Genomic DNA, 57,671 nt, shown 5'->3' with positions numbered 1-57,671 from the left:
TATGGCATCACGATCGATTTTATTTCATTACCGATAGGCCCAACAATTCATTTTGGATATTTTAGTATTCCGTTTACAATTTTTTGGATTGTCGCAATTTCAAATGCAATCAATCTCATAGATGGTTTAGATGGTTTAGCAGCAGGCGTATCAGCGATTGCACTTATCACGATAGGTTTTATCGCGATTCTACAAGTCAACATATTTATCATGATGATATGCAGTGTTTTATTAGGTTCATTACTAGGATTTTTATGCTTTAATTTCCACCCAGCTAAAATATTTTTAGGTGATAGTGGTGCATTGTTGATTGGTTATATTATCGGATTTGTGTCATTGTTAGGTTTTAAAAACATAACGTTAATTTCATTATTCTTCCCAGTAGTTATTCTTGCTGTGCCTTTTATCGACACATTGTTTGCTATGGTACGTCGTGTTAAGAAAGGTCAAAGTATTATGCAAGCGGATAAATCGCATTTACATCATAGGTTACTTGATTTGGGTTACTCACATCGCCAAACGGTTATCTTAATCTATTCAATCGCGATTTTATTTAGTATTGCAAGTATTATCTTGTATTTATCTCAACCTTGGGGTGTCTTAATGATGTTCATCCTCATCATTATTACAATAGAGCTCATTGTTGAATTTACTGGGTTAATTGACGATAATTATAAGCCTTTATTAAAATTAATTTCAAAGAAAACTCAAAAATAAACACTTCCTAAAAGTTAGTAAATCATGGCTTTTAAGAAGTGTTTTAATTTATGCCTAAGAAATTCGGTTGGTAAGAACTTAAATTTTACATAGCTTTCTTGGTTATTGGACAGTTTAATTAAAAAGACGTCACTAATATACTATCACGCTTGAAATTCCTTTGGTCTCTGCGTACTGCTAATTCTTCAAATCAACCATTTTTTTAGATATGTAATAATTCCTAACAGCTGACTCCTAGGGGAGTAGCGTGAGTCTGGAGACTACAGGCTCCAGCCACGTCCCAGGAAAGCATGCTGTTAAAGGAAATTAAATTACAAGCTACATAAAAATCAACCGAATTTAATTTATGTCTATTTTTCTAAATCGAACGGTAAGCGCGTAACGTCACCTTCATGTAGTTCATAGTTGCTTTGAGTGTGTCGATTTAAGAAGTCAATAAAGTCATCGCGTTCAGTCTCAATGACATCAATATCGTAACTTACCTTATCCGTGTAAGTCGTGTCTTTTAACATGAAAGTCGTAGATTGAATTTCATGTTCTAACTTACCAGTTAAATCATAGCTAACAGTTACAGTCATAGGTATCGCGTTTTTAAGCACAACGAGGCCAATATCATTCACTGCATTACGTACTGCGCCACTATAAGCACGAATTAAGCCGCCACCGCCGAGTTTAATACCGCCAAAGTATCTTGTCACGACCGCTACAGTATTATGAATATCATTCTTCTTTAAAACTTCAAGCATTGGAACGCCTGCAGTCCCGCTTGGTTCGCCGTCGTCATTAGCCTTTTGAATATTCATCGTATCACCAATTGTGTAGCACGAGCAGTTGTGCGTGGCCTCATGGTGCTTTTTCTTAATGGATTGAATAAAAGCCTTGGCGTCATCCTCAGTTTGAACGGGTTTGATATAACAGATAAAACGCGATTTATTGATGACTGTCTCAAACTGATGTTCAGATTTGATTGTGATCACATCATCTTTCATAATGTTCATCCTTTGTCTTCGTATTAACTATATTATACACATCAAAATAACAGATTTAAATATTCAAAACGATTATCATTATATATAATATAAGGTATGATATATTTATATGAGCTAGGAGGATGAGATATGAAAGTCGCTGTACTGACAGATTCTACAAGTTATATCCCACAAGATTTAATTGAAAAGTATCATATACCGATTGCACATTTATATGTGACGTTAAACGATAATGAAAGCTATAAAGAATTCGTCGAAATTTCTAAAGTACAGTGTTACGACAAGCTTAAAGATATTAAAACTGCACCTAGAACGAGTCAGCCTGCTATTGGAACACTTGTCGATATGTATGAAAAACTTAAAGACGAAGGTTATACAGACGTTATTTCGATTCATCTATCAAGTGGCATTAGCGGTACCGTTCAAACAGCTATGCAAGTAAACGACATGATCGAAGGTATCAACATTCATGTATTTGATACTAAGATTGCTGCGTTTGCTGAAGGCGTGTTTGTTTTAAAAGCCATCGAGCTCATCGAACAAGGCTTAGAACTGGATGCTATTTTAAAAGAACTTGAAAGCATGCGTGAAGAAACTGGCGCTTACATTGTGGTAGATGACCTTAAATACCTTCAAAAGAGTGGCCGAATTTCAAATGCTCAAGCTTGGATTGGAACACTTTTAAAAATGAAGCCACTACTTTGCTTTGAGGATGGTAAAATCGTACCTAATGAAAAGGTACGTACGAAAAAGCGTGCACTTAAAATGATGGTGCGTAAAGCGGCTGAAGAGATTAAAGATGCCGAAGATAAAACGCTATTGGTAATCGGTGGCGATAAGGTCGATGAAAGTAACGAAGTTTATGAATCTATGAAAAAAGAGTTTCCAGATTATGATGTACTCTTCTCAGAATTCGGGCCAGTAGTTGCTTCTCACTTAGGGCCAGGCGGCATCGGTGTTGGATACATAGGTCGTAAAATTAAGATGTAAATAATGATGAAGATTTGGAGATGACGTGCTCATTTTCAAATCTTTTTTGTTTGTAAGAGTAATTGATTAAGCCAATCCGTATATATGTATGAAGGGATATAGAGGTGAGGCGTATTAAATATTACGGCAGACTAGTGAAGGATCACCATATTTTAACAAATGAAGTAATTGAACAAACGGTCAGAGGCGTTCGTTTAAGCGACGGTCATTATAGATGTGCACAATGTCATTCAACACAGTCACATCATTTTTATACATATCAACCTTATCTTAACGAAGAAAGCGTTACTTATTGCCGAAATTGTATTCAACTTGGCAAGATGGAATCTGATCAAGACGTGTTTTATATAAAGTCGGAGCAGGCCGCGACAGATGGCGCATACCATCTACCATTTAATTTATCAGAACAACAAAGTTATGCGAGTGCTCAAATCGTAAAGGCCATCGCATCTATGGAGAGTCTCTTATTATATGCCGTTACGGGTGCAGGCAAGACTGAGATGATATTTGAAGGTATTAAGTATGCACGACAACTAGGGTTGAATGTAGCAGTCGTCTCACCTCGTGTAGACGTTGTGATTGAGGTAGCGTTACGAATTAAAGAAGCTTTTAAAAATGAGCAAATTGACGTGCTTTATCAAGGTCACAAACAAGTGTTTAATGGGCACTTTGTCATATCAACCATCCATCAGTTATTTCGTTTCAAGTCACACTTTGACGTCATTTTTGTCGATGAAGTGGATGCGTTCCCTTTATCTATGGATAAGTCGCTTCAACAAAGTCTCATTTACGCTTCAAAGGCCACACATTCGCACCTCTTAATGACAGCGACACCACCTAAAAAATTATTGCGTTCATTTAAAAATAATCAAATTATCACCTTGCCAGCAAGGTTCCATCGTAAACGATTACCGGTACCTCAATATCAATATTTCAAGCTCAATACGTCTAAGTGTCAATCTAAACTATTACACATTTTAAAGGAACAAGTACGTAAGAATCGCTATACGCTCGTATTCTTTAATCATATTCGTCGTATGGAAGATACTTATGTACATTATAAACCGCACATCAAAGGGTTAATTACTGTCTTTAGTGAAGATGCACTCAGACATGACAAAGTAGAAGCCTTAAGACGGGGTGAACACTCAGTGGTATTTACAACAACAATATTAGAACGCGGGTTTACGATGGCTAGCTTAGACGTCATCGTAGTTGATAGCCATTTGTTTCAAGCTAATGCGCTCGTTCAAATTGCGGGACGCGTAGGGCGTAAGAAAGAAATGCCTACTGGCTTAGTGCTTTTCCTACATGAGGGGATCAGTTTAAGTATGTTGAAAGCTTCACGCATGATTAAGTCGATGAATCGCTTAGGTATCGAAAGAGGTTGGATAGATGCGTAGATGTTTAATTTGCTTTGAAGTGATACACGCACCTTTAACAATTAATAATTTCTATAAAAAACCTGACGTCATATGTGAAAAGTGTTTAACTCAAATTAAACAGTTTGAGTCGGTGAAGCGGTGCGCGCGATGTTTGAAGAAACTTGGTCCTAATGAAGCTGTGTGCTTAGATTGTAAGTGGCTAGAACAACGGTTTCGATTGGTCGATCAAGTCGTGACAGTTGCTGATTATCAAGGGCTTATGAAAAGTACTATCGTTCAGTATAAATTTCACCTTGATATTGCTTTAAGTCACGTGTTTGCGGAGATTATGCCTCAATTAGGGCGCTATGATTATCTTGTACCGATTCCGTCACCGCATGAAAAGAAATTAATGAGACGTTTTGATCATATTGGTGAAATACTTAAAGCGAAGCAGATACCATTTCATCCCATTTTAGAGGCTAAAGTCAGAGCGAAACAATCCAATTTAACTAAAAGAGAGCGTGCGAAAAGTGACAACCCATTCCTTTTGGTTGATAGGGGTTATGACCTTGAAAATAAAGAGATTTTACTCATAGATGATATTTATACAACAGGGCTAACCGTGCACCATGCAGCGGAATTATTATTTTTTAGAAAAGTTAGAAAAATCAGAGTGTTAACGTTTGCACGGTCTTAGAAAAGTGGTAAAATATAAGTAAGGAATAGAATAAAAAAATAAAAAATAGAGGTTGAAAGGAGTAGATCACTATGATTAAATTTGAAATTCATGGCGACAACCTCACTATTACAGATGCCATCAGAAATTATATCGAGGAGAAAGTTGGCAAGTTAGAACGTTACTTTACAAACGTGCCAAACGTGACAGCGCACGTGAAAGTTAAAACGTATCAAAACTCTAGTACTAAAATTGAAGTAACAATTCCGTTAAAAAATGTAACGCTTCGTGCAGAAGAACGACACGATGATTTATATGCGGGTATTGATTTAATTAATAATAAGCTTGAAAGACAAGTTCGTAAATATAAAACTAAAGTAAACCGCAAGCATCGTGCTAAAGGTAACAAAGAAGATTTATTCACACCTGTTGTTGAGAATACAACTGAAGAAGAACAACAAAATGAACCAGATATCGAGATAATTAAATCTAAAGAATTTGCATTAAAACCGATGGATTCTGAAGAAGCAGTTCTTCAAATGAATTTGTTAGGTCATGATTTCTTTGTATTTAATGACAGAGATACTGAAGGAACAAGTATTGTTTATAAACGTAAAGATGGAAAGTATGGTTTAATTCAAACTAAATCATAACACTTAAATTATAATTTATGAGACTGAAGCAATCGACTTTGTTTCAGTCTCATTTTGTATCTAAAGGGCTTTTCAAGGTGGGGAAAATTAACACTAAATTCACGTTAAGGTGATATATTAGAATTAATGAACAATATGACTTACACTAATATAGTGTGAAGAAATCATCTCATTTATATCAATTAAATCGAACGAAACGCATCGTAAATAAAATATATGATATGATGATTTGTTGTAAGCCAAACAGTTTTTATGCTAAAAAGGAGCGAACAGAATGGGTTTTTTATCGAAAATTGTTGACGGCAATAATAGAGAAATAAAACGCCTCGGTAAACTAGCTGATAAAGTACTCGACTTAGAACCAGAAATCGAGCGCTTGTCAGATGACGATATTAGAAATAAAACAAGAGAATTCCAAGACAAAATTCAAGCGATTGAAAGTGTTTCAAAACAAGATAAAGAATTAGATCGAATCTTACCGGAAGCATTTGCGTTAGTACGTGAAGGTGCTAAACGTGTATTTAATATGTCACCATATCGCGTACAAGTTATGGGTGGTATTGCCATTCATAAAGGTGATATTGCTGAGATGAGAACGGGTGAAGGTAAAACGTTAACAGCTACTATGCCTGTATACTTAAACGCATTAGCTGGACGTGGTGTTCACGTTATCACGGTCAATGAATACTTATCTAGTGTTCAAAGTGAAGAGATGGCTGAACTTTATAACTTCTTAGGCTTAACAGTTGGGCTTAACCTTAATAGTTTAAACACAACTGAAAAAAGAGAAGCTTATAATCAAGACATCACGTATAGTACGAACAACGAGTTAGGTTTCGATTACTTACGTGACAACATGGTGAATTATAAAGAAGACCGTGTTATGAGACCGCTTCACTTTGCCATCATTGATGAGGTTGACTCTATCTTAATCGACGAAGCGCGTACACCATTAATTATTTCAGGTGAAGCTGAAAAATCGACAACACTTTATACGCAAGCGAACGTATTCGTTAAAATGCTTAAAAAAGACGATGACTATCACTATGATGAAAAGACGAAATCTGTTCAGTTAACTGAACAAGGTATCGATAAAGCAGAAAACATGTTTAAAATCGATAACTTATACGACGTGAAACATGTTGATATCATTCACCATATCAGTCTTGCTTTACGTGCACATTACACAATGCAACGTGACGTTGACTATATGATTCATCAAGGTGAAGTTTTAATCGTAGACCAATTCACTGGTCGTACAATGCCAGGTCGACGCTTTTCAGAAGGGTTACACCAAGCAATTGAAGCTAAAGAAGGCGTTCAAATTCAAAATGAATCTAAAACGATGGCTTCGATTACATTCCAAAACTACTTCAGAATGTACAATAAACTAGCTGGTATGACAGGTACTGCGAAGACGGAAGAAGAAGAGTTCCGTAATATTTATAATATGACGGTTACACAAATTCCAACGAACCGTCCTGTTCAACGTATCGATAACTCAGATAAAATTTATGTGAGTCAAAAAGGTAAGTTTGATGCAGTTGTTGAAGAAGTTATTGAAAAGTATCGTAAAGGTCAGCCCGTACTTCTAGGTACTGTAGCGGTTGAAACAAGTGAATACATTTCAAACCTTTTAAAACGACGTGGCGTTAGACATAATGTCTTAAACGCTAAGAACCACGAACATGAAGCGGAAATTATCATGAATGCGGGTCAAAAAGGTGCCGTTACAATCGCGACAAACATGGCCGGTCGTGGAACCGACATTAAACTTGGTGAAGGCGTAGAAGATTTAGGCGGTCTTGCTGTAATCGGTACTGAGCGTCACGAATCACGTCGTATCGATGATCAGCTACGTGGTCGTTCTGGTCGTCAAGGTGATAAAGGTGACAGTCGTTTCTACTTATCTTTACAAGATGAGTTAATGGTTCGCTTCGGATCAGATCGTATGCAAACGATGATGAACCGTCTTGGTATGGACGATTCAACACCAATCGAATCTAAAATGGTATCTCGTGCAGTAGAATCTGCTCAAAAACGTGTTGAAGGTAACAACTTTGACGCACGTAAACGTATTCTTGAATACGACGAAGTTTTACGTAAGCAACGTGAAATTATTTATGCAGAACGTAACCGTATTATAGATGAGCCTTCAAGCTCTGATTTAGTTGACACTATGATGCGTTCAACGCTTGATAGAGCCATCCGTTATTACATTAACGATGACGACGATAGCCAAGATTACGAACCATTTATCAACTACGTGAATGACATCTTCCTAAGTGAAGGTGATTTAACAGTTGATGAGATCAAAGGTCGTGACAGCGAAGATATCTTTGATATTGTGTGGGCTAAAGTTGAAAAGGCCTATCAGCACCAAAAAGAAAATGTTGACGAACGTATGGAAGAATTCGAACGTATGATTTTACTACGTTCTATTGATGCAAGATGGACAGATCACATTGATACAATGGATCAATTACGTCAAGGTATCCATTTACGTTCTTATGGTCAACAAAATCCGCTTCGTGACTATCAAAACGAAGGTCACAACTTATTTGATAGCATGATGCAAGGTATTGAAGAAGACGTAACGAAATATATCTTAAAATCAGTAGTCACTGTAGAAGATGATGTAAAACGTGAGAAAAATGAAGACCTAGGCGAAGGTAAACATTTATCAAGCGAAGATGGTAAAGAGAAAGTAAAATCTAAGCCATTTGTTAAAGATGAAGATGTTGGCCGTAATGAACCATGTCCTTGTGGTAGTGGTAAGAAATATAAGAACTGTCATGGTCAATAATGCGTTAAAAGGGCAGTATGCAAATGTTAACTTGACATTTGCGCTGCCCTTTTTTTACTATTAAAAAGTATGTTAGTTATAAAGGAGCGATTTTATGGAATTATCCGAAATTAAACGTAATATCGATAAACATAGCAATCAACTTGAAAAATTAAGGGGGTCTCTTTGACTTAGAAAACAAAGAGACAAATATAGAAGAATATGAAGAAATGATGGCTGAGCCTGACTTTTGGGATAACCAACAAAAAGCTCAAGAAATCATTGATAAAAATAATGCGTTAAAGTCTGTTGTAAATGCGTATCATGATTTAAATAATGAAATTGAAGATTTAGATGCGACTTATGAATTGCTTCAAGAAGAATATGATGAAGATATGAAAGATGATTTAGAAGAATCAGTAGTCGCTTTAGATGACAAAATAGATGATTTTGAACTTCAATTGTTATTAAATGGTGAACATGATGCGAATAACGCGATTTTAGAATTGCATCCTGGTGCAGGCGGTACTGAATCACAGGACTGGACAAGTATGTTACTTCGTATGTACCAAAGATATGCTGAGGATGCTGGATTTAAGGTAGAAGTCACAGATTACTTACCAGGTGATGAAGCGGGCGTTAAAAGTGTCACAATGATTATCAAAGGACATAATGCATACGGTTACCTTAAAGCCGAAAAAGGTGTCCATCGCCTTGTGCGTATTTCGCCATTCGATTCCTCAGGTCGTCGTCATACGTCATTTGCTTCATGTGATGTGATACCTGAATTTAATAATGATGAAATTGAAATCGATATCAATCCAGATGACATTACGGTAGATACGTTCAGAGCTTCTGGTGCAGGCGGACAGCACATTAATAAAACAGAGTCAGCAATCCGTATTACACACCATCCATCAGGTATTGTTGTAAATAACCAAAATGAGCGTTCCCAAATTAAAAACCGTGAAGCTGCTATGAAAATGTTGAAATCTAAGTTATATCAACAAGAAATCGAACGTCAAGAAAGTGAATTAGCAGCTATTAGAGGTGAACAAAAAGAAATAGGATGGGGTAGCCAAATCCGTTCTTATGTGTTCCATCCTTATTCAATGGTTAAGGATCACCGTACGAATGAAGAAACGGGTAATACGTCTAAAGTGATGGACGGTGATATTGGTCCGTTTATTAATGCTTATTTAAGAAGCCAAATGGACCTTGGCCAAGAGGACGAGGAAACAACGTTATAAGATATGAGAATTAACTTAAGCAACTGAAATAGCGAAAGTAAACACTTTCGTTAGGTCAGTTGCTTTTTTAATGAGAAAATATATTTAGGTATATTACATATATTATTTCATATAACCACTATTTTATAAATATTGTACCATCTAATGACGTTTATATTACATGTGTATTACATTAATAAATTGTACAATTCATTATGCTATACTTTGTCTTGTCGAAAAAAAGTAAATGTTATCAGGAGGATTTCAATATGAAAAAGGTTATTTACTCAGCAATCGCAACTACAGCACTATCAACATTTATTGCAAACGAAGCGGACGCAGCTCAACAATTTACTACTAATCAAGATATGCAATTAGACGAAATTGCTAACTTATTTGCCACTACATCAGATGAAATTCAAGCATTAAATCAATTAAATGGTACATACATAGAGAAAAACGCTACAATCGCGGTACCTGATCAAGATATCGTAATCGTTAAAGAAGGCGATTCATTACAAAAGATCAGCCAAACATATAACGTTTCTGTTCAAACGCTACTTGAATGGAACCAATTAAACGATACAACAATTTATCCTGGAGAATTATTAGCAGTATCTGAAAAAGGTGCACAACATATTAATCAACTTGCTACACCTGTAACGCCAAATTATGAAACAACTTATAATGAAGTTTCTACTTCAAACGTTGAGAACGTACAAGTTCAAGCTAATACGTATGCTCAAAATCAAGAAGTTAAAAACGAAGCTTACGTACCTGTAGCTACTAATGAAGTTAACTACAATGGTGACTATCAAGTTGCTGCGCCAACTAATGCGCCATCAGTATCACATGTAAGTTACAATCAAACACAATCTTATAGCCAACCTGCAAGTCAAACATACACTGCTCCACAATCATTTTCAGGAAGTAATTTATATAACTGGGGTCAATGTACGTACTATGCATTTGAACGTCGTCAACAATTAGGTAAAGGCGTTGGTTCTTTATGGGGCAATGCTAATAACTGGGCGAGTGCAGCACGTTCTAATGGTTACACTGTTAACAATACACCAAGTGTAGGCGCTATCTTCCAAAGTGGTAATGGTGCTTATGGTCACGTTGGTGTTGTAGAAGCAATTAATGCGGATGGATCTATCCAAGTTTCAGAAATGAACTGGAATGGTGTAGGTGTTAAGAGCTACCGTAACGTATCAAATACTGGTGCTTATAACTATATTCACTAATTCAAATAATTACTAATTTTTAAAAGCCTAAAGTCGAAGAGAATCTTCGCTTTAGGCTTTTTTGCGTTCTTATTTATCTTGAAATTTTATAATGATTATATGTTTTAGTTATTAGTGTTAGTTGATAATCGGTTTATATGAATACGAAAACTTAACGTTGCAAAATTAAGAAAAAACTTTATTAAATTGATTTGTTGTTATATAATCGAGTGGAAGTGTTCTAGATAAGTTATTCGGCATGAGTCATCTCTGGATATGTAAAGATAGAACGCACCAATAATTACGAAAGTAATTAAGATTAAACAACAATGAGGTGTAACAATGAAGTTAAAAAAAGAAATATTCTCAATACGTAAGTATAAGATTGGTACCACTTCTGTAGTGTTAGGGGCTCTGTTATTTCTAGCCGGTGTCAATGAAGCTGAAGCAAGTACGTCTACGGCGTCGAACCCTTCATCTACATCACCTAATCCAGCTGCGTCTCAACCAGCAAGTAATAATCAAGGTTCACCTACTGCTACGGCATCAAGTCCAAGTAGTCCTACGACAACAAATGCATCTACGCCAGCCGCAACGACAAATACATCAAGTACAAGTAATACAGCTGCGACTGCAAGTGCGCCTAACTCGAATACAGCAGCTACCAATTATGAAGGTCCAAGAAATCCATCTGAAGCAGGTTATTTAACTAACCCGCAAAACGGTATTATTACTCCAGGCGCTGATAACTCTTTTGAAAATGGGGATTTTACGAACGCTGTAGCGCATACTAAAACGGTACCTCAGACTCAAACAGGTACTAGTACTTCCACAAACAAAGGTAATGTAACTCATAATTGGAAAGAGCTTGAGACTAATGAATTTGAAGGATGGCGTACTGAAGATTCAAACCGAACATTTAGGGTTGTTGAAGTTGGGACTGCAACTTCTGATTTGGTAGGTCATGATCAACTTACTGATTCAAAGCTTTATGAGGATCCTAATCACAATCCAATTCGTCCTGTTGGTAATGCAAGAAACGTACTCATAGGTTTAGCTAAAGTTAATCACGAAAATCGTCGTTATGTTGAATTGAAAACCAAAGGCAATGCGATTTATAAAGAATTCGAAGTTGTTCCTAGTTCGCTTATTTATTTTAAATATCATTTTGCAGGGGTAAATAGTGGTGGTAACGGATACGTTGGGTCGGAGTCCCTCAAAGCTGAAATCCTTGATGCTAACAATCTTAGTAATGTCATTCATAGCTTTGAACGTTCAGGTGGTTATACAGGTTGGACGTGGGATGGCACTTTTATAAGAATACCTGATAATGTAAACCGTATTAGAGTTCGTTTTGAAGCTGGAGCAAAAAGTACACATTTTGCTACTGCTGAGGCTGAAGGTTATTTGTTAGATGATGTAGAGATCAGATTAGCACCTGCTCTTAAAACTGATACGAACATATTGCATAATGGTAATTCGGCTTATGGAGAGAACCATATCTACAATAGAGGCGATCGACTTGATTATCAAATCACGCATACTAATGTAGGTGCTGTGACGCTTACTAAAAACAAAACTGTTATTAAAGTACCTGAAGAATTGTCTTTCTTGACTGTTAATAACTCTAAGCTTAATCCCGTCTTTGATAGAGCAAACCATACGTTAACGTTCGTAAATAATGAGCGTTTAGAACCTGGTAATAGTTATACTACTAATGTGACGTTTGTTGTAAATGAAAACGTTCAAGGTGAGGTTGCGATAAAAAGTAATTCTAAGTTATTGCCATTACACAGTGGTGTAATTCGACCAGAGAACCATCCAGAATTAACTACTCGAATTTACGATGACAATGAATTAGGTTATGAATACGGTAGCGACAAGATGCTCTATATTGATTCAAAAGCACCTGTTATCAATAACGTATCTGATCAGTCATTTGAAGCAGGTACTCAAATTACGCCTGTTTCTATCGATATAAATGATACAGATGCGCACCGTACAGTTACAGGATCGTTAAGTTCAAGCACGCACTTACCTAATGGTCTCATATTTGATGCTAGTACAAATACGATTAGTGGTACACCGAACCAAGTAGGTCGTTTCCCTGTAACAGTTGTAGCTACAGATGTTGCAAACAACACAACTACATCTACATTTCATATCACTGTTGGAGATACTATAGCACCTGAAATCACACCAGTTCAAGATCAAGCACTTATTGTAGGTAATGCGATATCTCCTATTACAGTAGGTTATACAGATAATGATCCTCAAATACCAGTTATTAACGTATCAAGTTTGCCAGATGGTGTTACATATAATGCAGCTACTAAAGAAATTAGTGGTACACCGACTGCACCTGGTGTTTATGAAGGACTCATCACTGTAACAGATGCGAGTGGTAATGCAGCTGAAGAACGCTTTACAATAACGGTACATCCACCACGTGGCCCTTTATTCACGGCAATTGACGATAAACAAACGAACGAAGATGTTGCTATGACTCCGATTCAAGTTGAGTCAGATGATGCACAAGCTACTTACGTCGTAGAAGGTTTGCCTAATGGCGTTAATTTCAATGCCACTTCTAAAGAAATATCGGGAACGCCTGATACACCTGGGACATATGCCGTTACAATTCGAGCAACAGGTGTTAATGGACTTGAATCTGAAGAAACATTTAATTTAACTGTTAATGATGTTACTAATCCTATAATAACTCCAATTAGAAACGTTAAAAGAGAATTAGGTAACGCGATTAACCCAATTAATGTCGTTGTAACAGATAATGGTCCAGGACCTAATCGAATAGAAGTCAATGGACTTCCAGATGGTGTTAATTTTGATGCGAATACGAATCAAATCACAGGTACTCCGACTCAGGCAGGCGATTTTAACGTTACAGTGGTCGCGACGGACGCAGGTGGTAATCGGGTTGAAGCGCCATTTAAAATTACTATGACGGATAGAACAGCACCTTCCATTAGAGACATTGATAATCAAGTTTTTGAGCTAGGTAATGCGATGACACCTGTAACACCAATCATAAGTGATAATAGTTCAGGGCCTTTTAATATCGTAGTGACAGGTTTACCAGACGGCGTCACTTATGATTCAAATACCTTAACGATTAGTGGGGCAACTACAACACCTAATAATTATAGTATTTCAATCACTGTAACTGACCCTAGTCAAAATGTAGCTAATGAGACATTTTCATTACTTGTTGAAGATACGACGCCACCAGTTATTGCACCAATTAACAATCAAGATATTGAGTTTGGAAGTGCGATAACACCAGTAAATATCCAAGTTACTGATAATAGCACAGGACCTTTTACTAACACTGTTGATGGCTTACCACAAGGCGTGGCCTTTGATAACCAAACAGGTGTGATTTCAGGTACACCAACAGAAGTTGGAACTTTTAACGTTAGCGTTAACTCAACTGACCCAGAAGGTAATGGAGCTACGCCAGTTAGCTTTACGCTCAATGTCGCTGATACAATTGCACCAACGATTAATGAAATAAATGATGTGACCGTACCAGAAGATGTGGCGATTCAATCAATTCCAATTCAAGTGGATGATCTATCAGCGAATGTCGTAGTTGAAAGTTTACCTCAAGGGTTAAGTTATAATTCTAGTGCAAAAGTCATTGAAGGCACACCTGAAAATCCAGGAACATATCCGATTGTTGTAAAAGCAACTGACCCTAATGGCAATGAAACAGAAGAACGATTCACATTAAATGTAACGGATACAACGCCTCCGACAATCTCACCGATTCCAGACGTCCCTAACGAACTAGGTACAGCGATTAACCCAATTGTACCTGTCGTTCAAGACAATGGAGCTGGTCCTAACGTTGTTTCAGTTGAAGGCTTACCACAAGGTGTTACGTATGATGCGACTACAAATGCGATTAATGGTACGCCTCGTGATGTGGGCGAATATGACATTACTTTAAAAGCAACAGATCCAAGCGGTAACGAATCTGCACCTGTAACGTTTAAAATTACGGTCACAGATACAATTGCACCTATGATAACAGCAATTGACGATCAAAATGTTAATGAAGATCAAGATATTTCACCGATTTCAGTGCAGGTTGATGATTCAACTGCAAATATCGTTGTTGAAGGCTTACCACAGGGTATTTCATACAATCCGAATACGAAAGTGATAGAAGGTTCGACGCCAAACCCTGGTACTTACCCTGTAGTTGTCAAAGCGACAGACCCTAGTGGTAATGAAACTGAAGAACCATTTAACTTAATTGTAGCGGACACAACACCAGCAACGATTGATGACATACCTGACCAAAACGTAGAGCTTGGTTCTCCTATGACATCTGTTGTTCCAGTTGTTACAGATAATGGCCCAGGTCCAAACGTCATCACTGTTAACGATCTACCAAATGGTGTTACGTATGATGCTACATCCCATACAATTAGTGGTACACCAACAGAAACTGGTGCATATCAAGTTACCGTTCACGCTACTGATGCATCAGGTAACGCTGCTGAAAAGACATTCACGATTAATGTGGCAGATACGACTGCACCATCTATTAGCGAAATTCCTGATCAAGTGAACGAGCTCGGTACACCAATCAATGTTATTACACCTGCTTTCACAGATAATGGTCCAGGTCCTAACGATGTGACGGTGGAAGGTCTGCCATCAGGCGTAGAGTACGATCAAAGCTCTAATACGATAAGCGGATCAGCTGATGATAAAGATGAATATAATATCACAGTAAAAGTTACAGACCCAAGTGGTAACGAAAGTCAAGAAAGCTTTGTCTTAAGCGTTCGAGATACTTCGGCACCGAATGTGACGCCAATCGGAAACCAACATAAAGAATTCGGTACACCGATAGATAGCGTTACACCATTTGTAATAGATAATGATAAAGGTCCGAATACGATTACTGTCGAAGGTTTGCCTCCTGGTGTAACTTATGATCGTCAGACAAATACAATTAGCGGTACCGCTACAAGCGTTGGTGAATACGACGTTACAGTTCGCGTTACGGACCCTAGTCAAAATGAAGCAAATCTCGTAACATTCAAAATTACGATCGAAGATACAATTGCGCCTGTAATAGATGAAATTGGAGATCAAAGGGTTACTGAAGATCAACCAATAACAGCTATACCGGTTGTTGTAGACGATCCTACAGCTCAAATTGTCGCGGAAAGCTTGCCACAAGGCGTAACATACAATCATACTACAAAAGTGATTGAGGGTACTCCTGAAACACCGGGTGATTATCCAGTTATCGTTCGTGCTACAGATTCACAAGGTAACGAAAGTACGAAACCATTTGTCTTAACAGTTGTTGATACAACTCCGCCATCTATTACGGAAATACCAGATCAACAAAAAGAGTTTGGTAGTCCAATTGAGACGATTACGCCAGTATTTACGGATAACGGTAAAGGTCCTAATGCAGTTACTGTAGAGGATTTACCGCCAGGTGTAACGTACAACAATCAAACAAATGAAATTAGTGGTACTCCAACGAGCGTAGGGGAGTTTAATGTAAAAGTTAAAGTCACAGATGCAAGTGGAAACATCTCAGAAGAACCTTTCAAAATCACGATTGCAGATACGACAGCACCTACAATCACACCAATTAAACATACGACTGTTAATGAAGATGTAGCGATGCAACCAATTCCAGTCGTAACCAACGACCCAACAGCGACTGTTGAAATCGAAGGCGCGCCAACTGGTGTTTCATATAATCCTTTAGCAAAAGTCATAGATGGTATCCCAGAAAACCCTGGTGTGTATCCTATTAAAGTTAAAGCGACAGATCCAAGCAACAATTTAACGATTACTCAATTTTTGTTAAAGGTTAATGATACTACGCCACCAGTTATAGATGCTATTCCTGATCAAGAAAAAGAACTTGGAACAGCTATTGACTCAGTGGTTCCAGTATTCCAAGACAATGCCAAGGGACCTAATGTTGTAACAGTCGAAGGCTTACCACCAGGTGTTAACTATGATTCGGCTACTAATACGATAAGTGGTACTCCGAGAGGCGTTGGCGTATTTGAAGTAAACGTAACAGTAACTGACCGAAGTGGTAATGCATCTACGCCTGAAACATTTAGAATTACAATTGTTGATACAACAGCACCTGTAATCACAGCCATAGATGATTTAAGTGTGCCTGAAAAGGCTGCAATAACGCCGATTTCAGTTCATGTAGACGATGATACAGCTAATGTTGAAGTATTACATTTACCTAGAGGCTTAAGTTATAACGCACAAACTAAAGTCATTGAAGGAACACCACTAACATTCGGTACTCATAATATCGTTGTCAGAGCAACAGATCCAAACGGCAATATTTCTGAAGAGCCTTTCACGTTGACAATTACGGATGCTACACCACCTACAATTAATACATTTGATGATCAAGAAATCGAGTTAGGTAACCCAATATTTGCATTCACACCAGTTATCCAAGATAATGATCCAAATGATAAATTAACGGTTAATATTTCTGGTTTACCGCCTGGTGTAGAAAGAGAGAATCAAGTCTTTCTTAAAGTAAGCGGTACACCTACAGAAGTGGGAGAATTCACAGTTCAGATTGACGCAGCTGACTCTAAAGGTAACCAAGCAGTGCCATCTACATTTAAAATTGTAGTCAAAGATACAACGCCACCTACAATTGATAAGATTTCGAACCAAGAAAAAGAATTTGGCACGCCTATAGATTCAATTACGCCTGTTTATCATGATAACGCTTCGGGTTCACATACCGTATCGGTTGAAGGATTACCTGATGGTGTAACGTATGACGCTAACACAAATACGATTAGTGGTACATCTACAGAAGTTGGTACTTTTAATGTTTCAGTTAAAGTAACGGATCCAAGTGGTAACGAATCGACACCAGAAGTATTTACGATAACTGTTGAAGATTCAATTACGCCTACGGTAACACCAATTGATGATATTACTGCTCCTGAAGACCAAGCACTTACGCCGATATCTGTAGTAGTTGATGACCCAACAGCGAGCGTTGTTGTAGAAGGTCTACCAGAGGGTGTGAGTTATAACCCAGGTAATCATGTCATCGAAGGTACACCAGTTACGCCGGGTACTTACCCAGTAGTTGTAAAAGTTTCAGACCCACATAACAATCGTGTTGAAGAACCATTTGTATTGACAGTTACTGATACTACACCGCCTTTAGTCACAGATATTGCGAATCAAAATATTGAATTAGGTGCACCAATTGCTCAGATCACACCTAATTATTCAGAAAATAGCAATGGTTCAAATAAAGTTACTGTTGAAGGTTTACCTTCTGGCGTAACTTATGACGACAAGGCGAATACAATTAGTGGTACACCAACATCAGTAGGTGAATTTGATGTAACGGTTAAAGTTACGGATGCGAGTGGAAATGTTTCAATACCAGAGACGTTCAAGATTATTGTTGTAGATACAGTTGCACCAAACATCACACTAATTTCTAATCAACGCGTTCCTGAAGATAAAGCAATCTCGCCAATATCTGTTACCATTGATGACCCTTCAAGTAAGGTAGAAGTTGAAGGTTTACCAACAGGTGTAAGTTATAATGTCCAAACTAAAGTTATCGAAGGTACGCCTGATACACCTGGTACTTATCCAGTGACAATTAAAGCTACGGATCTAAACAATAATGCATCAGAATCTAAATTTGATTTAGTAGTTACTGATACAACACCACCGATTATTGCAGAAATAAACGATCAGGTTGTCGAACTTGGCGCTGCTTTAAAAGATGTCATTTCAACATATACGGATAACGTACAAGGTACGCATAAAGTTTCTGTAGAAGGTTTACCGGAAGGCGTAACGTATAATAGCGAAACAAATACAATCAGTGGCACTCCTAAAACGGTAGGTAGCTTTACGATTACTGTAAAAGTAACGGATACAAGTGGTAATGTTTCAATTCCGGAAGTATTCACTGTAACAATTAAAGATACGACACCACCTCAAGTTAACGACATTGAAAACCAAAGTGTTGAATTAGGTCATCCAATCAAAGCGATTACGGTAAACACTGTTGATAATAGTACTGGACCTCACACAATCACAGTTGAAGGTCTACCTAAAGGGGTAACATTCGATTCTAAATCTAATCAAATTACGGGTACTTCTACAGAAGTGGGTACGTTTAATGTAACTGCAAAAGCAACTGATCCAAGTGGCAATCAATCAGCATCTAAAGTATTTAAACTTGTGGTTACAGATACGACTAAACCGACAATTGAAGCGATTCTTAATCAATCAAAAGAACTCGGTACAGCAATTGATACGATTTCACCTCAAGTTACCGATAATGGAAGCGGTCCAAATAAGATTGAAGTAGAAGGCTTACCGGACGGCGTTACGTACGACGCTAAATCAAATACGATTAGCGGAACGCCTAAATCAGTGGGTAATTATGCAATTAAAGTCAAAGTAACTGATCCAAGCGGAAATAGCTCTATAGCGGAATTCAAGGTTAATGTTGAAAATGTTAAACCGCCTGTAGTTAAAGATTTAACGCCACCAACGATCGAAGATATTAAAGGTCAAAAGGTTCAACTAGGTGAAGCAATAAATAAAGTAACACCATCTGTCAAAGACGATAGTCAGGTTACAATATCAGTTGAAGGCTTACCTTCGGGTGTGACTTTTGAAAAGGACCAAAATGCAATCACAGGTAAACCTACTCAAGCCGGTAAATATGAAGTTAAGGTTTCAGCTACAGATGAAGCTGGCAATAAAGCTTCTAAATCATTTACGATAGAGGTCTCTGACTTAGATAAACCGAATAAAGATAAACAAGGCCACAAAGAACAAGACAAAGATCCGAACATCAAAGTGCCTCAGAAAGATATTAAAGCATCTCAACAAGGTAAAGGTTCTAAACAAGGCAATGGTCATGTTTCAACTAACACGACTACGAATGTAGGAAGTCAATCGACGGCTAATGCACATGGATCATCACAAGCTAATAAGCAACGTGAAATGTCTTCTGGAAAAGCCTCTCAAGCTCAACGTGTCTTACCTAAGACAGGACAAAATGAACAAAATATTTCATTATTTGCTTCAGCTTCACTGTTATGTTTAGGAACGTTGCTTCTAAGAAGAAAGCGTAAACCTCATAACAAATAATCGTTTAAAGATGTATACCTAAGTCTTTAAAAATAGAGCTTCAAATGATTTATAACTTAAGTCATTTGGGGCTCTTCTTAATTCATTAAAGTGTCTGGGACATATTACTACAATTCTCTTAAACAGCATGCTTTCCTGGGGCATGGCCGGAGCCTGTAGTCTCCGGTCTCATGCTATTCCCCTAGGAGTCAGCTGTTTTGAGAATTTTATGAAATAAGGTTTAAATGCTCTATTTCACTATTATGTCCCAGGCTCGCTTCAATCAAAATCACATAGTTTGAGCACTTACTCCAACATGCGTGCTATCAGAACGAAAGCGGATAGTTTAAAATTTCCTTAAGGGATTTGCTATTTAATAATTTAATTGAAATAACGACATCTCAATACTTTCATTTAAAAGAAGTCTTGTTATAATTAAAAGAAATAATATTCCTTTATAAAGGAGGCGTTCAAATTGGGCGTGCATCAATATTTTAAACGTCTAACCGATCTTGAAAATTTAATTCGATTACCTGGGAAATTTAAGTATCAAGAACATAATGTAGCCGCGCATTCTTTTAAAGTGACTAAGATAGCACAATACCTCGCAACAGTTGAGGAGCATTACGGTCGAGAAATTAATTGGAAGAGTCTTTATGAGAAGGCGCTTAATCACGATTTTGCTGAAATATTTACAGGTGATATTAAGACACCAGTTAAATACGCGAGTAGTGAATTGAAGAAATTATTCTCTCAAGTTGAAGAAGAGATGGTCGAAACGTTTATCAAAGAAGAAATCCCAGAACAATATCAAGAAATTTATAGAGAACGTCTTCAAGAAGGCAAAGATGATTCAATTGAAGGTCAAATTCTATCAGTTGCTGATAAAATTGATTTATTATACGAAACGTTTGAAGAAATTCAGAAACGTAATCCAGAACCATTATTCTTTGAAATCTATGAAATGTCCCTCGAAACGATCATGCAATTTGACCACTTATATTCAGTTCAAGATTTCATTGAAAATATTATCCCAGAAATGTTAACCGAGAAATTTATTCCAAAAGCAGAATTAAAAGAGAAAACAATGTCTATTCTTAATAAAAGGAATGGGTGAGTCTTATGTTAATTTGGATGGTATTAGCCGCCTTCTTTCCGTGTATATTAGTCGTAATGTTTAGTTTTCTAACACGTAATAAATGGGTCGGTACGATTGTCGCATTAGCGTTAATAGGCGGATCAATTTATAAAGGGTTCTTTCATAGCCAATGGATTATCTTTATAGATGTTATTTCCTTACTTGCAGGTTATGTCATTGTAGATACGTTAAAATATCATCGCAAAAAGGAAGACGAATAAAACTTTTTTAAATACAGTTTATTTAAAAGTCTAAAAAGACGGGAAGTTAGTGTATATAAAGCACTAACCCGTCTTTTTTATTTTGCGAACAGATGTTTGTATTAGATTTAGTTAATCTGTTAAAATATATAATAATGAAAGATATCGATAGGAGGATGGCGCATGGAACATTATCCATTTAAAATTGCCTCAGATTTTGAGCCGCGTGGTGACCAACCTGAAGCAATAGCTAAAATTGCACAGGGTGTTAAGGACGGTAAACGTCACCAAACATTACTTGGTGCAACAGGTACTGGTAAAACCTTTACAATGAGTAATGTTATTAAAGAAGTCGGTAAGCCCACTTTAATTATCGCTCACAATAAGACGCTTGCTGGACAATTATATAGTGAGTTTAAAGAATTCTTCCCTGAAAATAGAGTCGAATATTTCGTAAGTTACTATGATTATTATCAACCTGAAGCTTATGTTCCATCTACAGATACGTTTATCGAAAAAGATGCCTCAATCAACGATGAAATCGACCAACTCCGACACTCAGCAACAAGTGCATTGTTCGAACGTGATGATGTTATCATCATCGCCAGCGTAAGTTGTATTTACGGTTTAGGTAATCCGGAAGAATATAAAGACTTAGTTGTAAGTATCCGTGTAGGGATGGAAATGGACCGTAGTGAACTTTTACGTAAGCTAGTAGATGTGCAATATACACGTAACGATATCGACTTTAGACGTGGTACGTTCCGTGTTCGCGGTGATGTGGTAGAAATTTTCCCAGCTTCACGTGAAGAGATGTGTATCCGTGTTGAATTCTTTGGTGACGAAATAGACCGCATTCGCGAAGTGAATTACTTAACGGGCGAAGTGATTAAGGACCGTAAGCACTTTCCTATCTTCCCAGCATCACACTTCGTTACCCGTGATGAAAAGCTAAAAGTAGCGATTGAACGTATTGAGGCTGAGTTAGAAGAACGTTTAGAACTTTTAAGAAGCGAGAATAAATTATTAGAAGCACAACGACTTGAACAGCGTACGAACTATGATCTAGAAATGATGCGTGAAATGGGCTTTTGCTCAGGAATCGAGAACTATTCTGTGCATTTAACATTACGCCCATTAGGATCAACACCGTATACGTTGCTTGATTACTTTGGCGATGATTGGCTCATTATGATTGATGAGTCTCACGTAACGATACCGCAAATCAGAGGGATGTATAACGGTGACCGTGCGCGTAAAAATGTTTTAGTGGAACACGGCTTTCGTCTGCCAAGTGCGCTCGACAATAGACCACTAAAATTTGAAGAGTTCGAAGATAAGACACATCAACTCGTATACGTTTCTGCAACACCAGGTCCGTACGAACTTGAACATACAGATGAAATGGTTGAACAAATTATCCGTCCTACAGGGTTACTTGATCCTAAAATTGAAGTTCGACCAACTGAAAATCAAATTGATGATTTATTAAGTGAAATTCAGGACCGTGTCGAACGTAATGAACGTGTCTTAGTTACGACATTAACGAAGAAAATGAGTGAAGACTTAACCACATACCTTAAAGAAGCGGGCGTAAAAGTCAATTACTTACACTCAGAAATCAAAACACTCGAACGTATTGAAATTATTCGTGATTTACGTATGGGTACCTTTGATGTCTTAATCGGTATTAACTTATTAAGGGAAGGTATCGATATTCCAGAAGTATCACTTGTAGTTATCCTTGATGCGGATAAAGAAGGTTTCTTACGTTCAGAACGTTCTCTTGTTCAGACAATTGGTCGTGCTGCGCGTAATGACAAAGGTGAAGTTATCATGTATGCGGATAAAATTACGGATTCAATGCAGTATGCGATTGATGAAACAGAACGTCGTCGAGAAATCCAAATGGCACATAATGAAAAGCACGGCATCACACCGAAAACGATTAACAAGAAGATTCGTGATGTCATTAGTGCTACAGTCGAAGCGGACGAAACAAATGAACAACAACAAGTCGAAGTACCTAAGAAGTTAACGAAGAAAGAGCGCGAGAAAACAATTGAAAATGTAGAAAAAGAAATGAAAGCTGCCGCAAAAGAACTCGACTTCGAACGCGCTCAAGAATTAAGAGATTTACTTTTTGAATTAAAATCAGAAGGGTGAAGCATAAATGAAAGATTCATCAATAGTAATCAAAGGGGCGCGTGCCCATAACTTAAAAGGCGTAGATATTGAATTACCTAAACATAAATTAATCGTTATGACAGGTTTGTCTGGTTCAGGTAAGTCGTCACTAGCATTCGATACTATTTACGCAGAAGGCCAAAGACGTTATGTGGAATCGTTAAGTGCCTATGCACGTCAATTTTTAGGTCAAATGGATAAACCGGATGTAGATACGATTGAAGGTTTATCACCGGCTATTTCAATTGACCAAAAGACTACAAGTAAAAACCCGCGTTCAACAGTGGCAACTGTAACAGAAATTTATGACTATATCCGTCTTTTATATGCGCGTATTGGACGCCCTTATTGCCCAGAACATAACATTGAAATTGAATCTCAAACGGTTCAACAAATGGTAGACCGTATTCTCGAATTAGAAGAACGTACTAAAATTCAACTTTTAGCACCTGTTGTCAATCATCGTAAGGGTGCGCATGAAAAGCTACTTGAAGATATTAATAAAAAAGGGTATGTACGTGTCCGTGTAGATGGTGAAATCATGGATGTTATGGAAGTACCTGAGCTTGATAAGAATAAGCATCATTCTATTGATATCGTCGTAGACCGTTTAGTTGTAAAACCTGGTATTGAAACACGCTTAGCGGATTCTATTGAGACAGTTCTTGAATTAGCAGAAGGTAATTTAACAGTTGATGTGATTGGTTCAGAACCACTGACCTTCTCAGAAAATCACGCGTGTCCGATATGTGGCTTTTCAATTGGGGAACTTGAACCAAGAATGTTTAGTTTCAACAGTCCATTTGGTGCTTGTCCAACGTGTGACGGATTAGGGCAATCTCTAACTGTTGACTTAGATTTAGTCGTGCCAGACAAGGATAAGACGTTAGAAGAGGGTGCGATTGTACCTTGGGAACCGACAAGTTCGAACTTCTATCCAACATTATTAAAACGTGTGTGCGAAGTTTATAAAATCAAAATGGATAAACCATTTAAAAAGTTAACGAAACGTCAGAAGGATATTATTCTCTATGGCTCGAAAGGTAAGCAAATTGAATTTAAGTTCGAATCAAAAAACGGTCAAAAGCGTACGCGTACGATGGCATTTGAAGGTGTAATACCGAATATTAACCGTAGATTTCATGATTCACCTTCAGAGTACGTGCGTGAAATGATGCAGAAATATATGACGGAATTACCATGTGAGACGTGTCATGGTAAGCGTTTAAATGAAGACGCGCTATCTGTTTATGTGGGTGACTTAAATATAGGTGAAGTTGTGCGCTATTCAATTAAAGATGCGCTCGATTATTTCCGTAATATTGAATTAACAGAGCAAGAACAAACGATTGCGAAGTTAATCTTGAAAGAGATTACGTCTCGCTTAGAGTTCTTATATAACGTTGGTCTTGACTATCTAACACTTAACCGTTCATCCGGTACGCTTTCAGGTGGGGAAGCACAGCGTATTCGACTGGCTACCCAAATTGGTTCACGTTTATCTGGTGTGCTCTATGTGCTGGATGAGCCATCGATTGGTTTACACCAACGTGACAATGATCGCTTAATTAACACTTTAAAAGAAATGCGCGACCTAGGTAATACTTTAATTGTAGTTGAACATGATGACGATACGATGCGTGCAGCGGATTATCTTGTTGACGTAGGCCCTGGTGCAGGTGATTTCGGTGGTGAAATCGTCGCAAGTGGTACGCCTAAACAAGTTATGAAAAATAAGAAATCACTAACTGGACAGTACTTATCAGGTAAGAAAAAAGTAGATGTACCTGAGCATCGCCGTGACGTGACTGACCGTAAAATCACGGTTGAAGGTGCAAGAAGTAACAACTTAAAAGGCGTAACGGTAGACTTTCCGTTATCAACGATGACTGTTGTCACAGGTGTGTCAGGATCAGGTAAAAGTTCACTTGTGAATGAAGTGTTATATAAAAGTTTAGCGCAAAAAATCAATAAATCTAAAGTGAAGCCTGGTGAACATGATGCCATTAAAGGGCTAGAACATGTCGATAAGATCATTGATATTGACCAGTCACCAATTGGTCGTACGCCACGTTCAAACCCTGCTACTTACACAAGTGTATTTGATAATATCCGTGAAGTATTCCAAAATACGAACGAAGCTAAAGTACGCGGTTATCAAAAAGGACGTTTTAGTTTTAACGTTAAAGGCGGTAGATGTGAAGCTTGTAAGGGTGATGGTATTATTAAAATAGAAATGCACTTCTTACCAGATGTTTATGTGCCTTGTGAAGTTTGTGACGGTAAACGTTATAACCGTGAAACGTTAGAAGTAAAATACAAAGGTAAAAGTATTGCGGACGTTCTCGAAATGACTGTAGAAGATGCGACGCATTTCTTTGAAAATATACCTAAGATTAAACGTAAGCTTCAAACGCTTGTAGATGTTGGTCTAGGGTATATCACACTTGGCCAACCAGCTACGACATTATCAGGTGGTGAAGCGCAACGTGTTAAACTTGCTTCAGAACTTCACAAGCGCTCTACAGGTCGTTCTATTTACATTCTTGATGAACCGACTACAGGTCTTCACGTTGATGATATTAAACGCTTACTCAAAGTTCTGAACCGAATTGTAGATAATGGTGACACGGTTGTGATTATCGAACATAATTTAGATGTGATTAAAACGGCAGACCACATCATAGACTTAGGACCTGAAGGTGGCGACGGCGGTGGTACGCTAGTCGCGACAGGTACACCTGAAGACATTGCTGAATATAAAGATTCATATACAGGTCAATATTTGAAGACTGTTTTAGAACGAGATAAAGACTAATTTAAAGGAGGGATTCACATGAGTCAGGCTAAATTAAAGATTTTAGAACTACTTAAAGATGATAAGATTTCAGTTGAAGATGCTTCAATGTTACTTGATGCGATTGATACTAAATCTCAAGAACAAGCATCAACGACAAATTCCAAAGCAACAAGTACGTCTCAAGAGGACACTTCAGCAAAAGACAACGAGTCAACTTCACGTCAAGATGATATTCAAGATATTGAAGACGAAATTCGTAAATCGTTTCGTAATGTAACGGATAAGTTAAATGAAAGTTTTAAGCGATATGAACAAAATCGTGATTCAGGTAAGAAAGATCCATTTAATGAAATGGAATCAACGCTTAAGAATCTTAGCGATTTTCTAGATCCTAATAAAAGAAAATAGTTTTTAGTGATACTTTAAGCCTTAGTATGAATCCCATTTCATCTAAGGCTTTATTTTATAGCAATAATAATTCGTTTTTACGATAGGGCTTTTCAAAAAAGAAATCGAGTGAAATGTTTAGTTTTTAATGTGGAATCGTGTTGCTTTTTGGTATGATAAAAGAGTAGTGAAGTTAGCAATTGAGGTGACAAGCATGATAAGTGCGAAATGTTTAATAGAGAAGTTTGATTTAGAACTTATCGCAGGCGAAGAAGGTTTAGACCGCCCTATACATAACACAGACATATCAAGACCTGGTCTCGAAATGGCAGGTTATTTTTCACACTATGCGAAAGACCGTATTCAGATATTAGGTACGACGGAATTGTCGTTCTATAATTTGTTGCCTGAAGCGTCTAAAGAAGGGCGCATGCGTAGTTTATGCCGTGAAGAAACACCAGCAATTATCATAACGCGTGATTTAGAGCCACCTGAAGAATTAATCGAAGCAGCAAAGGAATTAAATACGCCGTTGTTTAAATCTCACGACGCAACAACGCGTCTGATGGGACAATTAACTACATATCTTGAACGACGACTTGCACGCTCAACGTCGTTACATGGTGTATTAGTTGACGTGTACGGTGTAGGTGTACTCATAACAGGGGACTCAGGCATTGGTAAAAGTGAGACAGCCTTAGAACTTGTCAAACGTGGTCACAGACTTGTTGCGGATGATAATGTTGAAATTAGACAAATTACGAAAGACGAGTTAATTGGTAAGCCGCCAAAGATTATCGAGCATTTACTTGAAATTAGAGGGCTCGGTATTATCAACGTGATGACGTTATTTGGCGCAGGTTCGATATTGACTGAAAAGCGTATTCGACTCAATATTGACCTTGAAACATGGAATGAAAATAAACTTTATGACAGAATTGGGTTACATGAAGAATCGCTTACGATTTTAGATACAGACATAACGAAGAAGACGATCCCGGTAAGACCTGGGCGAAATGTTGCGGTTATTATTGAAGTAGCAGCAATGAATTACCGATTAAATATTATGGGCATCAATACTGCTGAAGAATTCAATAACCGTTTAAATGCAGAAATCATGAAAAACGGAAATAAAAATAAGGAGCGTAAGAAATGAATCTTGCATACATAGACCCAATTGCTTTTAGTTTAGGACCGATTCAAGTACATTGGTACGGGATTATTATCGCGAGTGCCATTGCGATTGGTTATTTTATCGCACAAAAAAGTGCCGATAAGGTTGGTTATAAAGAAGATGACTTACTGAACATGATTATTTTAAGTGTCATTTTCGCGATCTTAGCCGCACGTATTTACTTTGTAATCTTCCAATTCCCTTATTACATGAAGCATCCTGTTGAAATACCGATGATATGGAAAGGCGGTATTGCCATCCACGGTGGCTTAATCGGTGCCTTCTTAACAGGATTAATCCTTTGTAAGCAGAAGAATTACAGTCCACTACAAATCGGAGACGTGGTAGCACCAAGTATTATTTTAGCGCAAGGTATTGGTAGATGGGGTAACTTTATGAACCATGAAGCACATGGTGGCCCGGTTTCAAGGTCCTTTCTAGAGGGATTACACATTCCAAACTTTATCATTGAGAATATGAAAATCGACGGCACGTATTACCACCCAGCGTTCTTATATGAATCGATTTGGGACGTCTTAGGGTTTATCATTCTGATTGCTTTAAGAAAGCACCTTAAGATTGGTGAAACGTTCTTCTTATATTTAATATGGTACTCATTTGGCCGCTTCTTTATCGAAGGACTACGTACCGATGCATTAATGATTGCGGATTTAATTCGCGTTGCTCAGTTAGTATCATTACTCTTAATAATCATCGGTATCGCGCTAATCTTGTTCAGACGCTTTAAATATAACGTTCCACGTTATAAAGATGTTGGCGTGTTACCATGGCCTACTTCAAAAGAAAAAGGTAAGTGATAACATTTGAGAAAGTTAACGAAAACACCATCTAGCCACAGAAATCCGTTGTGGCATATGTATCGTTTTATAAAGTTCGGAAAGATTTTAAAGAACACAGTTGTTATAGAAGCATGCAGATATTTACCAAGTGTACGTTTAAAGCGTACACTTTTTATAAAATTGTTAGGTATGAAAATCGGTGAAGAGACGGCTATTGCTTTTAAAGCAGTACCTGATATCATGTATCCTGAACTAATAGCTATTGGCAAACGCTCAGTTATTGGGTATAATGCTACAATACTTACACATGAATTTTTAGTCGATGAATTTAGAAAAGGTAACGTTCAAATTGGAGATTACACGTTGATCGGCGCAAACGTTACAATATTACCCGGCGTGACGATTGGCAACTATGCGAAAGTTGGCGCAGGTACCGTTGTAACGAAAAATGTACCAGATCATGCATTAGCGTACGGTAATCCCATGCAACTTAAATAAATATATGGAGGTGGCAATACCTATGACACATCACGACAAGGTTATACCAATGAAGTTTGATCAAGCTTTCTATGAAAAGCGCGCTAAAACAAAATCTTTACAGCACGATTATTCAAAGGCTTCATACTACTATCATAAGGTCTTAGAATTGTCACCTCACGACTTTGAAATTAAGAAGGAACTTGCTTTTGCTTTAACGAAACTTAAAAAGTTTAACGAAGCTGAGCAATTATTCTTTGATCAAATCGTTACGGGCGACAAGATCCCTGAGAGTTATTATGAACTCAGCCAGATTAACATCGCTCAGAATGAACCAAACAAGGCTTACTTGTTTGGTTTAAATTATGTATTTACAAGCGACGATGCGGACTACCGCGAAGAGTTAGAAGATATGTTTGAAGTGACGTATCATGAAGAAAAGAAATTAAAGCTAGAAAGCGAACTGTTCTCAGCGCAAATGATTTTCCAACATTTATTTGGTCAAGGGCGTTTAATAGATGCGCGTGACTATATGGAAAGCCTTGAAGAACACGTACGTGAACATAGAGTAAGTCGCAACTTATTAGCAATGTGCTATTTATATTTAAACGAATACTCAGTTGCGAAAGAAATGTTTGAGCGCCTTCTAAGTGAAGACTCAAGCGATGTACATGCTTTATGTCACTATACGTTGTTACTCTATAACACAAATCAACGTGAACAGTTTAAAAAGTATGTGCAATTGCTTCGTAAAATTGCGCCAATTAATGATGACGAAAGCTTTAAGTTAGGCATTGTGCTGAGCTTCTTAAAACAATACCATGCATCGAATCAGTTACTCGTGCCACTTTATAAGAAGGGGAAATATTTGTCTTACCAAATGTTTCACGCCTTGAGCTTCAATAGTTATTTCCTCGGAAATACGTCTAAGAGTAAGTATTTTTGGGAACAATTACGTGAAATTTCTCAAGTAGAGGTAGGACATGCACCTTGGATGATTGCGCATAGTAAAGCGTTCTTTAAAGATCATATTGAACCGCTACTAATGGATGATGATCTCGCACGTCGTATACTTGGTATCTTTTTACTCGATCAAGAGAAAGGGCAGTCCATCATCATGACCGAGGACATTTGGCACGTCTTAGAATCAATGGGTGATTATGAACGACTTTATATTTCCTATCTTGTAAGCGATTTGAAACTGACGCGTTTGGACTTCATTCACAGAGGCTTAAAACTTATCTATGATGAAGACCGTCTTGTCAATAGCAATCAATTGATGTTAAGTTGGATTGACTACGCAGAGTCTATCATCGCTTCTCGAAAAGACCTTTCAGACGAGAACGCCTATGTTGCGGCGGTTGTATACCTATTCTTTAAGGCAGAACGTCATCAAAAGGTCACGAAAAAAGACATGTCAGAATGGTTTCAAGTTAGTACCTACAAATTAAATAAAATGTTAAATATACTTTTGAGCATTTAAATGTAAAATTTCGGTTAATTATTGTACAATGCATGTGTTAATGATCAATCGCTACTAATTAAATTGAAAACAGTCATAGATAATAGAGGAGGAAGACTAATGACAGAACAAGTAGAATACGATGTAGCCATTATCGGTGCTGGTCCAGCAGGTATGACGGCTGCAGTTTACGCTTCACGTGCTAATTTAAGCACGGTTATGATTGAACGCGGTATGCCAGGTGGCCAAATGGCTAATACAGAAGAGGTAGAGAACTTCCCAGGTTTTGATTTTATTACAGGTCCTGATTTATCTACTAAGATGTTCGAACATGCGAAAAAATTCGGTGCTGAATACACATATGGTGACATTAAAGGTATTGAAGATAAAGGCGACTACAAAGTTGTCGATTTAGGTTCTAAAACGGTTACGGCAAAAGCAGTGATCATTTCAACTGGTGCTGAATACAAGAAGATCGGTGTTCCTGGCGAAGAAGAGCTAGGCGGCCGTGGTGTAAGTTACTGTGCAGTATGTGACGGCGCGTTCTTTAAGGATAAGAACGTTTATGTTATTGGTGGCGGTGACTCAGCTGTTGAAGAAGGTACGTTCTTAACGAAATTCGCTAAGAAAGTTACTGTTATTCACCGTCGTGATGAATTAAGAGCTCAAAAAATCTTACAAGACCGTGCTTTTAAAAATGATAAAATGGACTTCATTTGGAGCCACACATTACAATCTATTAATGAGAAAGACGGTAAAGTCGGTTCAATCACAATTGAATCAACGAAAGATGGTTCAGAACAAACATTAGACGCTGATGGTGTCTTCGTTTATATCGGTATGAAGCCGTTAACACAACCATTCTCTGATTTAGGTATTACAAATGATGTAGGCTATATCCAAACGGACGATGCAATGAAAACAAATGTAGCAGGTATCTTTGCTGCAGGTGACGTTCGTGAGAAAGGTTTACGTCAAATCGTTACAGCTACTGGCGACGGTAGTATTGCAGCTCAAAGCGCTATCGCTTATATTGAAGAACTTGAAGATGAATAATGCTACGACGCAAGTTTCAAGCTGAGGCAAAGGTTTGCCTTGGCTTTTTCTTTGTGGTGAAAAGCAATGTTTGAATACGCCGAGACTTATATCAATATTCATAACATGTGTGTCGTCATACGTGTTATCTTTTAAAAGAGGGAAAGTTTAGAGAAGTTTTGTATATGCCTACTACTAAAGACCGTTTTAATGTAAACTAGTAATTGAATATAATAGGATGGTGGTTTTGAGTCATGCAACATGAACAAAATGAAGTAACTAAAAGTGAACTACTCGTTGTTACAGGTTTATCAGGTGCTGGAAAATCAGTTGTGATACAAGTTTTAGAAGATTTAGGGTACTTTTGTGTAGATAATTTACCGCCCATTTTATTGCATAAATTCGTTGAATTAATGGATCAAGGTAACCCTTCACTTCAAAAAGTAGCAATTGGTGTTGATTTAAGAGGTAAGGATTTCTTCCAATCGTTAATTCAAGAGATTGATTTAGTGTTAAGTCGTAAGAATGTCATTGTAGACGTTATGTTTGTAGATGCGAACGATGAAAAGCTTGTTTCAAGATACAAAGAAACGAGACGTGCACACCCTTTAGCGGCTGAGAACAATGGCACTTTAATCGATTCTATTCAAGAAGAACGTAATTTATTATCAGACGTGAGAAGTCTTGCGAACTTTACGATTGATACAACTGCATTATCTCCAAAAGAGTTAAAGCGTCGTATCGAAGCACGTTTTGGTAGTGAGAATGAAGAACTATTTAGCATTTACGTAACGAGCTTCGGGTTTAAACATGGTCCGCAAATGGATGCAGATCTGTTATTTGATGTGCGATTTTTACCAAACCCATATTATATCGAGGCACTTCGTCCAATGACCGGTCTAGATGACGAAGTATATAAATACGTTATGAAATGGAAAGAGACAACGATTTTCTATGAAAAGCTTTTAGATTTACTTAAATTTATGATTCCAGGGTACAAAAAGGAAGGGAAAGCCCAATTAGTCATTGCGATTGGATGTACAGGTGGTCAACACCGTTCAGTTGCATTAGCTCAAAGACTTAGCGAAGATTTAAAAGAAATATACGATTATAATGTCTACGCGCATCATCGAGATGCCGAAATTGAAAGTGGCGAGAGAAATGGAACAACTTAAATTAGTTTTAATCGGTGGTGGTACAGGTTTATCTGTACTAGCACGTGGTTTAAAAAATTTTCCGGTAGATATCACCACAATTGTTACCGTAGCGGATGATGGTGGTAGTACAGGTAAGATACGTAACCAAATGGATATACCTGCACCGGGAGATATACGAAATGTAATTGCTGCCTTAAGTGATGCAGAACCAACCATTCAACAACTGTTCAATTATCGTTTTAATGAAAATCAAGTTGAAGGTCACGCAATCGGTAATTTATTAATCGCAGCAATGACAAATATTACAGATGACTTTGGTCATGCTGTAAAAGAACTAAGTAAAGTACTAAATATTAAAGGACGTGTCATTCCATCAACGAATAAAAGTGTTTCGTTAAACGCTGAAATGGAAGATGGCGAAATTGTCGCAGGGGAGTCTACCATTCCCACTAAAAATAAACAAATCAAGCGTGTCTTTTTAGAACCAGAAGACGCTGAACCTATGGACGAGGCGATTAAAGCACTTGAGGAAGCAGATTTAATCGTCCTTGGTCCTGGTTCCCTTTATACAAGTGTGATTTCAAATCTATGCGTAAAAGGGATTGGTAACGCTGTAGTAGATAGCCAGGCAACAAAGTTATATGTATCTAATATTATGACACAACCTGGTGAAACAGATGGTTACACAACCGTCGACCATATTAACGCAATTCATAATCATGTCAAAGCACCATTCCTTGATTTCGTAATTTGTACGACAAGAGAAATGGATCCTAAGATTATGAAACGTTATGAACGTGAACAATCACAACCAGTGAAATACTCACCAGAAGACATTAAAGCCTTAGGTGTTAAAGTGATTGAAGGTAACAATCTAGTACAAATTTCTAAAAATGACCATGTGCGTCATAATACGAAAGCGTTAGCTCAAACGATTTATGAAATTGCATTACAAGAAATCAGTACAATTCAGTACAACCCTGATCAAGATAAATAATGCGACGAGATTTAAGCGTCCTTTGACAATGACGGATACACTTCATTAACAAATAGAAAGGATCGTATGCACAATGAGCTTTGCATCAGATATGAAAAATGAATTAACACGCATAGAAGTGGATGATGCCAATGCGAAAGCAGAGCTCAGTGCTTTGATTCGTATGAATGGCGCATTAAGTTTTAGTAACCAACAATTTATTATCAATATTCAAACAGAGAATGCGACGACTGCGAGACGTATCTTTTCACTTATTAAAAAGGTCTTTTTAGTAGAAGTTGATATTCTCGTTCGTAAAAAGATGAAACTGAAGAAAAATAATATCTACATTTGTCGTGTGAAAACAAAAGCGCGTGATATTCTTAATGAACTCGGTATCTTGAAAGATGGCGTGTTCATGCATGATATCGACGAAAGTATGATTAAGACAGATGAGATGAAGCGCAGTTATTTAAGAGGTGCGTTTCTTGCTGGTGGATCCATGAATAATCCTGAAACATCGTCATACCACTTAGAGATCTTTTCACTATATGAAAATCACTCTGAGAGTTTAACGCATTTAATGAATCATTATGATTTAAATGGGAAGCATTTGGAGCGTAAAAAAGGGTGGATTACATACCTGAAAGAAGCGGAAAGAATTGCAGACTTTCTCAGCTTAATAGGCGGCTATCAAGCGTTACTTAAGTTCGAAGACGTGCGTATTGTGAGAGATATGAGGAATTCTGTGAACCGTCTTGTAAACTGTGAGACAGCAAATTTAAATAAGACGGTTAGCGCGGCAATGCGTCAAGTGGAGAGTATTCAGTTGATTGACGAGGAAATTGGACTTGAGAATTTACCGGACAGGCTGCGTGAAGTCGCGAAGCTTAGGGTTGAGCATCAAGATATTTCGTTAAAAGAACTAGGTGAGATGATGAGTACTGGTAAGATTTCTAAATCAGGTATCAACCATCGATTGAGAAAGCTTAATGAAATGGCGGATAAAATTCGTAATGGTGAACCATTAGAACTATAAGTGAAGCAGCGGTCCTTTAAGTGGACATGCTGCTTTTTGCGTTTTTCTGCATTTAAAAATAAGCCCATTCCCCGCTAGCTCGAGGCTAGGGGAATGGGCTTTTAAACAATGATAGGTTTTAAGCGCATTTATGATAGATTATTGAACTTCGTTTTTGTAGAAGTCGAAAATGTTTTTGGCAGAGTCAGTATTGTCGATGTGACCTCTGAAGCTATCGATACCAGGGCCGAAACCGTAAGTATTAACGTCTACGCCAGTGTGACCATATGTTGTCCAACCAGTGTTAGATTTATCATTAATTGGTTTTTGGATAGCATCTTGTAATTTTTGTTTTTGTTCACCGTACTTGTCGCCGTCTTTTTCTTCATCAAGTTTACTTAATGCTTTAGCTTCTTTTTTGATAGCTTTCATTTGTTCTTTATCAAGGTCAAAACCATAACCGTTTTGAATTACTTCTTCAACGTCTTTACCTTCGATAATTTGGTCAGTCATGTAAGAACCAGAATGTTTCATTTGACGGATATATTCAGGATCCCATCTATATTCTTTACCTTTAGCCATTGATAAGCCACCAGTTGAGTGGTCAGCTGTCGCAACAACTAATGTGTCAGGATTTTGTTTCGCATAGTTTGTAGCATTTTCGAATGCTTTTTCGAAACCTTCCATTTCAGACATAACACCAGTGATGTCGTTAGGGTGAGCTGATTTATCAATTGAAGCACCTTCAACCATTAAGAAGAAACCTTTGTCGTTCTTTTGTAAACGATCTAAAGCGATTGATTGCATTTCTACTAATCTAGGATCATCTTCTGGCGCATCAATTTGTAAAGGCATATTTCCTTCAGAGAATAAACCTAATAATTGATCGTCTTTAGAGTTTAATAAGTCTTCGCGGTTTTCAACTACTTCATAGCCATCTTGAGCGAATTTCTCTTTTAAGTTACCGTTTTCTTCGCCAAAGTATTTGCTACCGCCACCTAAAAGTACGTCTACTTTATGTTGACCATTGATTTTGTCATTAAAGAATTGTTGCGCGATTTCGTCTTTCATACCACGTTCTTTAACGTGAGCAGCGTAAGCAGCTGGTGTTGCGTCAGTGATTTCAGCAGTTGAAACAAGACCAGTTGATTTACCGTTTTCTTTAGCTTGTTCTAAAACAGATTTTAAACGTTCTTGTTTTTCATTAACACTAATTGCACCATTGTAAGTTTTGTGACCAGTACTGAATGCAGTAGCACCTGCTGCTGAGTCAGTTACGTCATCTTCAGGGTCTTTAGGGCTAGTGCTTTGATCACCAACGAAGTAGTCATCAAATGCTGTTTTTTCAACTTCTTCAGTATCTGGGTTATCTTTGAAGTGTCTGTAAGCTGTGTTGAAAGCAGGTCCCATACCATCGCCAACTAGGAAGATGATATTTTTAGGATTTTCAGTATTGCCGTACATAGCCATGTCGCCTTGTTGACCTTGGTTTAATTGCGTACCTTCAGGTGCTTCCCCTGCACCAGAAGCTAAAGTAACGTTAGTAACGCCTAATGATGTAGCGATTAAAGTTGAAGCTAAAGTAGTTGCAGCTAACTTATTAAACATTTTCATAATCAAAAATCCTTTCACTTTTTAATTTTCCTACAACTAAAGTACCAAACGAATGTAAAGTGGAGATATTGATAAAATGAATATTATGTAAATTCTATTTATAAAAAGCTAATAAAAAACACACTAATGTGTGCACGACACATTAGTGTGTAATATTATATAAAATTATTTATGTTCTGGTGCCATAACTTCATCAATTAAACCATATTCTTTAGCTTCTTCAGCCGTTAAGAAGTTATCGCGGTCAGTATCTTTTTCGATTTTATCAATTGGTTGACCCGTACGTTCAGATAAAATTTTGTTTAATTTAGCACGCGTTTTTAAGATGTGGTTCGCAGCAATTTCAATTTCAGTTGCTTGACCTTGAGCGCCACCTAGTGGTTGGTGAATCATAACTTCTGCGTTAGGTAATGCATAACGTTTACCTTTAGCACCAGCAGCTAATAAGAATGATCCCATTGAAGCTGCCATACCGATACAAATTGTTTGAACATCAGGTTTGATGTGTTGGATTGTATCATAAATCGCAAATCCAGCTGTAACACTACCACCTGGAGAGTTAATGTATAAATAGATATCCTTTTCAGAATCTTGAGCTTGTAAGAATAATAATTGTGAAACGATTGAATTTGCTACGTTATCGTCTACTTGAGAACCTAACATAATAATACGGTCTTTTAATAAACGTGAATAAATATCATAAGCACGTTCACCGCGGTTCGTAGTTTCAATAACTGTTGGAATTAAATTCATTGAGTACGTCCTCCTTTAATTAGCTTATACATACATTATAGTCTAAAAGTCAAACATGGTCAAAAACTACGTCTGTATAGCCTGAAATCAATTATATCAATCATAGCATTGACCTTTAATAAAATCATCTGTAAACTATTTGTTAATGCATATTCATATTCAACCCCTTGTAGTGTAATGGATAACACGTGAGATTCCGGTTCTTATAATGAAGGTTCGATTCCTTTCAAGGGGAGTCATATATTCGGGTCTGGGACATAAGTCGTGAAATAGAGCACATAAGCTTTATTTCATACAATTCTCAAAACAGCTGACTCCTAGGGGAGTAGCATGAGACCGGAGACTACAGGCTCCGGCCATGCCCCAGGAAAGCATGCTGTTTAAAAGAATTGTAGTGATATGTCCTAGACCCTTCTTTTTAAAAAGTCCTTTAAATATAAAATGCTGCTTTAAAATGAATGTGCTACTTAAAATATATGGTGCTTCTTAAGATCTAATAGGCTAGGTCTATCTACTGCTAGTGGTACAAGCGTTGCTATAAGCCTGTTTAAATTTCATAATTTCATATAATAGATCGGTAGTAACGGTCCACTATGCCGAGTTGTTTAAATTTCAAATATAAGGGTTACTAGTAATTAAGCGATATAATTTAACAAGACAATAATTTGTGATACATAATTGAATGTTATTTACAATTTTGTAAATCAAATCTTTTAGAAATCTTAACATTTCTCTTTAAAAGTCGATGACATCAGGATTTTAGGCCTGTTAATTAAACAAAAATGCCTATATATCGCACCTATTAGCTATTTGAAGTGTGTGATTTAATAAAGTACAATTTAATATAGTTAGGGGAAACTTCATATCTATGGATGTTAAATGATGATAACATTGGGAGATGTTACGGCATTAAACCCTATGACACAAACTCGGAGAGCGTTCTGCTCTCCGAGTTTTTTATTGAATTAGAAATTTTTTACAAAAATTACTATCTTTTAATAATAATTAGATTTAATTTTATATCAAATATGTTAGAGTGAGTCCCGAAGTAATTTATACAAGGATTAAATTAATCTTTGTATACAATAGTTTTATTTTAAAACTAAATATTTTACGTTTAAAATTTCATAGCTTTGTTACATAGGAGGATTCGCGTGGATTTTGATATGATGGATTCGGGACAGCAACATAATCATTTCGTCAACACGACGCATCAACAAGCATCACAAGTCTCAAATAATAATGAAAGTGAAGGTGGGAATCAATTGGATCCAAATTCTGATGTCGTAACGGTTGAAGACTTCGGTGCAAAAGGTGATTATTTAAAGCAAGATGGTTCGATTAATCCTAACTACACGAATGACACACAGGCTTTTAAGAAGGCAGTAGAATATGCGACTTCACATAATAAGACACTAAAACTTAATCATAAAAATTATTATGTCGATAATATCGTCTTTCCCGAGGGAAATTATGACTTTAGTGAAGGGCGACTTGTTGTAGGTAAAGGTGCTAATGGTAGTGACTTCTATAATGTAAAAGCAACTTCAGGCGCTGTAATTGATAAATTAGATATTTTAGTAACGGCTCAATTCGGAAGTGGGCGTTTGTTGAGCTTAAACGGTGCTGTAGATGTGGGTGATGTTAACCTCAAGTGTACAGAAAAAATTGATACGAGTAATGATTTATTTGATGCAATGTTTAATATTTCTGGTGAGAACGGTAAAGTAGGTTCTATACGTACTCAGAATTCAGATAATCACGTTATGGCTTTTAACGCGAGAAACTGGAACATAGGTGAAATTAAAGCGGATACGTATATTCGTGGCATGTATATGAGACAATGTCGTGATATGTATATTGGTAAATACGTTGCTACAAACCGTCATCCTAATGCGAAATGGCATGCGGGAGATAACGGATTACTCATTGAAGGGTGTCAAAACCTACATTTCAGAGATACAGTTGTTGAAGACGCTGGTGAACATGCGATTCGTCTTGGAGGTACGAGAAATAGTGTTTATAAACAAGGAAATCATACTTTCGATAACATTACGACAAGACGTAGTGGGGGAAGTGGTTTCAAGGTGTTCTCAGGGGAATTAGATGGAACGCCTGAAATGGTATCTCATATTAAGATAGGAACGCTTAATGTGCTCGATAGTCGATATAAGTTACCGACGCTAGATAATCGAGATGCGTTACACTTGGAATATTGTTCAGATGTAGATATTGATGCTTTAAAGGTAAATAATGAATCAGAAGATGTGTCGACATCTAATGGTATGTATCTATCAGGGGTACTTCGTTTAAATGTTGAAAATGCTGAAATCAACCATACAAGTGATCATATTGCGAAGATGGTGAATACCCAAGGTAAAGTTAACGATATTCGATTAAACCACTTAACAGCACGAGACAATAAAAATGGTGTCTTGATTGATCAACGTGGTGAAACGTTAAGGGATATCTATTTACACAACTTAGATATTGAAGGATATGGTGACGAACATTATGCAGTTGTGTTGTTTGCGAATACCGTACGACAACCTGTAGTATTTGATGGAACTGTTCGTCGTAACGATGAACCAAAAGGAGCTTTCTATACAAACTCTAAAAGTGACTTAATCGAAAATAATATCAATGAAATATAAATGTAAAATGCATTTAATGAATGGTACCGTTTAACGAATAAGGGCCCGAGTTCAAATCTAATCAATTTGTCTCAGGCCCTATTTGAGTGACAATAAATTAGGGAAATTATTAATATTTATTTTGAAATATAATTGTAAATTTGTGCTTTTTTCGAAACAAAGTTGATGAGATTCATATAGGATATATTTCAATGCTTTTTAAATGGGTATTTGTTAATTAACGTGATTGTTCTTAATTATCTAAAATTATTTTCAAGCAGGTTGTTCAATGAGTTAATTAAGTCTTGCGCGTTATCATCTTCAATATCTAAATCTTTATAAACTTTACGTGATACATCGAAAAGTTGTTCTCTTACTTCCTTACCTTTTTCAGTTAATGAAATACTCATATTTCTTTCATCAGATTCAAGTCTCGCTTTTTTAACAAGCGACTTCGCTTCTAACTTTTTAATAAGCGGTGTAAGTGTACCTGAATTAAGGTAAATGCGATCACCTAAAGTTTTGATATTCACGTATTCATCTTCTTTAATGGATACTAAAGTGATATAACCTGTGAATGTGAGGTCGAACTCGTTTAGGTATTGCGTATATTTTTTAATAATCTCTTTAGATGATACATAGAATAAAAAGCAAAGTTGTTGGCGTAAGTGTTCCTTATGTTCTTCCATGTATGAATCCTCCTTTATTTGTCTTGTGATGTAAGTATAACATTTATAACTTGAAAAATGAGGGTTAAATATTTTATCATTTAATCAAGCTTGATTTAATTACGAACAATTATTTTTTATTAATAAAGTCCTTTAGGACAATGGAGGGATCAATGATGTTACCAAACAATGATTTTGATAATATCGTATTAGGTCGTCGTTCGGTAAAGGTGTTTGATGAGGAAGTCAAAATACCTCGCGATGAAATGAATGAAATTATCAGAAAAACTACTAAGGCACCGTCGTCTGTTAATATGCAGCCATGGCGTTTTGTAGTAGTAGAAAGTCAAGAAGCTAAAGAAACCCTTCGTCCTTTAATGCGATTTAATACGCGTCAAACGGATACTTCTGCAGCAATGGTAATAGTATTTGGAGATATGAAGAACTATGAATACGGTGAGGAAATATATAGTTCTGCCGTAGAACAAGGTTTTATGCCTCAAGAGGTTAAAGAAGAACTCTTACCAACTGTTTTAGACTATTATATGAACCTAACGAGACCTCAAATGAATGACATTGTGAAAATTGATTGTAGCTTAGTAGCTATGCAATTAATGTTAGTCGCACGATCATATGGTTATGATTCAAATCCAATCGGTGGCTTTGATAAAGAAAATATCGCGGAGACGTTTGGACTAGATAAAGAACGATATGAGCCAGTTGTAATTATTGCGTTAGGTAAAGAAAAAGTACCTGGTAGAGAATCATCGAGACTACCTATCGATAAAGTTGTTAAATATGTATAAAAAGCGTGGGATATTGTAATCTCACGCTTTCTTTTAATTTCCTTTATATGCTTTTTATTTCTTATTAAATAGGTCGTTGAATGCGATTTTAATATTAGGATACTTAAATTTGAATCCTTCTGCTGAAAGTCTATTCGGTAACACTTTTTGCGTATCAAGTATAATGGTAGATAATTTACCAATAGCTAATCTGATTAAAGGTGCTGGAACATAAGTGTAATGAGGTCTATGCAGTGTTTGGCCAATGCCGTAACAGAATAAGTCCTGGCGTTCAGGCATTGGGGCCGTTAGGTTATAAGGCCCATGTCCATTCGATTTAAAGATTAGATGCATGATTGCGTCTGTTAAATCATCAATGTGAACCCATGAATACCATTGTTTACCTGAGCCAAGTTGGCCACCTAAAAATAGGCGATAAGGTAAAGCCATTAATCCTAAAGCACCGCCTTTTTGAGAAAGAACGATACCAAAACGACCCATTACAACTCGTGTGTTTAAGTTAGTAAATTTCTGCGCTGTACGTTCCCATTGATAAACAACATCTGATAAGAAATCAAAAGGTAAAGTTTTAAAGCTTTCTGTGTAAGTTTCGTAAGCATCAGGGGGATAGTAACCAATCGCACTTGCATTGAAGAGTACTTCTGGTTTGTAATTGCGGTCTTTAAATAATTCATAAAGTCGTTGAGTTGATTTTAAGCGGCTCATCATAATAGATTGACGTGCTTTAGGTGTCCAATATTGGAATAGTGAAGCGCCAGCTAGATTGATGACAATATCTATGTCAGGTACTTCATGTTCAAAGCCTTCTTTACTCCAATTAATAAATGTTTTTCTACCATGATCGGATTGATGATCTTTGCGAGATAATATATATACATGTACATCTTGTTGAAGTAATTTATCGACAAGTTGTTTACCGATAAGTCCGGTACCACCTGTTATTAATACATTTTTCATAGTGTTCGTACACCTCTCTTTTTGAAAATGAAACTGATTAAAAAAGAGGAAGATACACATGATGCCTCTTCCCCAAGTACGCTACTTATTAAATAAAATAATGAATAAATAAAATAAGAGTTGATTCACAATACGATATGGTGGTATATTTCTCTAATATCGTAATTTTGACTACTTCATAAATTTTCTAACGATTTTACCTACAAATTTAGTTACAACGACACGGATGATAATGTTAATAATACGTTTCATTCTTCACACCTCACAAGTTAAAGTAAATACGATATATACTATATATAAACGTTTTTAAACATGTTTAATCATGAAACTTTCAAGTATTTCTTAGATGTGTGGCTTTTCTAAAAGAATAGGAATATTAAATAACCTATAGCGCCTAATATTAATAACATCAGCGTTATAAGAAAAGGTTTATGTGAATTGAATTTATGGGTAGTATGATTGAAGTCATCATTTTCTGACATCATGTCTCTTAATCGATGAGATGATTGTTGAGTTGGCTTATCTAATAGTTTATCCAAGTCATTTGATTGCACGCATATCAAGCCTTTCTTGGTTAAAACTTCTTCATCGTTAGGTTATCAAAAGTAGTTTTAATTGATATAATAAAGTTTAACTGATTGCATACTAAAACGCCATTTAAATAAAAATTAAGCGAGGGTTTGAAACATGTCAGATCATAAGAAAAAAAGTAAAATGCCTGGATGTTTAAGTTTAATTGTAATATTACTTTTACTCATAGGACTAGCTTTTGCATTATTTTCATTTGTTGACCAGTCTAAACGCGGCGACGAAAAATTAAAACAAAAGCAAATTGAAGAGAAGAAAGAAAAAGAGGAAAAGGAAAAAGAAGAAAAGCGTAAAGAGAAAAAGAAATCTTTAGAAGAAGAAAAAGCGCGCGAAAAAGAAGAACAAAAACAACGTGAACAACAAGAAGCGGCTCAAAAACAACGAGAAGCGGAACAAGCGAAACAACAACAAGAAAATCAAAAACGTAATGATACAAAAGAGAAATCAACTGAGCAAGCACCTAAACCTTCTACTGAAGAGAAGAAGACTAAGGAATCTTCAACCGAAGAACCAAAAACTCAAGAACCTTCGACAGAAGAACCTAAATCTAAAGAACCATCTACTGAAGAGCAACAAACATCACAACCATCCACCGAAGAAAAAGCCACGACACAACCTTCAACTGAAGAACGTCAAACATCACAACCATCTACCGAAGAAAAATCTACAACTCAACCTAAAACATCAGAAAGATCTTCAACACAAGCATCCACTGAAGAGGCTCGAAAAGAGTCTCCTTCAGCGGAACAACAAACTTCAGAACAACAAACCTCAGAACAAACAACTTCTGAAACTCAAACTTCAGAGCAACCATCGGACGCATCATCAAATGAATCTTCTCAAGAAAGTTCAAGAACAGTACCATCAAATGAAAATGGTAATCATCAAGCCCCTTCGAACGAATCTAACGGAGGGGGGTCATGATTCTTCTGAAACGACGCGTACTAACTCTACAGAAACTCAAACTTCAGAACAACCATCATCTAATGAGGACGACAGTCAGTCGCAAGAAACGGAATCACCATCTAGTGAGAATAACCAAACACCATCTACAGAATCACCATCAAGCGAAAGTCCTGAAGCACGTACGGGTTCGAATTCAAATGAAGATAATCAATCAAGTACAGAGTCGCCATCCAATGACAATGAACAATCACAAGCTAATTCAAACGTTAGTCAAAATGGTGAGGCTAATCGAGAATCAAACACTAATTCACACAGCCAACAATCAAGCGCTGAAACAGCTTTAAATAACTAACCGGACTATCAAGTTCTTACATAAGGAGACGAAATAACACGTGAACATAAAACTAAATATATACGAACATTAAAAAACCTACGTACCCATTTATCGGAACGTAGGTTAATTTTTTATGTTTAGAAAAATGCGAAGATATTAAATGCATTAAGCAATAAAGTTAATAAAATAGATAGAATGATGGAAATTAAACAACCTCCACCGCCGCAGCCGAATGGCATGCAACCGAATGAACTGTAGTACATGCCAGAACCATTTCTTTGACGGTCGTCATAACCATATGGATCCTCGCGGTGGTAATCGTCACGATACTCATCACGGCGGTTAGAATCCTCTGGACGTCTATATCTTGGATCATCCGGGTCGATCACTTCTGGTTCATCGTCACGTCTAGACATAATATCACCTCTTAATAAGCTTAATTAATTTAACATAACTTTTTGAAACGATTTAATTATCTTTTTATAAACCGTTTGAAAAGCCCTTAATCATTGTTTATACATTTGATGTATAGGTACTATTCCCACAAAAACCAATTTTTAACAATAATGTTTAATTTACCTCATGGAATGGTATGTTTACACTAAGTGTTCAATCACTTATGATATTACTTGATTTTACGTGCAACCAGTAGTAATATGACTTTTGAAGAGGTTATATTTTTTTGTCCCAACTGGGACTTAAAATGTCAAACCATGGATAAAAGTTGACCACATTTTATTTTTAATGATTTGGAGGCGTGTTACATTTGGAAGATTTAATCAAGATGCAACAACTGCTCGTACCGGATTTAATCGATAAAATGTACCGTCGATATTCAATCTTAACTACCATAGAGAAACATCAACCCGTAGGTCGTCGTAGTTTAAGTGAGATAATGGATGTGACTGAGCGTGTTTTACGTTCGGAAACCAACTTACTTAAAGCACAAGAACTCATCTATGTGAAACCAACAGGTATGGAAGTTACAGAACAAGGTATGCATGTCATAGATGAATTGAATGATTACATTCATATTCACTCTGACTTAGATCAAATTGCTGAACATATTAAAAATAAATACCAAATTCAGAATGTTCACATTGTACCAGGCGATTCTGATCTCGATGAAACGGTTAAGACAGAATTAGGTAAAGTCACAAGTCAGTTACTTGAATCAACGCTATATGAAGGTGCTATTGTATCCGTCACTGGTGGTTCGACAATGTCTTATGTAAGTACGGCAATGCGAGAATTACCTTTTAAAGTGATGTATACACCTGCTCGAGGTGGCTTGGGTGAAAATGTGTTAAACCAAGCGAATACCATTTGTTCAAAGATGGCTATTAATTCTGGTGGCACCTACACAACTTTATATGTTCCAGATCAAGTTAGTGAAACAACATTTTTAAACTTGATGGACGAACCTACAGTTAAGAACACAGTCAACAAAATTAAAGATTCTAACATAACGTTACACGGCATTGGTGATGCGCTGAAAATGGCTAAAAGAAGACATTCGGCTCAAGATGTAATAGAAAAACTTCAACATCATAATGCTGTAGGCGAAGCGTTTGGTTATTACTTTAATCAATACGGTGAGATTGTTCATAAAGTTAAAACAATCGGTTTACAGTTAGAAGATTTAAAAAATAAAGATAACATCTTTGCGGTCGCAGGGGGTAAATCTAAAAGTAATGCAATAAAAGCATATTTATCGATTGCACCTATGAATACAGTACTCATTACAGATGAAAGCGCCGTAAGGTCTATGATTTAATTTTGGCAATAAAAAGTGAAATACTTTTTAAATATCATATAAAAGGAGGCCATTAATAATGGCAGTTAAAGTAGCAATCAATGGTTTTGGAAGAATTGGTCGTTTAGCATTCAGAAGAATTCAAGATGTGGAAGGTATCGAGGTTGTAGCTGTTAACGATTTAACAGACGACGATATGTTAGCACACTTACTTAAATACGACACAATGCAAGGACGCTTTACTGAGGTTGTTGAAGTCGTTGAAGATGGCTTCCGTGTAAATGGTAAATTAGTGCATTCTCTATCTGAAGCAGATCCAAGCAAATTACCTTGGAAAGACTTTGAAGTAGACGTTGTATTAGAATGTACTGGTTTATTTACAGAGAAAGAAAAAGCGGAAGCGCACATCGAAGCTGGAGCTAAAAAAGTGCTTATCTCAGCACCAGGTAAAGGCGATATGAAAACGATCGTTTATAACGTGAACCACGAAGAATTAGACGGTTCTGAAACAGTCGTTTCAGGTGCTTCTTGTACAACGAACTCATTAGCACCTGTTGCTAAAACACTTCACGATGAATTCGGTATTGTTGAAGGTTTAATGACTACAATTCACGCTTACACTGGTGACCAAAATACGCAAGATTCTCCTCATAAAAAAGATAAACGCCGTGCACGTGCTGCTGCGGAAAACATTATCCCTAACTCAACTGGTGCTGCAAAAGCAATCGGTTTAGTTATTCCTGAAATTGATGGTAAATTAGATGGTGGAGCGCAACGTGTACCTGTTGCAACTGGTTCAATCACTGAATTAACAGTTGTTCTAGAGAAAGAAGTTACTGCAGAACAAGTTAACCAAGCTATGAAAAATGCAACAAACGAATCTTTCGGTTATACTGAAGATGAAATCGTTTCATCTGACATCGTTGGTATGACTTTCGGTGCGATGTTCGATGCTACACAAACACGTGTAATGACTGTTGGCGACCGCCAATTAGTTAAAGTAGCTTCATGGTACGACAATGAAATGTCTTATACAGCACAACTTGTTCGTACACTTGAGTACTTAGCAGATCAAAGTAAATAATTTCATTTAGATTTATGAGAAACGTCTCCTAAATACTAAATAAGCTTTTGAGTAAGCGGGGAGCAAAATACGCTTCTCCGCTTATTTTTATTAGCATTAACCATTATGAGGAGGATTTTTAAGATGGCCAAAAAGGTTGTAACTGATTTAGACTTAAAAGGAAAGACTGTTCTAGTTCGAGCAGATTTCAACGTTCCTATGAAAGATGGCGAAATCACAAACGATAATCGTATCGTTCAAGCTTTACCAACAATTGAATACATTATGGAGCAAGGCGGTAAAGTTGTTCTATTTTCTCATTTAGGAAAGGTCAAAGAAGAAAGTGACAAAGAAAAGTTAACATTAAAACCTGTAGCAACAAGACTTTCTGAAAAATTAAACAAAGACGTTACATTCGTTCCTGAAACTCGTGGTGACAAACTTGAATCAGCAATCAAATCTTTAGAAGAGGGCGATGTATTACTATTTGAAAATACACGTTTCGAAGATTTAGATGGTAAAAAAGAATCTAAAAACGAACCAGAATTAGGTAAATATTGGGCATCATTAGGTGATGTATTTGTCAACGATGCTTTCGGTACAGCACACCGTGAACATGCTTCAAACGTAGGTGTTGCAAGTAATTTAGATTCTGCTGCTGGTTTCTTAATGGAAAAAGAAATCAAGTTTATCGGTGGCGTAGTTGAGAACCCTGACAAACCATTAGTCGCAATCTTAGGTGGCGCTAAAGTTTCAGATAAAATTGACGTTATCGAAAGTTTACTTAACGTTGCAGATAAAATCCTAATCGGTGGCGGTATGGCTTACACATTCTTAAAAGCACAAGGTAAAGAAATTGGTAAATCATTACTTGAAGAAGAAAAAATTGATTTTGCTAAAGACTTATTAGACCGTGCTGGTGACAAAATTTATTTACCAGTTGACGCTAAATGTGCAAAAGAATTTTCAAACGATGCTGAAGTTACAGAAGTTTCAGTAGATGAAATGCCTGAAGATCAACAAGGCTTAGATATCGGTCCTAAAACTGTAGAAGCATTTAAACAAGAATTAGAAGGTGCAAACACAGTAGTATGGAACGGCCCTATGGGTGTATTTGAATTTAGTAACTTTGCTAAAGGTACAATCGGTGTATGCGAAGCAATCGCTGAATTAAAAGACGCGACTACAATCATTGGTGGCGGTGACTCAGCAGCTGCTGCAATGGAACTTGGATTTGAAGATGACTTTACACACATCTCAACTGGTGGCGGTGCGTCATTAGAATATTTAGAAGGTAAAACGTTACCAGGTATTAAATCTATCGCGAATAAATAATGAGTTAAGGAGTGTTAATTGTGAGAAAACCAATTATTGCAGGTAACTGGAAAATGCATAAAACTGTATCAGAAGCGAAATCGTTCATGAAAGATTTACCAGAATTACCAGACCAAAACGAAGTAGAATCAGTGGTATGTGCGCCAACAATTCAACTTGACGCTTTAGTGACTTTATCTAAAGAAGGCGTTGCGAAAAACCTTAAAATTGGTGCTCAAAATGCTTACTTCGAAGACGAAGGGGCTTTTACTGGAGAAACATCTCCTCATGCACTTGAAGATTTAGGCATCAGCTATGTCGTGTTAGGTCATTCTGAGCGTAGAAGCCTATTTCACGAAACTGATGAAGAAGTGAATAAGAAAGCGCACGCTGTATTCAATCATAATATGACACCTATCATTTGTGTTGGTGAATCAGATGAAGAGCGTGAAAATGGTAAAGCTAACGACGTTGTAGCTGACCAAGTTAAAAAGGCATTAGAAGGTTTATCTGAAGAACAAGTGAAACAAGTTGTAATTGCGTACGAACCAGTATGGGCAATCGGTACAGGTAAATCAGCAAATGCTGACGACGCAAATGAAATGTGCGCAGCAATTCGTCAAACAATCGCAGATATCACATCAGAAGATATTTCGAATGAAGTACGCTTACAATACGGTGGTAGCGTTAAACCAGCTAACATTAAAGAATTTATGGCTAAATCAGACATCGACGGTGCTTTAGTTGGCGGCGCTTCACTTAAAGTTGAAGATTTCGTTGGCTTGTTAGAAGGTGCTAAATAATATGGCTAAACAACCTGTAGCACTCATCATTTTAGATGGGTTTGCGAATCGCGAAAGTGAACATGGTAATGCTGTTAAACAAGCACATAAGCCAAACTTTGACCGCTATTATGAGAAATTCCCAACGACTCAAATTGAAGCGAGTGGTTTAGCTGTCGGCTTACCTGAAGGTCAAATGGGTAACTCTGAAGTTGGTCACATGAATATTGGTGCAGGACGTGTTGTTTACCAAAGTTTAACGCGCATTAATAAGTCTATTGAAGATGGTGACTTTTACGAAAATGACGTGTTAAACGAAGCGGTTGGTCATGTGACAAGCAATCAATCACACTTACACGTCTTCGGTTTATTATCAGATGGTGGTGTGCACAGTCACTTCAACCACTTATTCGCTATTCTGAAACTTGCTAAGAAGGAAGGTCTCGACCAAGTATACGTGCACGCGTTCTTAGATGGTCGTGACGTTGATCAAAAATCTGCACTTAAATATATTGAAGAAGCAGAGAAACAGTTTGAGGAAATTGGTATCGGCACTTTCGCATCCGTTTCTGGTCGTTATTATGCGATGGACCGTGATAAGCGTTGGGACCGTGAGGAAAAGGCCTATAACGCAATTCGTGGTTTTGAAGGACCTAAGTTCACTTCAGCAAAAGAAGGTGTTCAAGCGAACTACGATCAAGATGTTACGGATGAATTCGTAGAGCCATTTATCGTAGAAGGTCAAAATCAAGGTATTGATGATGGTGACGCCGTTATCTTCTATAACTTTAGACCAGACCGTGCCGGACAACTTTCTGAAATCTTTACAAATAAAGCGTTTGATGGATTTGAAGTCGAACAAGTTAACAATCTTTACTACGCAACATTTACGAAATATAACGATGATGTCGATGCAAAAGTTGTCTTCGATAAAGTCGATTTAAAAAATACAATTGGTGAAGTTGCTCAAGATAACAACCTTACACAATTACGTATCGCTGAGACTGAAAAGTACCCTCATGTAACGTACTTTATGAGTGGTGGTCGTAATGAAGAATTCGAAGGCGAACGTAGATGCTTAATTGACTCACCAAAAGTCGCAACGTATGACTTAAAGCCTGAAATGAGTGTTTATGAAGTCAAAGATACGTTACTCAGCGAACTTGATAAAGGTGACTTAGACCTTGTTATCTTAAACTTTGCTAACCCTGATATGGTAGGGCACAGCGGTAAACTAGAACCTACAATTAAAGCGATTGAAGCGGTAGATGAATGTTTAGGTGAAGTCGTTGACCGTATTCTTGATATGGGTGGTAAAGCGATTATTACAGCTGACCACGGTAACTCTGATGAGGTTCTTACAGATGACGATCAACCGATGACGACACACACTACTAATCCAGTACCAGTAATTGTAACTGAAGAAGGCGTGACACTTCGTGAAACTGGTAAGTTAGGTGACTTAGCACCAACGCTATTAACATTATTAAAAGTCGATCAACCTGAAGATATGACAGGTGAATCTTTAATCAAGTAGTAAAATGATTTATTAAACTTTGAAATAAAGTTATAATGAAAGAACACAACTTAACAAAAGGAGATTAAAATTATGCCTATTATTACAGATGTTTATGCTCGCGAAGTACTTGATTCTCGTGGAAACCCAACTGTAGAAGTTGAAGTATTAACTGAAAGCGGTGCATTCGGACGTGCATTAGTACCATCAGGTGCTTCAACTGGTGAATATGAAGCTGTAGAATTACGTGATGGAGACAAAGACCGTTACTTAGGTAAAGGCGTTCAAAAAGCAGTTGAGAACGTTAACGAAATCATTGCACCAGAAATTGTTGAAGGTGAATTTTCAGCTTTAGAACAAGTATCTATCGACAAAATGATGATTCAATTAGATGGCACAGACAATAAAGGTAAATTAGGAGCTAACGCAATTTTAGGTGTTTCTATCGCAACAGCTCGTGCTGCTGCTGACTTCTTAGGTCAACCATTATATAAATATTTAGGTGGATTCAATGGTGAGCAATTACCAGTACCTATGATGAACATTGTTAATGGTGGCGAGCACGCTGATAACAACGTAGACATCCAAGAATTTATGATTATGCCTGTAGGTGCTCAAAGCTTTAAAGAAGCATTACGTATGGGCGCAGAAATCTTCCATGCATTAAAATCTGTATTAGCCGACAAAGGTTTAAACACAGCTGTTGGTGACGAAGGTGGTTTCGCACCAGACCTAGGTTCAAACGAAGAAGCTTTATCAACAATCGTTTCTGCCATCGAAAAAGCTGGTTACAAACCTGGCGAAGAAGTACGCTTAGCTATGGACGCAGCGTCTTCAGAATTCTATGACAAAGATAATAACAACTACAATCTTAAAGGTGAAGGTGTTGTTAAGTCAGCTTCTGAAATGGTTGATTGGTACGAAGAACTTATCGAGAAATATCCAATCATCTCAATCGAAGACGGCTTAGACGAAAACGATTGGGAAGGTCACAAATTATTAACTGAACGCATCGGTGATCGTGTTCAATTAGTAGGCGATGACCTATTCGTTACAAACACTGAAATCTTAGAACGTGGTATTAACGAAGGTGTAGGCAACTCAATTTTAATCAAAGTTAACCAAATCGGTACATTAACAGAAACATTCAACGCTATCGAAATGGCTAAACGTGCTGGTTATACTGCAGTCGTATCACACCGTTCAGGTGAAACTGAAGATACAACAATCGCTGACATTGCTGTAGCTACAAACGCTGGTCAAATCAAGACTGGTGCACCTTCACGTACAGACCGTGTTGCGAAATACAACCAATTATTACGTATCGAAGATGAACTATACGAAACAGCAGTTTACGCTGGTTTAGATTCATTCTATAACTTAAACAAATAAGATAATTTTCCTGTAAAGGCGTGCTTCATAGCACGTCTTTTTCTTTTTTGAAAATGAAAGCAAGATGGACGACGCCATTATGCGAAAGAAATTAGAAACAATCGTATAACGGGTCCGTTACGCGAAAGAAAAATAAAACAATCGCATAAGGGCGTCGTTACGCGAAAGAAATTAGAAACAATCGCATAACGGGTTCGTTACGCGAAAGAAAATAAAAACAATCGCATAAGGGGTCCGTTATGCGAAAGAAAATAAAAACAATCGCATAAGAGATCCGTTATGCGAAAGAAATTAGAAACAATCGCATAATGACCCCGTTACCAGATAGAAATCCAAATCAAAATTTACACCTATGATTTAAATAATGATAAATTTTCGATCTCGAAAATTTTCCTTATTACAAAGACTGAGACAAACAATGTAACAAGGGCGCCATGTTACAAAGACTGAGACAAACAATGTAACAAGGGCGCCATGTTACAAAGACTGAGACAAACAATGTAACAAGGGCGCCATGTTACAAAGACTGAGACAAACAATGTAACAAGGAAGCCATGTTACAAAGACTGGCGTAAACAATATAACAAGGAAGCCATGTTACAAAGACTGGCGTAAACAATATAATAAGGAAGCTATATTACAAAGACTGATGCAAACAATGTAACAAGGACTCATTGTCACTCCAACTCCTTGTCACAACCATTCACCCAAAATATGTGAGATTATCCAATTTACTCTATAACTGTTATAATGATACTTGAACTTATTTAAAGGAGTACGTCTATGGAAAGCGCAACTCATTACCAAAAGATACTTAAGTCAGCTAAAATCATTGGAATAACCTCCGTGATAATGGCGTTATGTCTGATCACCCATCACTTCTTTATTACAGACACTACTGTAGCTAAAGAAATGTTAAATCAGTCAAAGGTTAACGGAACTGACGCTGCTGCACATAACATCGTCAACAGTTTCACGATGTCAGGAATTTTATTTATTTTAGCGAATTTAACAGGTATTCTTGCCTTTTTTAGTAAGCACAAATATTTATGGTGGTTTATGCTAGCGATTTACTTTTCACAATTATTTATCGCGCTCGTTAACCCACCGCAACTTTATACAAGCATTATCGCAGTTAAATCTTTCTTAGCACTAATTCCATACGTGATTGTAATCTTATTATCAATCGTGATGTTCATTTACGTGCTCATGGTTGCAATTAAACACAAAAAAGGTTTCCAAGATTAGAATCGTACCATAATTTTAACAATGTTGCCCAAATGGGAACGTTATGGTATAATTCCACACGTATATAACGAATGGAGGACAATCACATGCATACATTACTTACGGTATTGCTCATTATTGACTGTATTGCATTAATCACAGTTGTATTACTCCAAGAAGGTAAAAGTAATGGTTTATCAGGTGCCATTAGTGGTGGTTCCGAACAACTATTTGGAAAGCAAAAGCAACGTGGCGTTGATCTGTTCTTGCATAGAGTTACAGTGATTCTTTCGATATTATTCTTCTTGCTTATGTTAGGTATAACATACTTTAAATTGTAAGGTCCGACTGATTCTCGTCGGGCTTTTTTATTTGTAAGGCTTTAACATTAAAAGATAAAATAAAAGTAAGCGTTAAGGAAGGGACGAGACATATGAAGATTCAATTACCTAAACCATTCTTTTTTGAAGAGGGAAAACGTGCAGTATTATTATTACATGGATTCACAGGTAATTCATCGGACGTTAGACAACTAGGGCGTTACCTACAGAAGAAAGGCTATACGTCACATGCACCTCATTATGAAGGTCATGCAGCACCACCTGAAGAAATTCTAGAATCAAGCCCGCATGTGTGGTACAAGAATGCATTAGATGGTTACGATTATCTAGTCGAACAAGGCTATGACGAAATCGCAGTAGCCGGTCTTTCATTAGGCGGTGTGTACGCCCTTAAGTTAAGCTTAAATCGTGATGTTAAGGGTATTGTTACAATGTGTTCACCTATGTACCTTAAGACTGAAGGTGCGATGTTTGAAGGCGTGTTAGAGTACGCACGTAACTTTAAGAAGTATGAAGGTAAGGATGAAGCAACGATTGAGAAAGAAATGGAAGCTTTCCATCCTACAAATACGTTAAAGGAATTACAAGAAACGATTCAAGACGTTCGCGACCACGTAGACGAAGTATTCGATCCTTTATTTGTTGTACAAGCGAAACAAGACAAGATGATTAATACAGATTCAGCTAATGTCATCTATGAAGAGAGTGACTCTGATGAAAAGTCCATTAAATGGTACGAAAACTCAGGTCATGTTATTACAATCGATAAAGAAAAAGAACAAGTATTTGAAGACGTATATAACTTCTTAGAATCATTAGATTGGTCCGAATAACAACATTTTGAGAGATAAATAGAAAGGAGGGGCAAGTATGGATTTAAAAGAAGAAGTAAAAGCAATCATTAATAGACCAGATTATGAGCCAATGTCTGTTTCTAATTTCCAAGACGAGCTCATGTTAAGTAGTGCAGATTCATTCAGAGATTTAATTAAAGTATTAGTTGAATTAGAGCAATCAGGGTTAATTTCAAGAACAAAGAAAGACCTTTATCAAAAGGAGAAAGAACGCCCTGGACTCATTAGAGGAACGTTAAGCCAAAATAAAAAAGGATTTGCCTTTTTAAGACCAGAAGAAGAAGGCCAAGAAGATATCTTCATTCCGCCTAATAAAATCAATCGCGCGATGGATGGCGATACAGTACTTGTTCAAGTATCAAAGTCACGTGGTAGTCATAAAGGTAAGTTAGAGGGCGAAGTTAAATCAATAGAAAACCATTCAGTTAAACAAGTCGTGGGTACTTACAGCGAAGCGAAAAACTTCGGTTTCGTATTACCTGATGATAAACGTATCATGCATGATATCTTTATTCCTAAAGGTCATAACTTAGGTGCGGTTGATGGTCATAAAGTGCTTACACAAATTACGAAATACGCCGATAGTACAAGTAATCCTGAAGGTCAGGTTTCAGCTATACTTGGCCACAAAAATGACCCAGGCGTAGATATCTTATCGATTATCTATCAACATGGAATCGAAATAGAATTCCCTGATGAAGTCTTAAAAGAAGCTAAAAAAGTTCCAGAAACAATTGCGCCTGACGAGATTGAAGGACGTACAGATTTACGTGATGAACTTACAATTACGATTGACGGCGCAGACGCTAAAGACTTGGACGATGCGATTGCTGTGAAGAAGTTAAGCAATGGTAATACACAATTAACTGTTAGTATCGCGGACGTGAGCTATTATGTGAAAGAAGGCTCACCTTTAGATCAAGAAGCATACGATCGAGGTACAAGTGTGTATCTTGTAGACCGAGTAATTCCAATGATTCCACATCGTTTAAGTAACGGTATCTGTTCACTGAATCCTGAGGTAGACCGTCTAACACTAAGTTGTCAGATGGAAATTAACCAAAAGGGTGAAATCGTTAATCATAAGATCTTTGATAGTGTCATCCATTCAAACTATCGAATGACGTACGACGCCGTTAATAAGATCATCACGGACAAAGATCCTGAAACACGTGCTGAGTACAAAGATTTAACGCCGATGTTAGATTTAGCGCAAGAACTTTCTAATACGTTAATTCAAATGCGTAAACGTCGTGGCGAAATTGATTTTGATATCAGTGAAGCAAAAGTCCTTGTAAATGAAGAAGGCTTGCCTACAGATATTAAACTGCGTGAACGTGGCAAAGGTGAACGTCTTATTGAATCATTTATGTTAGCTGCTAACGAAACAATTGCGCAGCATTTTAACAAAATGGAAGTACCATTCATCTACCGTGTCCATGAACAACCGAAATCTGAACGTTTAAATACGTTCTTCGACTTCATAACGAATTTCGGTATTATGATTCGCGGTACAGGTGAAGACATTCACCCAAGTACGTTACAAGCTATTAACCAAGAAGTTGAAGGTCGTCCAGAAGATATGGTTATTTCAACAATGATGCTTCGTTCAATGCAACAGGCACACTATAACCAAGATAACTTAGGACACTTTGGTCTAGCGGCAGACTACTACACGCATTTCACATCGCCAATTCGTCGTTACCCTGACTTAATCGTTCATCGTCTGATCCGTAAATATTTAATCGAGAAGTCTATGGACGGTAAAGCGCAACGTAAGTGGGAAGACATGCTACCACAAATTGCCGAACACACTTCAAATCGTGAACGTCGTGCCGTAGATGCTGAACGTGATACAGATGAGCTTAAGAAGGCCGAGTATATGATTCAGCACATCGGTGAAGAATTCGAAGGTATCGTTAGTTCTGTAATGAGTTTCGGTATGTTCGTCGAATTACCGAATACGATTGAAGGTATGGTTCATATTACAAATATGACAGACGATTATTATCATTTCGATGAGAGACAAATGGCTTTAGTAGGGGAACACGAAGCTAAAGTGTTTAGAATTGGTGACCCCGTTAAGATTAAAGTTACACACGTAGATGTTGATGAACGTGACATTGATTTCCAAGTAGTAGGTATGCCTTTACCAAAAGAAAAGAAATCAGAACGACCTGCACGTGGTAAGACCATTCAGGTTAAATCTCGTGGAAAAGTCTTTGATAAAGATCAAAACGGTAAAAAAAAGAAGAAAAAGAAACAACGTAAAGGTAAAAATAGAAGACAACGCGAAAAAGAGGCTAAGACAAATAACAAGCCTTTTTACAAAGATAAAAAGATAAAAAAGAAAGCGCGTAAGAAGAAAAAATAACGACAAGAGGTGAGACCAATGCCAAAAAAGAAAAACACCAAAGGTACTTTAGCAGTCAATCGTAAAGCAAGACATGACTATAACATCGAGTCGACGATTGAAGCGGGCATTCGGTTACAAGGTACAGAAATTAAATCCATTCGCCGTGGTAGCGCAAACTTAAAAGATGCGTTCGCGCAAGTTAAGCACGGTGAAATTCATCTTCATAACATGCATATCGCGCCTTATGAAGAAGGTAATCGATATAATCACGATCCTAGACGTCACCGAAAATTATTACTACACAAACGCGAAATCTTAAAGCTAGGCGAACAAACAAGAGAAATCGGGTATTCAATAATCCCATTGAAGTTGTATCTGAAACATGGCGTTTGTAAAGTTCTATTAGGCGTAGCGCGTGGTAAGAAGAAATACGATAAACGTCAAGCGCTTAAAGAAAAAGCGGTTAAACGTGATATGGATCGAGCTATGAAGGACCGTTATTAATACTGTTAATAAATTGCTAAAAATGTAAAGATTTGATATCATATAATGTACTGTTGAAAAAATTGGTATGGAAGCGATGGGGACTTTATAGGTACTATCGCTTCTAAAGCCTAATTGTTTGATTAATACTATTATGGGGACGTTCTTGGATTCGACAGGGGTCCCCAGAGCTCATGAAGCGTGTCGGAGGGTTGTCTCCGCAACAACACACTCAGTTTATAATAACTGGCAAATCAAACAATAATTTAGCAGCAGCTGCGTAATAGCACTCTGCATCACCTAATCGCATCGCCTATGTGCGATTAACGTGATTCAACCTTAGTAGGATACGCTGAATGGCTGCCGTTTGAAGTTCATTCAGAAGAGACGAATCAAACTAGTACAACGTTGGTTGTCTGTCACCGTTCGTTGTGCGAAATTTTAAGATAGACTACACACGTAGAAACATTTGTATCAGGACCTCTGGACGCGGGTTCGAATCCCGCCGTCTCCACTATGTAGCCTATAACCCGCGTGGTTGTAGGTTTTTTATTTAATACACTTTCTAAATATTATCTTACATATAAAAATTATGAAATCTCTATTGTTGTCTTTGAAATTAAAACATGATAGCAATGATGAGTTTTAATACTTAACTTAAATTACAAAAATTTGAAATTGTATAGTAATTAAATATAAAACTTATTGTAAAAATAT

The 57,671-nt window shown here is 37.1% G+C and carries 43 protein-coding genes, 1 tRNA gene and 1 other RNA gene (1 of these 45 running past the window's edge); 39 read left to right on the top strand and 6 right to left on the bottom strand.

From position 1 onward, the window contains the following. On the top strand, positions 1-717 hold the 3' portion of the coding sequence (locus ACF3N8_RS00225; RefSeq protein ID WP_009383079.1) for a glycosyltransferase family 4 protein. It extends 330 nt beyond the left edge of the window; only the last 717 of its 1,047 coding nucleotides appear in the window; the start codon falls outside the window, past its left edge; its stop codon occupies positions 715-717. Positions 718-1,067: 350 nt separating this feature from the next. Here ACF3N8_RS00225 and ACF3N8_RS00220 read toward each other — a convergent pair whose 3' ends face one another. Beyond that, entirely contained in the window at positions 1,068-1,706 is a 639-nt protein-coding gene (locus ACF3N8_RS00220; RefSeq protein WP_009383078.1) for a YigZ family protein, read from the bottom strand. A 129-nt stretch (positions 1,707-1,835) separates the two neighbouring features. On the opposite strand from ACF3N8_RS00220, the gene fakB1 reads away from it, so the two are divergent. From fakB1 to whiA, 21 genes are all read left to right on the top strand, one after another. Then, the gene (fakB1, locus tag ACF3N8_RS00215; RefSeq protein ID WP_392450008.1) at positions 1,836-2,696 is read left to right on the top strand and encodes a fatty acid kinase binding subunit FakB1; all 861 of its coding nucleotides are present in this window, start codon (positions 1,836-1,838) and stop codon (positions 2,694-2,696) included. A 104-nt stretch (positions 2,697-2,800) separates the two neighbouring features. Continuing rightward, the gene (locus ACF3N8_RS00210; protein ID WP_009383076.1) at positions 2,801-4,099 is read left to right on the top strand and encodes a DEAD/DEAH box helicase family protein; all 1,299 of its coding nucleotides are present in this window, start codon (positions 2,801-2,803) and stop codon (positions 4,097-4,099) included. Further along, positions 4,092-4,760: a ComF family protein gene (locus ACF3N8_RS00205; RefSeq protein WP_009383075.1), complete on the top strand. Its 669-nt coding sequence runs from the start codon at positions 4,092-4,094 to the stop codon at positions 4,758-4,760. Before ACF3N8_RS00210 ends, ACF3N8_RS00205 begins: the two co-directional genes overlap by 8 nt. Positions 4,761-4,831: 71 nt before the next feature. Next, positions 4,832-5,392 carry a ribosome hibernation-promoting factor, HPF/YfiA family gene (gene hpf / locus ACF3N8_RS00200; RefSeq protein WP_009383074.1) on the top strand — a complete coding sequence of 187 codons (561 nt, stop codon included), beginning with the start codon at positions 4,832-4,834 and terminating at the stop codon, positions 5,390-5,392. A 274-nt stretch (positions 5,393-5,666) separates the two neighbouring features. Next, positions 5,667-8,198: a preprotein translocase subunit SecA gene (gene secA / locus ACF3N8_RS00195; RefSeq protein WP_009383073.1), complete on the top strand. Its 2,532-nt coding sequence runs from the start codon at positions 5,667-5,669 to the stop codon at positions 8,196-8,198. A 94-nt stretch (positions 8,199-8,292) separates the two neighbouring features. Beyond that, a protein-coding gene (prfB, locus tag ACF3N8_RS00190) for a peptide chain release factor 2 (protein WP_100223788.1) occupies positions 8,293-9,427 on the top strand; the annotation gives its coding sequence in 2 pieces (ribosomal slippage) (positions 8,293-8,364 and positions 8,366-9,427; 1,134 coding nt in all). A gap of 248 nt (positions 9,428-9,675) precedes the next feature. After that, on the top strand, positions 9,676-10,653 hold the full coding sequence (locus tag ACF3N8_RS00185) for a CHAP domain-containing protein (protein WP_009383070.1): 978 nt from the start codon (positions 9,676-9,678) through the stop codon (positions 10,651-10,653). Positions 10,654-10,974: 321 nt separating this feature from the next. Continuing rightward, the gene (locus ACF3N8_RS00180) at positions 10,975-19,821 is read left to right on the top strand and encodes a putative Ig domain-containing protein (protein ID WP_392450006.1); all 8,847 of its coding nucleotides are present in this window, start codon (positions 10,975-10,977) and stop codon (positions 19,819-19,821) included. A 454-nt stretch (positions 19,822-20,275) separates the two neighbouring features. After that, the gene (locus tag ACF3N8_RS00175; RefSeq protein WP_009383068.1) at positions 20,276-20,917 is read left to right on the top strand and encodes a YfbR-like 5'-deoxynucleotidase; all 642 of its coding nucleotides are present in this window, start codon (positions 20,276-20,278) and stop codon (positions 20,915-20,917) included. A 5-nt stretch (positions 20,918-20,922) separates the two neighbouring features. Beyond that, on the top strand, positions 20,923-21,159 hold the full coding sequence (locus ACF3N8_RS00170) for a CsbA family protein (RefSeq protein WP_009383067.1): 237 nt from the start codon (positions 20,923-20,925) through the stop codon (positions 21,157-21,159). Between the two features lie 162 nt (positions 21,160-21,321). After that, positions 21,322-23,304 carry an excinuclease ABC subunit UvrB gene (gene uvrB, locus ACF3N8_RS00165; RefSeq protein ID WP_009383066.1) on the top strand — a complete coding sequence of 661 codons (1,983 nt, stop codon included), beginning with the start codon at positions 21,322-21,324 and terminating at the stop codon, positions 23,302-23,304. A gap of 7 nt (positions 23,305-23,311) precedes the next feature. Further along, positions 23,312-26,143: an excinuclease ABC subunit UvrA gene (gene uvrA / locus ACF3N8_RS00160; RefSeq protein WP_009383065.1), complete on the top strand. Its 2,832-nt coding sequence runs from the start codon at positions 23,312-23,314 to the stop codon at positions 26,141-26,143. A gap of 18 nt (positions 26,144-26,161) precedes the next feature. Next, positions 26,162-26,533 carry a hypothetical protein gene (locus ACF3N8_RS00155; protein ID WP_009383064.1) on the top strand — a complete coding sequence of 124 codons (372 nt, stop codon included), beginning with the start codon at positions 26,162-26,164 and terminating at the stop codon, positions 26,531-26,533. Between the two features lie 193 nt (positions 26,534-26,726). Next, positions 26,727-27,668: an HPr(Ser) kinase/phosphatase gene (hprK, locus tag ACF3N8_RS00150; protein ID WP_009383063.1), complete on the top strand. Its 942-nt coding sequence runs from the start codon at positions 26,727-26,729 to the stop codon at positions 27,666-27,668. Further along, a complete protein-coding gene (lgt, locus tag ACF3N8_RS00145) occupies positions 27,665-28,504 on the top strand; it encodes a prolipoprotein diacylglyceryl transferase (RefSeq protein WP_009383062.1) in 840 nt (279 codons plus the stop codon). Before hprK ends, lgt begins: the two co-directional genes overlap by 4 nt. Before the next feature lie 6 nt (positions 28,505-28,510). Then, a complete protein-coding gene (locus ACF3N8_RS00140; protein ID WP_009383061.1) occupies positions 28,511-28,984 on the top strand; it encodes a DapH/DapD/GlmU-related protein in 474 nt (157 codons plus the stop codon). 22 nt (positions 28,985-29,006) lie between these two features. Continuing rightward, entirely contained in the window at positions 29,007-30,446 is a 1,440-nt protein-coding gene (locus ACF3N8_RS00135; RefSeq protein WP_009383059.1) for a lipopolysaccharide assembly protein LapB, read from the top strand. Positions 30,447-30,545: 99 nt separating this feature from the next. Next, positions 30,546-31,481, top strand: a complete 936-nt coding sequence (gene trxB / locus ACF3N8_RS00130) for a thioredoxin-disulfide reductase (RefSeq protein ID WP_009383057.1) — start codon at positions 30,546-30,548, stop codon at positions 31,479-31,481. A gap of 233 nt (positions 31,482-31,714) precedes the next feature. Then, positions 31,715-32,635, top strand: a complete 921-nt coding sequence (gene rapZ, locus ACF3N8_RS00125; protein WP_009383055.1) for an RNase adapter RapZ — start codon at positions 31,715-31,717, stop codon at positions 32,633-32,635. Then, a complete protein-coding gene (gene yvcK, locus ACF3N8_RS00120) occupies positions 32,622-33,614 on the top strand; it encodes a YvcK family protein (protein WP_009383053.1) in 993 nt (330 codons plus the stop codon). The genes rapZ and yvcK overlap by 14 nt, the downstream gene beginning before the upstream one ends. A gap of 73 nt (positions 33,615-33,687) precedes the next feature. Next, entirely contained in the window at positions 33,688-34,632 is a 945-nt protein-coding gene (whiA, locus tag ACF3N8_RS00115; protein WP_009383052.1) for a DNA-binding protein WhiA, read from the top strand. A gap of 138 nt (positions 34,633-34,770) precedes the next feature. On the opposite strand, the gene ACF3N8_RS00110 is transcribed toward whiA, so the two are convergent. Next, entirely contained in the window at positions 34,771-36,225 is a 1,455-nt protein-coding gene (locus ACF3N8_RS00110; protein ID WP_009383050.1) for an alkaline phosphatase, read from the bottom strand. Positions 36,226-36,390: 165 nt separating this feature from the next. Beyond that, positions 36,391-36,978: an ATP-dependent Clp endopeptidase proteolytic subunit ClpP gene (gene clpP, locus ACF3N8_RS00105; RefSeq protein WP_009383048.1), complete on the bottom strand. Its 588-nt coding sequence runs from the start codon at positions 36,976-36,978 to the stop codon at positions 36,391-36,393. Between the two features lie 163 nt (positions 36,979-37,141). On the opposite strand from clpP, the gene ACF3N8_RS00100 reads away from it, so the two are divergent. Next, positions 37,142-37,213: transfer RNA gene (locus tag ACF3N8_RS00100), tRNA-Arg, on the top strand. Positions 37,214-38,132: 919 nt separating this feature from the next. After that, positions 38,133-39,632, top strand: coding sequence for a hypothetical protein (locus ACF3N8_RS00095; protein WP_392450000.1), 1,500 nt, complete (start codon positions 38,133-38,135; stop codon positions 39,630-39,632). A gap of 236 nt (positions 39,633-39,868) precedes the next feature. Here ACF3N8_RS00095 and ACF3N8_RS00090 read toward each other — a convergent pair whose 3' ends face one another. Then, positions 39,869-40,300 (bottom strand): MarR family winged helix-turn-helix transcriptional regulator, encoded by a 432-nt coding sequence (locus ACF3N8_RS00090; protein ID WP_009383045.1) that lies wholly within the window; start codon positions 40,298-40,300, stop codon positions 39,869-39,871. A 155-nt stretch (positions 40,301-40,455) separates the two neighbouring features. Here ACF3N8_RS00090 and ACF3N8_RS00085 point away from each other — a divergent pair, with 155 nt between their 5' ends. Beyond that, positions 40,456-41,085, top strand: a complete 630-nt coding sequence (locus ACF3N8_RS00085; RefSeq protein WP_009383044.1) for a nitroreductase family protein — start codon at positions 40,456-40,458, stop codon at positions 41,083-41,085. Positions 41,086-41,139: 54 nt separating this feature from the next. Here the strand turns inward: ACF3N8_RS00085 and ACF3N8_RS00080 are convergent, their stop codons facing one another. Beyond that, entirely contained in the window at positions 41,140-42,042 is a 903-nt protein-coding gene (locus tag ACF3N8_RS00080; protein ID WP_009383043.1) for a TIGR01777 family oxidoreductase, read from the bottom strand. Between the two features lie 687 nt (positions 42,043-42,729). Between ACF3N8_RS00080 and ACF3N8_RS00075 the strand changes: the two genes are divergently transcribed. Together ACF3N8_RS00075 and ACF3N8_RS00070 are read left to right on the top strand one after the other, a co-directional pair. Further along, positions 42,730-43,554, top strand: coding sequence for a DUF4887 domain-containing protein (locus ACF3N8_RS00075; protein ID WP_009383042.1), 825 nt, complete (start codon positions 42,730-42,732; stop codon positions 43,552-43,554). Then, complete coding sequence (locus ACF3N8_RS00070) at positions 43,499-43,888, top strand: hypothetical protein (protein WP_009383041.1); 390 nt, start codon at positions 43,499-43,501, stop codon at positions 43,886-43,888. Before ACF3N8_RS00075 ends, ACF3N8_RS00070 begins: the two co-directional genes overlap by 56 nt. A 119-nt stretch (positions 43,889-44,007) precedes the next feature. Here ACF3N8_RS00070 and ACF3N8_RS00065 read toward each other — a convergent pair whose 3' ends face one another. Next, positions 44,008-44,286, bottom strand: coding sequence for a hypothetical protein (locus ACF3N8_RS00065; protein ID WP_009383039.1), 279 nt, complete (start codon positions 44,284-44,286; stop codon positions 44,008-44,010). A gap of 350 nt (positions 44,287-44,636) precedes the next feature. Here ACF3N8_RS00065 and ACF3N8_RS00060 point away from each other — a divergent pair, with 350 nt between their 5' ends. From ACF3N8_RS00060 to ssrA, 12 genes are all read left to right on the top strand, one after another. After that, positions 44,637-45,647 carry a sugar-binding transcriptional regulator gene (locus tag ACF3N8_RS00060; RefSeq protein ID WP_009383036.1) on the top strand — a complete coding sequence of 337 codons (1,011 nt, stop codon included), beginning with the start codon at positions 44,637-44,639 and terminating at the stop codon, positions 45,645-45,647. Positions 45,648-45,705: 58 nt separating this feature from the next. Continuing rightward, the gene (gene gap, locus ACF3N8_RS00055; protein ID WP_009383035.1) at positions 45,706-46,710 is read left to right on the top strand and encodes a type I glyceraldehyde-3-phosphate dehydrogenase; all 1,005 of its coding nucleotides are present in this window, start codon (positions 45,706-45,708) and stop codon (positions 46,708-46,710) included. Between the two features lie 123 nt (positions 46,711-46,833). Continuing rightward, positions 46,834-48,024 (top strand): phosphoglycerate kinase, encoded by a 1,191-nt coding sequence (locus ACF3N8_RS00050; protein WP_392449997.1) that lies wholly within the window; start codon positions 46,834-46,836, stop codon positions 48,022-48,024. A 20-nt stretch (positions 48,025-48,044) separates the two neighbouring features. Further along, positions 48,045-48,806, top strand: a complete 762-nt coding sequence (gene tpiA, locus ACF3N8_RS00045) for a triose-phosphate isomerase (RefSeq protein WP_392449996.1) — start codon at positions 48,045-48,047, stop codon at positions 48,804-48,806. 1 nt (position 48,807) lies between these two features. Beyond that, positions 48,808-50,322, top strand: a complete 1,515-nt coding sequence (gene gpmI / locus ACF3N8_RS00040; protein ID WP_009383032.1) for a 2,3-bisphosphoglycerate-independent phosphoglycerate mutase — start codon at positions 48,808-48,810, stop codon at positions 50,320-50,322. A gap of 72 nt (positions 50,323-50,394) precedes the next feature. Beyond that, the gene (eno, locus tag ACF3N8_RS00035) at positions 50,395-51,693 is read left to right on the top strand and encodes a phosphopyruvate hydratase (RefSeq protein WP_009383031.1); all 1,299 of its coding nucleotides are present in this window, start codon (positions 50,395-50,397) and stop codon (positions 51,691-51,693) included. Between the two features lie 783 nt (positions 51,694-52,476). After that, positions 52,477-52,941, top strand: a complete 465-nt coding sequence (locus ACF3N8_RS00030; RefSeq protein WP_009382967.1) for a hypothetical protein — start codon at positions 52,477-52,479, stop codon at positions 52,939-52,941. An 86-nt stretch (positions 52,942-53,027) separates the two neighbouring features. Then, a complete protein-coding gene (gene secG, locus ACF3N8_RS00025) occupies positions 53,028-53,261 on the top strand; it encodes a preprotein translocase subunit SecG (RefSeq protein WP_009382965.1) in 234 nt (77 codons plus the stop codon). Positions 53,262-53,353: 92 nt separating this feature from the next. After that, positions 53,354-54,094: a carboxylesterase gene (locus tag ACF3N8_RS00020; protein WP_009382964.1), complete on the top strand. Its 741-nt coding sequence runs from the start codon at positions 53,354-53,356 to the stop codon at positions 54,092-54,094. A 37-nt stretch (positions 54,095-54,131) separates the two neighbouring features. Further along, positions 54,132-56,489, top strand: a complete 2,358-nt coding sequence (rnr, locus tag ACF3N8_RS00015) for a ribonuclease R (protein ID WP_009382963.1) — start codon at positions 54,132-54,134, stop codon at positions 56,487-56,489. A gap of 18 nt (positions 56,490-56,507) precedes the next feature. Next, positions 56,508-56,975 (top strand): SsrA-binding protein SmpB, encoded by a 468-nt coding sequence (smpB, locus tag ACF3N8_RS00010; protein WP_009382962.1) that lies wholly within the window; start codon positions 56,508-56,510, stop codon positions 56,973-56,975. Between the two features lie 135 nt (positions 56,976-57,110). Further along, positions 57,111-57,471, top strand: a transfer-messenger RNA (tmRNA) gene (ssrA, locus tag ACF3N8_RS00005). Positions 57,472-57,671: the final 200 nt, after the last annotated feature.

It is taken from the genome of Staphylococcus massiliensis (genome assembly GCF_043186315.1).
Lineage (GTDB): Bacteria > Bacillota > Bacilli > Staphylococcales > Staphylococcaceae > Staphylococcus > Staphylococcus massiliensis.
Note: the sequence above shows the minus strand (reverse complement) of the source record. Positions and strands in the feature narration are given on the sequence as shown.

Coding starts and splice junctions, on each gene's coding strand:
- ACF3N8_RS00220 (WP_009383078.1), bottom strand. CDS start 1,706: ATGAAAGATGATGTGATCACAATCAAATCTGAACATCAGTTTGAGACA.
- fakB1 (WP_392450008.1), top strand. CDS start 1,836: ATGAAAGTCGCTGTACTGACAGATTCTACAAGTTATATCCCACAAGAT.
- ACF3N8_RS00205 (WP_009383075.1), top strand. CDS start 4,092: ATGCGTAGATGTTTAATTTGCTTTGAAGTGATACACGCACCTTTAACA.
- hpf (WP_009383074.1), top strand. CDS start 4,832: ATGATTAAATTTGAAATTCATGGCGACAACCTCACTATTACAGATGCC.
- secA (WP_009383073.1), top strand. CDS start 5,667: ATGGGTTTTTTATCGAAAATTGTTGACGGCAATAATAGAGAAATAAAA.
- ACF3N8_RS00185 (WP_009383070.1), top strand. CDS start 9,676: ATGAAAAAGGTTATTTACTCAGCAATCGCAACTACAGCACTATCAACA.
- ACF3N8_RS00180 (WP_392450006.1), top strand. CDS start 10,975: ATGAAGTTAAAAAAAGAAATATTCTCAATACGTAAGTATAAGATTGGT.
- ACF3N8_RS00170 (WP_009383067.1), top strand. CDS start 20,923: ATGTTAATTTGGATGGTATTAGCCGCCTTCTTTCCGTGTATATTAGTC.
- uvrB (WP_009383066.1), top strand. CDS start 21,322: ATGGAACATTATCCATTTAAAATTGCCTCAGATTTTGAGCCGCGTGGT.
- uvrA (WP_009383065.1), top strand. CDS start 23,312: ATGAAAGATTCATCAATAGTAATCAAAGGGGCGCGTGCCCATAACTTA.
- ACF3N8_RS00155 (WP_009383064.1), top strand. CDS start 26,162: ATGAGTCAGGCTAAATTAAAGATTTTAGAACTACTTAAAGATGATAAG.
- hprK (WP_009383063.1), top strand. CDS start 26,727: ATGATAAGTGCGAAATGTTTAATAGAGAAGTTTGATTTAGAACTTATC.
- lgt (WP_009383062.1), top strand. CDS start 27,665: ATGAATCTTGCATACATAGACCCAATTGCTTTTAGTTTAGGACCGATT.
- ACF3N8_RS00135 (WP_009383059.1), top strand. CDS start 29,007: ATGACACATCACGACAAGGTTATACCAATGAAGTTTGATCAAGCTTTC.
- trxB (WP_009383057.1), top strand. CDS start 30,546: ATGACAGAACAAGTAGAATACGATGTAGCCATTATCGGTGCTGGTCCA.
- rapZ (WP_009383055.1), top strand. CDS start 31,715: ATGCAACATGAACAAAATGAAGTAACTAAAAGTGAACTACTCGTTGTT.
- yvcK (WP_009383053.1), top strand. CDS start 32,622: ATGGAACAACTTAAATTAGTTTTAATCGGTGGTGGTACAGGTTTATCT.
- whiA (WP_009383052.1), top strand. CDS start 33,688: ATGAGCTTTGCATCAGATATGAAAAATGAATTAACACGCATAGAAGTG.
- ACF3N8_RS00110 (WP_009383050.1), bottom strand. CDS start 36,225: ATGAAAATGTTTAATAAGTTAGCTGCAACTACTTTAGCTTCAACTTTA.
- clpP (WP_009383048.1), bottom strand. CDS start 36,978: ATGAATTTAATTCCAACAGTTATTGAAACTACGAACCGCGGTGAACGT.
- ACF3N8_RS00090 (WP_009383045.1), bottom strand. CDS start 40,300: ATGGAAGAACATAAGGAACACTTACGCCAACAACTTTGCTTTTTATTC.
- ACF3N8_RS00085 (WP_009383044.1), top strand. CDS start 40,456: ATGTTACCAAACAATGATTTTGATAATATCGTATTAGGTCGTCGTTCG.
- ACF3N8_RS00080 (WP_009383043.1), bottom strand. CDS start 42,042: ATGAAAAATGTATTAATAACAGGTGGTACCGGACTTATCGGTAAACAA.
- ACF3N8_RS00075 (WP_009383042.1), top strand. CDS start 42,730: ATGTCAGATCATAAGAAAAAAAGTAAAATGCCTGGATGTTTAAGTTTA.
- ACF3N8_RS00070 (WP_009383041.1), top strand. CDS start 43,499: ATGAAAATGGTAATCATCAAGCCCCTTCGAACGAATCTAACGGAGGGG.
- ACF3N8_RS00065 (WP_009383039.1), bottom strand. CDS start 44,286: ATGTCTAGACGTGACGATGAACCAGAAGTGATCGACCCGGATGATCCA.
- gap (WP_009383035.1), top strand. CDS start 45,706: ATGGCAGTTAAAGTAGCAATCAATGGTTTTGGAAGAATTGGTCGTTTA.
- ACF3N8_RS00050 (WP_392449997.1), top strand. CDS start 46,834: ATGGCCAAAAAGGTTGTAACTGATTTAGACTTAAAAGGAAAGACTGTT.
- gpmI (WP_009383032.1), top strand. CDS start 48,808: ATGGCTAAACAACCTGTAGCACTCATCATTTTAGATGGGTTTGCGAAT.
- eno (WP_009383031.1), top strand. CDS start 50,395: ATGCCTATTATTACAGATGTTTATGCTCGCGAAGTACTTGATTCTCGT.
- ACF3N8_RS00030 (WP_009382967.1), top strand. CDS start 52,477: ATGGAAAGCGCAACTCATTACCAAAAGATACTTAAGTCAGCTAAAATC.
- secG (WP_009382965.1), top strand. CDS start 53,028: ATGCATACATTACTTACGGTATTGCTCATTATTGACTGTATTGCATTA.
- ACF3N8_RS00020 (WP_009382964.1), top strand. CDS start 53,354: ATGAAGATTCAATTACCTAAACCATTCTTTTTTGAAGAGGGAAAACGT.
- rnr (WP_009382963.1), top strand. CDS start 54,132: ATGGATTTAAAAGAAGAAGTAAAAGCAATCATTAATAGACCAGATTAT.
- smpB (WP_009382962.1), top strand. CDS start 56,508: ATGCCAAAAAAGAAAAACACCAAAGGTACTTTAGCAGTCAATCGTAAA.